This is a genomic window from Streptomyces sp. NBC_01352 (genome assembly GCF_036237295.1).
GTDB classification, from domain to species: Bacteria; Actinomycetota; Actinomycetes; order Streptomycetales; family Streptomycetaceae; genus Streptomyces; species Streptomyces plumbiresistens.
This window is the reverse complement of the sequence record NZ_CP108354.1, coordinates 1,879,374-1,937,044: the sequence shown is the minus strand read 5'-3', so window position 1 is coordinate 1,937,044 and position 57,671 is coordinate 1,879,374. Positions and strand designations below refer to the sequence as shown.

Genomic DNA, 57,671 nt, shown 5'->3' with positions numbered 1-57,671 from the left:
GTGGTGCCTGCCGCGCTCTGGACCGTGAGAATGCGTATCGGCTCGCCGTCGCCGACAGCGCGCCAGCGGTGGGGGGTTCCGCCCGGGTAGCAGATGGAGTCTCCCGGCCCCAGTACGTGGAGGCGAGGGCCGTCGAGGGTCTGCAGGTCGATTTCGATCCCGCCGGTGACGACGTAGAGGAACTCGTCTCCGGGGTGGTCGTAGTACTCCTCGAACTCCGGGGGCGCCCCCGCGTATTCGACCGGGTGGATCGAGTAGGAGGCGGCCCCCAGCATGCGCGCCGCGCCACCGGAGTTGACCACCGGCAGGCCCTCGCCGAAGCGCACCAGGTGCGCGGATGCGGCCGGGGTGCCGGGGTGCGGTACCGCCGCGGTGGCCATGAGGGCCTGCTGGGTGGTGCCGAGGGCTCGGGCGATCCGGTGCAAAGAGGGCATGCTCGGCCGGGTCAGACCGCGCTCCAGCTGGCTGAGGAACGGGTGCGAGAGTCCGGCGAGCTCGGCGACCTGCACCAGGGTCAGGCCCCGCTCCTTGCGCAGCCTCCGGATGGAGGCGCCGAGTTCGGCGCGCAGGTGCGCGTCCGTCTCCTGGGCTGCTGACTGGCCTTCGGGCTCGGCCGCGGACTGGGCTGCGGACGGGCGGTCGGCGGGTGACGCGCTGTTGGCGGAGGGGGCCGGCATGGCGGGAATCCTAAGCGGTCGGGGTCGGCGGGCCGAGCGGGTTCTGGGGGTCACGGGAGGCCGCGGGAGGCGATGGGGGGAGTTTTACGCCATCGAAACACCAGGCCCCTACGCTCAATGTTGATGGCGTGAACATTTTACTCGATCCGCGTCCCCGCTCGCCGCCAAGCCCCCAGGGAGCCCCTATGACCGCGGCCACCTCCGCATCCGCCCGTCCCGCCGACGCCTCGCCGGAAGACCCCGGGTTCCTGGACGCCATGGCGGCACTCGCCGGCGGGGTCTGTGTCGTCACCGCCCTGACAGCCGAAGGGCACCCGGCCGGTTTCACCAGTACCGCGGTGATGAGCCTGAGCCGGGATCCGCAGCTGCTGGCCATCGGCGTCGGCCGTACCGGCCGTACCCTGCCCGCTCTGCTCGGTGGTGGCCGGAGGTTCGCGCTCAACATCCTGCACGCGGGTGGCGAGCACATGGCCCGGCGCTTCGCCGACCGCCCCGCCGATCGCTTCGTGGGGCTCGAGTGGTCGGCGGAGGAGGCGACCGGCGTGCCCCTGCTGGTAGCCCACTGCTCCTACACGGTCCTCTGCCGCGTGGTGCAGGACATTCCGGCCGGCGACCACCACCTGCTGGTATCCGCCGTGGAACGGATCGTGACCGGCTCGGGCGGCCCGACCGCCCTGGTCCATCACGACCGCCGGTACCACATGCTCGGTGCCGCGTGACCGACCCCGACCGGTTCCCGGTGCGTCTTGCGCGCGTCGCGGCTTCGACGGCTTCCCGGTATCCACCGCCTCGCACGAAACGGACCTGAGACCATGCCACCTCTCCTCCTGCGAGGCGCACGGCTGCCCGACGGCACCGTCCGCGACGTACTGCTGGACAGCGACAGCGGCCTCGTCGGACGGGTCGCCGCCCCCGGTCTGCTGCCCGTCGGCCCGGCCGAACTCGACCTGACCGGACACCTGTTGCTGCCGGCCCCCGCGGAACCGCATGCCCACCTGGACAAGGCCCTGACCTGGGACCTGGCGGGAGCACTGCCGGGCGACCTGCCGTCCGCCATCGTCGCCTGGCGCGCCCATGCCGAGGGCATCACCGAGGAGGACGTCCTGGAGCGTGCCCGGCGGGCGGTCGACGAGATGTGCGCCAACGGCGTCACCGCGGTCCGGACGCACGTGGACATCCTTACCGGCGAGGATCCGCTGCGAGGCCTGCGCGCCCTGCTGCGGCTGCGGAAGGAGATGCGCGGGCGGGTGCGGCTCCAGATCGCCGTCCTCCATGTCGACGCCCCCGAGGAGCTGTTGCACCGCGCGCTCAGCCTCGGCGCGGATCTGCTGGGCGACTGCCCCCATCTGTCCGCCGACCCGGCCGCCGCCATCGAGCGCACTCTGCGGATCGCCGCCGAGCACCACGTCGGAGTGGACCTGCACGCGGACGAGACCCTCGACCCGGGCGCCCAGGACCTGCGCCTGCTCGCCGCAGCCGTCCGCGAACGGGGCTTCGCCCTCGGCGTCACCGCCAGCCACTGCGTCAGCCTCGGCAGCGTGGACCCGCAGGAGGCGGCGCGTACCGCCAAGGAGGTCGCCGCCGCGGGGATCGGGGTCGTCACCCTCCCGCTGACGAATCTCTACCTCCAGGGCCGCGACCACCCTTCGGCCACCCCGCGCGGCCTCACCGCCGTACGCCCGCTGCTGGACGCGGGCGTCAGGCTCGCGGCAGGCGGCGACAACATCCGCGATCCCTTCAACCCGGTGGGCCGGGGCGATCCGCTGGAGACCGCCTCCTTGATGGTCACCGCCGGTCATCTCACCCCGGACGAGGCGCTGCACGCCGTGACCGCGGGGGCTCGCGCCGTCCTCGGGCTGCCCGAGGCCGGGCCGTACGAGGGTGCTGTCGCCGATCTCCTGGCGGTGCGTGCCGACTCGGTGTCGGAGGTGCTGGGGGCGTCCTGCCCGCCGCGGCTGGTATTCGCCGGCGGACGGCTGGTCAGCCGTACGTCAGTGGTCCGCGAAGTCTTCTGAGAGCGCAAAGGTCCTGACGAACTGATACCGCCGGGATATTGGCCGGAAACAATCAATGTTCATGCTATCAACATTCTCGGCGATGCTCTGAAGGGAGCCGATGTGCCGACCGTGCCGACCTCCGTGGAAGCGGCGCTGCGATTCGACGGCGTCGACAAGTACTTCGACAACGGGACCACCGCCCTCACCGGACTCGATCTGTCCATCGCCCCGGGCGAGTTCGTCGCCGTCGTCGGCCCTTCGGGCTGTGGCAAGTCCACCCTGCTCCGCCTCGCCTCCGGCCTGGACTCCGCGACGGGCGGTACCGTCCACGCCCCCGCCGACTCCGTCGGATACGTCTTCCAGGATCCGACCCTGCTGCCCTGGCGTACGGTCCTCGCCAACGTCGAACTCCCCGCCGAACTCGCCGGAACACCGAAGGCCGAACGCCGCGCACGGGCGCTGGACGCCCTGCGGCTGGTGGGTCTGGACGGCTTTGAGAAACAGCTTCCGGGGCAGCTGTCCGGAGGGATGCGGATGCGTGTCTCACTGGCCCGCGCCCTGATGACCCAGCCGTCGCTCTTCCTCTTCGACGAGCCGTTCGGCGCCCTCGACGAGATGACTCGCCTGCGCATGCAGGAGGAGCTCCAACGGATCTTCGCCGACGCCGGATTCGCCGCCCTGTTCATCACCCACTCGGTCACCGAAGCCGTCTTCCTGGCCGGCCGGGTCGTCGTGATGTCGGCCCGCCCCGGCAGAATCACGGCCTCCTTCGACGTGCCCTTCCCTCATCCCCGTCCGGCCGAGCTGCGCTACGACCCCGAGTTCGGCCGCATCGCCGGCGAGGTCTCGGCGACACTGCGAGGAGGTTCCCAGTGACCGTCGACACCACCGCCGGCGCGAAGGTCGACGGACCCGCCCGTGCGACGGGCTCCGCGCCCGCCGCACGCCCGGCCGACAAACGCCCCCGGCGGGCACGGCTGGTCACGGTGCTCGCGCCGGTGGGCTCGCTCGCCGCCGCGGTCGGCGTCTGGTACGCCGTCAGCTATCTGCTGCTCGACGCCGACCGGCGCTTCCTCGTACCGCCCCCGCATCAGGTCCTCAGCGTGTCGTTCCTCGACTGGACCCATCTGGAGCCCATGCTGCGGGCGCTGCGGCTCACCGCACAGGTCGCCCTGGTCGGCCTGCTCATCGCCTCCGCGCTCGGCGTGACGGCGGCGGTGCTGATGAGCAGGGCCCGCTGGCTGGAGCGCTCCCTCTACCCCTACGCAGTGATCCTGCAGACCGTGCCGATCCTGGCGATCGTGCCGCTGATCGGACTGTGGTTCGGCTTCGGCTTCACCAGCCGCGTGGTGGTCTGCGTCCTCATCGCCCTGTTCCCGATGATCGCCAACACCCTGTTCGGCATCCAGTCGGTGGACCGCGCCCACCACGACCTGTTCACCCTCCAGCGGGCGAGCCGCTGGGCCCGCCTGTCCAAACTCGAACTGCCCGCCGCGCTCCCCGCGATCTTCACCGGTCTGCGCACCTCCTCCGGTCTCTCCGTCATCGGCGCGATCGTGGGTGACATGTTCTTCAAGCAGGGCGACCCCGGTATCGGGACCCTGCTCGACGTCTACCGTTCCCGGCTCCAGTCCGAGGACCTGTTCGCCGCGATCATCCTCGCCTCGCTGTTCGGCGTAGTGGTCTTCGCCCTCTTCACCCTGGTCGCCCGGCTCGCCATCGGCTCCTGGCACGCCTCGGGCGAGCGGCCCTAGCCCACTCCGTATCCCGCCCCTCGACTCCGGGCCATCCGCCCTTCAGGGAGACAGTCATGCCCGCTTCCGCCAGACGCATCGCCCTCGTCGGCGTTTCCTCCGCATTCGCCCTGGTGACCGTCACCGCCTGCGGCGGCGACTCGACCAGCACGGCCGGTGCCGCCGGCACGGCCGACAAGCTGGGAACCGCACCCGCCGCGCAGAACCTCGCCGGTGTCTGTCCCAAGACGGTCGTCGTCCAGGTCGACTGGGAGCCCGAGGCCGAGCACGGTCCCCTGTACAACCTGGTCGGCCCCGGGTACACGGTCGACACCGCGAAGAAGCGGGTCACCGGTCCGCTGGTCATCGGCGGCAAGGACACCGGCGTCAAGATCGAGGTGCGCGCCGGGGGTTCGGCGATCGGCTACCAGAGCGTCTCCTCGCAGATGTACGTCGACAAGAGCATCACCCTCGGCACGGTCACCACCGACGCGGCCATCACGGGGTCCGTCAAGCAGCCGGTCACGGCTGTCGCGGCGCTGATGAAGAAGAGCCCGCAGGTGCTGATGTGGGACCCCGAGACCCACCCGGACTGGAAGACGATCGCCGACATCGGCAAGTCCAAGGCGAAGATCGTCTACGTGGACGGCAGCACCTACGCCTCCCTGCTCGTCGACAAGGGCCTGATCAAGAAGAGCCAGCTGGACGGGAGTTACGACGGCGCGCCCGCCCGCTTCGTCTCCGATCCCTCCATCGCCCAGCAGGGCTTCGCCACCGCCGAGCCGTACATCTACGAAAACGAGGTGGCCGCCTGGAAGAAGCCGATCAAGTACCAGCTGCTGGCCGACGTCGGCTACAACGTCTACCCGGAGTCCCTGTCCGTGCGCACCGGCGAGGTCGGCAAGCTCAGCCCCTGCCTGAAGAAACTCGTCCCCGTCCTCCAGCAGTCGGCCGTCGACTACGCCGCCGAGCCTGCCGCGACGGTCAAGCTCATCAGCGACCTGGTGCAGCAGTACAACACTGGTTGGGTCTACTCGGAGGGCACCGGCACCTTCGCCGCCGAGCAGATGGTCAAGCTCGGCATCCTCGGCGACGAGGCGGACGGCAGCATCGGCAGCTTCGACATGAAGCGCGTCGCCGCGTCCCTGAAGACCTTCGCACCGCTGATCGAGCAGAGCGGCGCGAAGGTCCAAGAGGGCCTGGCCGCCGAGGACTTGGCGACCAACCAGTTCATCGACAGCTCCATCGGGATGAAGTGATGACCAGCAACCCGACCGCTCCCACGGAACTCGTCGACGACGCACGGAATCCTTCGGCGGCGGCCGAGCGCCGGCCCACCCCCGGCATCGAGGAGTTCTGCGCCGCGGCCGCCGACCTCCTCGGCCCCGGCTCGGTGATCCGCGACGCCGCCGCACGGGAAAAGGCATCCTGCGACTGGGCGCACATGTCGCCCATCCTGTCCGCCAAACTGCCCGCCGGGCACGCCGAGGTCGTCCTGCGCCCCACCTCGCACGAACAGCTCCCGGGGATCATGGCCCTGGCCCACCGCCACCGCATCCCCCTGACCCCCCGGGGCAAGGGCACCGGCAACTACGGACAGGCGATCCCGCTGTACGACGGTGCGGTCCTCGACCTCACCGGATGCGGCCGCGTCCTCGACGCCGGCGACGGCTGGATCCGCGCCGAGGCCGGGGCGAAGATGTCCGACCTCGAAGCGCACGCCCGCACCCTCGGCCAGGAGTTGTGGATGTTCCCGTCCACGTTCGGCACCACGGTCGGCGGGTTCCTGTCCGGCGGCAGCGGCGGCACCGGCTCGCTCGTCCACAGGACCAACGGCGACGGCTTCGTACGAGAGCTGACGGTGGTGCCGTGTACGGTGGACGCCGAGCCCTTCACCGTACGAGACACCGACGCGCTGCCGTACATCCATGCCTACGGCACCACCGGCATCACCGCCACCGCGACCGTCCGGCTCCAGCGGGCCCGCACCTGGACCGGTCTGTTCGCGGCCTTCGACGACTGGGCGTCCGCGACCGCCGGGTTGTCCGCGCTGGTACGACTGGAGCCGGCACCGCGCCTGGTGTCGCTGGACGAGGCGGATCTGGTCCGGGTCTACCAGGTCGACCCGGCCCTGGACCCCACCGCCCTGAACGTGCGTGCCATCGTGGAGGACGACGCCGTCGACGCGGCACGGGCGATCGTCCGCGCGCACGGCGGAAGGGTTCTGGAGGTCCGGCCGGCGCCGGACGGGCCCGCGCTGATCAGCTCCCTGTCCTTCAACCACCCCACCTACCACCTGATGAAGGCCGAGGACGGCTGGTTCCACCTGGAGATCGGCGGTGATGTCCTCCTGGGCAACAGAGACGGCGACGGCGACATCGCCGAGATCAGGAAGGTCTTCCCCGGGACACTGCTGCACCTGGAGGGCATGCGTTCGGGCACCGTCGGCATGCTGATGGCCCGGTACGAGGACGAACAGACCGTCCACGAAGGCATCGCCGCCCTCGAGGCCCTCGGCGTCGGCGTGCACAGCCCGCACAACTGGTACGTCGACCGCCGTCTCGACCTCGTGCGGGAAGCGGCCCGCACCGCCGACCCGCTGGGGCTGCTCAACCCCGGCAAGATCCCCGGCAAGGTCCCCGACACCGGCCCGAGGCAGGAGACCCCGTGACCTTCACCCGTTTCATCGACCTCAGCGGCCCCGGCATCGAGCGGCTCGACGAGGACACCGTCGCCGTACTGCCCGTCGGAGCGATCGAGCAGCACGGGCCCCACCTGCCCGTCGCCACCGACTACTACATGGCCGAGGCCGTCGCCGAGGGAGCCGCGCGCGCCGCCGGGGAAGCCTGCGACATCACGCTGCTGCCGGGCCTCGCGTACACCAAGTCCGACGAACACGCCTGGTCCGCGGGCACGTTGTGGCTCAGTGCCCGCACCCTGCTGGCCGTACTCGACGATATCGGGCGTGCGCTGGCCGTCGGTCCCGTGCGCAGACTCGCCTTCCTCAACGCCCACGGCGGCAACAGCGCCCTGCTCGGCGTCGCCCTGCGCGAACTGCGTACCCGGCACGGCCTGCGCACCTTCCTGCTCCATGCCTCGCTCCCCGCCGACCAGGGCGGAACCTCCCCGGCTTCGGAGCTCGGGCTGGGCGTGCACGGCGGACTCAACGAGACAGCCGCCATGCTGCACCTCCACCCGGACCTGGTGGAGATGGCGCAGGCCCGCCGCAGCGTCCCCGAGCACCTCACGGAGTACGAACACATCGGCTTCGGCAAACCGGTCTCCTTCGGCTGGACCAGCGACGACTTCGGTACCGGCAACGGCGTCATCGGTGACCCCACGGGCGCGACACCGGAACTCGGCCGAAAGCTCGTCGACGCGGCGATCGCCACCAACGCCGCCGCCCTGCGCGAATGCGCCCGCTTCCGGCCCGACCGCCCCACCACCTCATGAGGAAGCGAGGTCTCGGCCCGCTGACGTACGGGAGCGTGGCGCAACCGTGGGGCCGCGGAGCGGCGGCAGGAGGGTTCGTCTTCCTCAGCGGCATCGACGGCGTGACCGACGAGCAGGGCAGGCCGGTCCACGGAGTCGCCGCGCAGACGAAGGTCACCCTCGACCGAGTGCGAGCACTGCTCGCCGACGCCGGCGCCGGCATGGACGACATCGTCCAGCTCGACCAGTACGTGGCCGATCCCGCGGAACGCATGGCGTACATGCGCGCCCGCGACGCCTGGCTCTCCCAGCACGCACCCCGGCTGCTCGACGAGCGCTCCTACGCGTCACTCCTGATCTTTCCGGGACTCGCCACTCCGGCGATGCGCGTAGAGATCCGGGCAGTCGCGTACGTCGGATAGAGCGTCAGACGGCGGTCCGGCCGGCTCCACGAAGCCTCTCGCGCCGCACAAAGCCCCACGTTAATTCCATGAAACCCCCATTGCCGTCCGCCCGGTCGAAGCCCTACCGTCAGCGCAATGCCATCAGTGCTATTGCACTGTGCAATAGCACATACTACTGGGGTTTCCATGACATCAGAGCAGGTCATCCCGCTGTCCACCGTGCGCATCACCGGCGGCCTGCTCCGCCACTGGCAGGACCGGAACCGGCGCTCGACCGTCCCGCACGCCATCGGGCAACTGCGCGCCGCGGGCAACGTGGACAACCTGAGCCGGCTGCTCGTGAACGACCCTCCGGCCTATCGCGGGCGTTACCCGTTCCTCGACACCGACCTGTACAAGACGCTCGAAGGTCTGGCCTACGAGCTCGGCGCGGGCGAAGCGGACGACGGTGTACGGGAGTTCTTCGACGAAGTGGTCGGCCTCCTTGAGCGGGTGCAGGCCGAGGACGGCTACCTGAACTCGTTCTTCCAGGACCCGGAAGCGGCCAAGAAGCCCTGGGAGGACCTGGCCTGGGGACACGAGTTGTACAACCTCGGCCATCTGATCCAGGCCGCCGTCGCGGCCGGCCGGCGGATGGGTGACCGCCGCCTGCTCGAAGTGGCCGTGAAATTCGCCGACCTGACCGTACGGCGCTTCGGCGAGGGCCGCGAAGAGGCCACCTGCGGCCACCCCGAGGTGGAGATGGCCCTGGTCGAGCTGTACCGGGAGACCGGCAACCGCGACTACCTCACCCAGGCGGGCCTGTTCCTGGACCGGCGCGGCCACGGGCATCTGAAGCACAGCGTCTTTCCCCCGGAGTATTTCCAGGACCACCTGCCCTTCCGCCAGTTGCCCTCGGTCACCGGACACGCGGTCCGCATGGCCTACCTGGCCGCCGGAGCTGCCGACCTCTACCGGGAGACCGGCGACCGGACCCTGTTCGACACGCTCGACCGGCTCTGGGACGACATGGTCGCCACCAAGCTCTACTTCACCGGCGGGCTCGGCAGCCGGCACTCGGACGAGGCCATAGGTGACCGCTACGAACTGCCGTCCGAGCGCGCGTACAGCGAGACCTGCGCCGCCATCGCCACCATGCAGTGGGCCTGGCGCATGTTCGTGGCCACCGGCGGCGCGAAGTACCTCGACGTCTTCGAACGCGTCCTCTTCAACGCCTACGCCGTGGGCCTGTCCGCCGACGGGACGGCCTTCTTCTACGACAACCCGCTCCAGCGCCGCCCCGATCACGAGCAGCGCAGCGGGGCCGAGGCCGGGGGCGAGCCGCTGCGGCGGCCGTGGTTCACCTGCCCGTGCTGTCCGCCGAACATCGTCCGCTGGATGGCGCAGCTCGGCGACCACGTGGCCGCCGAACGCCAAGACGCCCTGTACGTCGCCCTGTACGCCGAGAGCCGGATCGAGACGGACGCTCTCACGGTGAACGTCGAGACCGCCTACCCGTGGGACGGGGACGTGCGGCTGACGATCGAACGCGCGCCCCGCCGGCCGTACGCGATCAGACTCCGCATCCCCGCCTGGGCGCGCGACAGCACGCTCGACGGCGTGCCCGTCACGGCCGAGGACGGCTGGCTGACCGTCGAACGGAACTGGACCGAGGGCGACAGCCTCCGTCTCCACCTGCCGATGCCGGTCCGTGGCCACGTCTCCCACCCGCACCTGGACGCGACCCGCGGCGCGGTCGGCGTCGCCCGCGGTCCGCTGGTCTACTGCGTCGAGCAGCAGGACTCACCGGCCCCCGTGGACGACCTGGTCCTGTCGCCCGACCGCATCGCGGCCGCGGAGGTCTCCTCGCCGATCGAGGAACTGCCCGGTGCCGTCGTCCTCCGGCTGATGGCTGACATCCGGCCCGCTCGGTCGCCGGAGCTCTACCCGGAGTTCACCACCGAACGCCGCACCCCTGAGGCGACCTCGACGGTACCCGTGGCACTCGTGCCCTATTTCCTGTGGGGCAACCGCAGGCCCGGCGCCATGCGCGTGTGGGTCAGGGCGCAGTGACCGCGTCCATCGAACTCATCGACCGACCTCCCCCTCAAGTCGACCCGCCTCCACCCGAGTCGACCCGCATCGCCCCAAGGAGAGCCTCATGAGGAGATCAACCGCCGTCATCGGCGTCACGCTGCTCAGCACGCTGACACTCACGTCCTGTACCGGCGCGTCGGGAACCTCGTCCAACGGCACCGGTGCCGGATCCTCGTCGGCCCCGGCCACCGGCGGCACCGTCCACGTCCTGGCCGCCGCGGACTTCTCCCATCTGGACCCCGGGCTCGGCTGGGACGGCGGCGTCAACAACTTCTACCGGCTCATCTACCGCGGCCTGACCACGGTCGGCGCCGGCCCCGGCGCCGAGAGCACGAAGATCGTCCCGGATCTGGCGACCGACCTCGGCACGCCGACCGACGACGCGAAGACCTGGACGTACCGCCTCAAGGACGGCCTGGCCTTCGAGGACGGGTCGCCCATCGACAGCGTGGCCGTGAAGTTCGGCATCGAGCGCGCCTGGGACCCCGAGATGGGCGGCTCGCCGTATCCGAAGGAGCTGATCGAGGCGCCGGCCGACTACAAGGGGCCGTACCAGTCCGGTGACCTCGACTCGATCGAGACGCCCGACGCCAAGACCGTCGTCTTCCGCCTGAAGAAGTCCTTCCCCGACTTCCCCAGCGCGCTGACCATGCCCAACTTCACCCCGTTCCCGAAGGGAACAGGCGCGGCGCACGCCTTCGACACCAAGCCGGTGGCCTCCGGCCCCTACAAGGTGGCGAGTTACGTCCACGGCACCTCGCTCAAGCTGGTCCGCAACCCGGAGTGGAAGGCGTCGACCGACAAGGTCCGCGCGGCCAAACCGGACGCCTTCGAGTGGACCTTCGGGCTCGACGGCGCCACCATCGACGAGCGCATGCTCGCCGGCCAGGGCGCGGACGTCGACGCCATCGCCGGCAGCATTCAGCCGGCGACCCTCTCGCGGATCCAGACGCCGCAGCTGAAGGCGCGCACGCTGTCCGGGTACGGGGGCTGCACCACCTATATGGGGATGAACACGTCCCGCAGGTACCTCTCCGACCTGAGGGTGCGCCAGGCCATCGAGTTCGCGGTCGACAAGGACACGGTCGTCGCCGCGCTCGGCGGCTCCCGGCTCGCCACGAAGGCGACCGCGATCCAGCCGCCGACCATGCTCGGCCGCACCGACTACGACCTCTACCCGCACAGCGTGGCCAAGGCCAGGCAACTGCTCGCCGAGGCGGGGCTGTCGGGCGGGTTCACCCTCACCCTGGACAACCGCCCGGACGCCAAGAACACGGCGCTCGCGGTGGCGATCCAGGAAGCTCTCAAGCCGCTGAACATCAAGGTGAAGATCAACACCATCGACACCTCGTCGTACTACGAGGTCATCGGCACCACCGCCAAGCAGAACGATCTCGCCATCACCGGCTGGTGCCCCGACTGGGCCTCCGGTTCGACCTTCCTGCCGCCCCTGTTCGACGGCCGCAGGATCACCCCGACCGCGAACACCAACATCGCCCAGATTGACAACGATGCCATCAACAAGCGGATCGACGAGATCGCGGCCATGAAGGACGTGGCCGCCGCCAACAAGGCGTACGGCGAACTGGACAAGCAGATCATGGCGCAGGCCCCGGTCGTGCCGCTGGCCTACGAGAAGACCCTCACCGTTCCCGGCGCCAACATCGCCGGCACCTATCTGTCCGCCTCGTTCAGCGGTGGCATCGACCTGGTCTCCGTGGGCCTCAAGGACTCGGGAAAGTAGGCGGCTCATGACGACTGCCTTCGTGCACGACGTGCAGCCCGCGCCGCCGGTGGGCGCACCCGGTGCCCCCACCACGGCGGGCCGTCGGATCATGGGCGTGCTGCTGCACGACCGTGGCGCCCTGTTCAGCGCCGGGTTCATCGCCCTGATGCTGCTGATGGCGATCTGCGCACCGCTCATCACCGCCCTCACGGGCCACGGACCCACCGCGTTCGACACGGCGGCCATCGACGTCGACGCTGGCGGCCTGCCCAAGGGGGACTTCGGCGGGATCAGCACCGATCACCTGCTGGGCGTCGAACCGCTGAACGGCCGCGACGTCCTGGCGCGCATCGCGTACGGCGCCCGCGTGTCGTTCCTCATCGCCGCGTCGGCGACCGTCCTGACCACCCTGCTCGGCGTGGTCCTCGGCATGGTCGCCGGCTTCTACGGGGGCTGGGTCGACCAGGTCGTCTCCCGGGTCATGGACTTCCTGATGGCCTTTCCGGCACTCATCTTCATGATCGCCATCCTGTCGTCGCTGCCCGCCGGCAACCGGTCGTTCCTGCTGGTCGCCGTGATCAGCGTGTTCGGCTGGCCCTATCTCGCGCGCGTGGTGCGCGGCCAGACGCTGACCCTGCTGAACCGCGATTTCGTCGAGGCGGCCCGCGCCTCCGGTGCCTCCCGGCGTGACCTGGTGTTCAAGGAGATCCTGCCCAACCTGCGCAGCTCGCTCATCGTGATGACGACCCTCGCGGTGCCCGGCTACATCGGTACCGAGGCCGGCCTGTCGTTCCTCGGCGTGGGCGTCAGTCCGCCGACGCCCTCCTGGGGCCAGATGATCGCGAGCTCGGTCAGCTGGTACGCGGTGGACCCGCTGTACTTCGCCGTCCCCGGGCTCTTCCTCTTCCTGACTGTGCTGTCCCTCACCGTGCTCGGCGACCGGATCCGGGCCGCCACCGACGCGGGGGAGGCCGCCTGATGGCCCGCTACCTCGCCGGCCGGATCGCCGGGCTCGTGCTGATCCTCTTCCTGGTCTGCCTGTTCACCTACCTCATCTTCTTCGAGCTGTCGCCGGACCCCGCGGTGATGATCTGCGGCAAGACCTGCACACCGGAACGGGTCACGCAGATCCGCACGATCCTCGGCATCGACCAGCCGTTCCTCACCCAGTTCTGGAACTTCCTCAGCGGGCTGTTCGCCGGGCGGGACTACGGCTCCGGCGCGAACCTCGTGCACTGCCCGGCACCCTGCCTCGGCTACTCGTTCCAGACCAACCAATCGGTGTGGCAGATGGTCCTGAGCCGCCTCCCGGTCACCGCCACCCTCGCGATCGGCGCGGCCGCGCTCTGGCTGCTCGCCGGCATCAGCACTGGACTGCTCAGCGCCGTCAAGGAGGGCACCTGGTGGGACAAGGCCGCCATGAACCTGGCCCTGGGCGGCGCCAGTGTCCCCAACTACGTCCTCGCGCTCGCCCTCCAGTACGTCCTGGTGGTCAAGCTGCAGGTCCTGCCGTTCCCGTCGAGTGTGGCCTTCACGGACGACCCCGGTCTGTGGTTCCAGTCGTACCTCATGCCGTGGATCGTCCTCGCCACCGGCGCCGCCTGTCTGTACGCCCGGCTGACGAGGGCGAACGTCATCGACACGCTGGCCGAGAACTTCTTCCGGACCGCCCGCTCCAAGGGCCTGGCCCCCGTACTCACCATGCGGCGGCACGCGTTGCGGCCCGCGCTCACGCCGATCGTCACGATCTTCGGCATGGACTTCGCCGCGCTGCTGGGCGGCGCGCTGATCACCGAGACGGTCTTCGGACTCAACGGCATCGGCAAGATGGCCGCCGACTCGATCGCCAAGAACGACCAGCCGGTGATCATGGCGGTCACGCTCCTCGCGGCCTTCTTCGTGGTGGTGGGCAACGTCGTCGTCGACCTCGTCTACACCACCCTCGACCCGCGAGTGAGGATCCGATGAGCGAGTCAGTGGTCGAGGATCCGGGGAGCGAGGTGCCGGTCGAGGATCCGACGGGCGAGCTGCTGGTCGTGGAGAACCTCACCGTGACCCTGCCGACCACGCGCGGCCCCGTGGACGTCGTCAAAGACGTGTCGTTCACGGTCGGCAGGAACGAGACCGTCGGCATCGTCGGCGAATCCGGCTCGGGCAAGTCGATGACCAGCCTGGCCGTCATGGGCCTGCTGCCGCGCGGGGCCGTGACGCGGGGCAGCGTCCGGCTGGGCGGCCTCGAACTGCTCGGCCGTACGGACCGCGAGATGCGCCGGATCCGGGGCGCACAGGCGTCCATGGTCTTCCAGGACCCGCTGTCCTCGCTGAACCCGTACTACACGGTCGGCCTGCAGATCGAGGAGATGTACCGGGCCCACCGGGGCGCTTCGCGGAAGGAGGCCAGGAAGATCGCCGTCGAGGCGCTCGCGCGGGTCGGCATCCCGGAACCGGAGCGGCGGGCCGGCCACTACCCCCACCAGTTCTCCGGCGGACAGCGGCAACGCGTCATGATCGCGATGGCGCTGGTCTGTTCGCCCGCGCTGCTCATCGCCGACGAGCCGACCACGGCCCTGGACGTCACCGTCCAGGCCCAGATCCTGCGCCTGCTCGCCGAGTTGCAGCGCAGGACCCGCACCGGGACGGTCTTCATCACCCACGACCTCGCCGTGATCAGCTCCGTCGCGACCCGGGTGCTCGTGATGTGCCGGGGCGAGCAGGTCGAGTACGGCACCGCGGAGCAGATCTTCTCGGCGCCTCAACACGCCTACACCCGCAAGCTGTTGGACAGCATTCCGCGTGTCACCGACGACCTTCCCGCCGACGACCTTCCCACGGACGAGGTGATCGCGTGAGCGACGTACTGCTCAGCGCCCGCGACCTGACCAAGCGGTTCACCGTCCGCGGAGTGTACGGCCGCAAGAGCGAGTTCACCGCCGTGGACGGCGTCAGTTTCGACGTACGGCGGGGCGAGACCTTCGCGGTGGTCGGGGAGTCCGGCAGCGGCAAGTCCACCAGCGCGCGGATCGTCGCCAAGCTGATGGAACCGAGCGCGGGCACCCTGGAGTTCGAGGGCGAGGACATCACCCACGCCACGGGCGCCCGGCTCGCCCGCTACCGCGCCGACGTACAGGTCGTCTTCCAGGACCCGTTCTCCTCGCTCAACCCCCGGCACACCGTCGAGCGCATCCTGATGGCACCGCTCGACTACCAGGGCATCGCACCCCCGGGAGGCCGGCGGACGTACACCAGGGAGCTGATGGAGCGGGTCGGCCTCGACCCCGGCCACTCCCAGCGCTATCCCGCGCAGTTCTCCGGCGGCCAGGCGCAGCGGATCGGCATCGCCCGGGCGCTGGCCGTCAATCCGAAACTGGTGATCTGCGACGAGGCGGTCTCCGCGCTGGACGTGTCCGTCCAGGCGCAGGTCGTCGAACTGCTGCTGCGCCTCCAGCGGGAGAGTGGATTCAGCTACGTCTTCATCGCCCACGACCTGGCGGTGGTCCGGCGGATCGCGCACCGGGTGGCGGTCATGAACCAGGGGAAGATCGTCGAACAGGGGCCGTGCGCCCAGGTCTTCGACGAGCCTGGTGATCCGTACACCCGGACGCTGCTGGCCGCGATCCCCCGCATCAACCCCGAGTGGGACCGCCGAAGAAGGGCCGCCACCGCATGACCCGTACCGTCGCCCACACGATTCCCGGCACGCACGTGCGCGAGCACCTCGTGGACGTCCTGCTCGACCGGTCCGACCCGGCACGCGGCACGATCCAGCTCTTCGCCCGCGACCTCACCGCTCCCGCGCGCAGGGACGAGGACCTGCCCTGCCTGGTCCACCTCCAGGGCGGTCCGGGCGGAAGGGGCCCTCGCCCGCTCGACCGGAGCGGGTGGCTCGGGCAGGCGCTGACGACGTACCGGGTGATCCTGGTCGACCAGCGCGGCACGAGCCGCAGCACGCGCATCGACGGGCCCCGGATGAGCGCGTTCGCGACCGCGAGGGAGGGCGCGGACTTCCTTGAGCAGGGGTGAGTCCGCTCAGCCGCACGCCCCGAACGGTCTTGGGCGCACTGGTCCCCGGCGTACTCAACCCCGGGGCAGCGACACGCATCCTGTGCGTGGTCCGATCCCGGGAGGCCGGCTCCCTGCGCGATCTGGCCGGATGGGCACGGCCAGAGGCGACGGGGAGGACCTGAACCAGCACTCCGCCGCAAGCCAGGGCGCCGATCATCACACGCCCGGCATCCGCGGTTCGCCCAGGACGCGAGACCCCTGCTGTTCTCCGGCGAGATGATCTACGACGACATGTACATGGACGCCGGCCTGCGACTGGACACGGCCTCCCGCGTCGGCAACGTCCGGATCTGGGTCACCAACGAGTACGAACACGACGGCATCGGCGACGAGCGGGTCTTCGACCGGCTGACCGAACTGGTGCAGTACGCAGGAGGAGGAATCACCGGTGCGTGACGGCACGTTCTCTCACGGCAAGCTCCCTCACGGCAAGCTCCCTCACGGCAAGCTCCCGAAACTGACCGACATCCCGGCATTCAACGCCTACATGGGCACGGGCTGGGCAACCCCCGACCGCACGCCCCGTGTCGTCCCCGGCGCCGCCGAGGCCGCCGCCGACCATCGCGCCCGGCTCGCCGCCGCGCTGCCCGACCGGACGGTGGTGCTGAGCGCCGGCCAGGCCCCTGTCCGCAGCAACGACACGACGTACGACTTCCGCCCGGACAGCGACTTCTACTGGGTGACGGGCTGCGCGGTCGAGAACGCCGTGGTCGTGCTGCGGGCCGGCGACGCCACGCTCTACCTGCCACCCCCGGCCCACCCCGGCGAGCAGGCCTTCTGGCGCGATGCCCAGTACGGCGAGCTGTGGGTCGGGGCCGCACCGGGCCTCGACGACTGGGCACAGGCCCTGGGCATCGACGTACGCCCCCTCTCGGACCTGCGCGAGCACGTGAGAGCCGACGAAGAGGCCGGCCGGGCCCTGGCCGAACTGCGCATGTACAAGGACGAGTGGGAGGTCGCCCAACTGCGCCGGGCCGTGGACCGCACGGTCGAGGGCTTCGCCGCCGTCGTCCGCGAGATCCCGGCCGCGATCGAGGGCCCGGGGGAGCGCTGGCTGCAGGGCACCTTCGACCGGTACGCCCGCGCGTACGGCAACGGCCCGGGCTACGCGTCGATCGTCGGCAGCGGCAAGCACGCCCCGACGCTGCACTGGGTACGGTGCGACGGCCCGGTCCTCCCGGACGAACTGCTCCTGCTCGACCTGGGCGTGGAGGTCGACAGCCACTACACCGCCGACGTCACCCGCACGTTCCCGGCCTCGGGCCGGTTCTCCGCCGCCCAGCGGCAGGTCCACGACCTGGTGGAGAAGGCCCATCGGGCCGGCCTCGCGGCGGTGGGCCCGGGCCGCCGGTTCACCGACTTCCACCACGCCGCCATGGAGGTGATCGCGCACGGCCTCGCCGACTGGGGGCTGCTGCCGGTCTCCGTGGACGAGGCGCTCTCCGACACCGGCCAGCACCATCGCCGCTACCTGGTGTGCGGCATCGGCCACCACCTGGGCCTCGACGTGCACGACTGCGCGCGGGCCGCCGACGAGGCGTACCAGGGCGCCGCGATGGCTCCCGGCATGGTGCTGACGGTCGAACCCGGCCTGTACTTCCATGCCCACGACCTGACCGTGCCCCCGGAGCTGCGGGGGATCGGCGTGCGCATCGAGGACGACATCCTGATCACTTCCGAAGGGCCGGAAGTCCTGTCCGGCGCGCTGCCGTTGGACGCGGCCGGGCTGGAGAAATGGATGACGACCCGACAGGCAGTGTGACACTGCACCGAATTCACGGCCGACCCTAGAGGCGGACAGTCATCCGCACCGTCACGTCGTCACCTGACGAGAGACCCTGCGGCTTGCGCACCGCGTTCTTGAGCGGCAGCAGGTAACGGCCGTCCTTGGGGAAGAGCGACGTCTCGAAGACGACCTCGCCGATCCTCGCCTCGACCGGGATCACGCCCCAGCCGTAGGTGGCCATCGCGGCCACCTCACGGATGTCGGCGGACTCCTCGTCCGGCACCGGCAGGAAGTAGTACGGCGCCGGCCCGCGCCATTCGATCACCCGGCCGGTGAAGGCGAGTTGCATGAGGTCAGGGCCCGTTCGTCGAGGACGGTCAGCTCGCGCTCAGCGTACCTGCGGTGCGCGCGGCGGGAACGGCCGACGTCGGTGCCCCCGCCACGGCCTACTCCGGGTCGTCGAAGGTGACGACGACCTTCTCCGAGGCTCCCGGCGTGACGGCGAGGGCGAAGGCCCGCTCGACCTCGGCGAAGGGCACACGGTGGCTGATCAGCCTGGCGAAGCGCTCGTGGTGCTCGACGATCTCCGGCGTGACCTCGAAGATCTCGGTGGGGTAGCCCTGGGAGGCGATGAGGGTGAGTTCGCTGCGGAGCATGCCGCCGAGGTCGATGTCGGCCTTCTTCTGGACGCCGACCATAACCAGCTTGGCGCCCCACTTGGCGGCATTGACGGTGGCGTGGAAGACGGCCGCGACACCGGCGGCGTCGATGTAGATGTCGGTGCCGGCCCGGGGCCGGCCGAGAGAGTCGGCGGCCTGGCCGTGCAGTTCGGTCAGACGTGCGGTCACGTCCTCCTCCGCGGAGTTGACGACGGCGTCGGCGCCGACGGCCAGTGCGGTCTCCAGGCGGGAGGGGATGACGTCGGCGACGACCACGTGCTCGACGCCGCGCAGCTTGAGCCAGATGGTGGCGCCGAGTCCGATGGGTCCGGCGCCGAAGACGACGACCTTGTCGGCGGGCTTGGCCTCGGAGCGGTTGACGCAGTGCCGGGCGACCGCCATCGGCTCGTTGAGGGCGGCGACGTCGAAGGGCACGCTGTCGGGGAAGACGGCCACGGTCCTGCCGATCTCGGCATCCTCGAGGAGCAGGTACTCGCTCATGGCGCCGTGCTCACCGCCGCAGCCGATGATCCCGGAGGGGACGCCCTGCGGGTTGACGACCACGCGGTCGCCGGCCTTCAGGTCCGTGACCCCGGCGCCCGCCTCGACGATCTCACCGGCCGGCTCGTGGCCGAGCGGCAGGGGGACCACCGAACCGGCGGGGCCGTCCGGGCTGTAGGGGGTGCCGCCCAGGTGGACGAAGTAGGTGTCGGTGCCGCAGATGCCGCAGGCGCGCATCCTGACGAGGACGTCCTTGGGACCCGGCACCGGACGCTCGACGTCCACCACGTCGACCTTGCCGGCGGCGCCGGTCCGGACGGACTTCATCGTGGTCATGCGGGTGACTCCTTCTGCCGGTTCATGCAGGGCGGTTCACGCAGGGGGATGGTGGGGAGGCGGACGGCTCCCGCCGGGGATGCGTGCGGGAGCCGTCGGCGGATCCGGGGGTGCGGGCGGGAGCCGTCGGCGGATCGGGGGATGGCAGCCGGCCGAGCCGGTGCCGTGTGACGAGCGCCGAGGCCGCCGGGTCAGGCCGCCTGGCCGACCTCCGCCTCGTCGAGGCGCTTGCTCCGGGGGATCAGGAACACGAGCATCGTGCCCACGGCACAGCAACCGACGACCAGCCAGAGCCCGTTCGTGAAGCCGGCGTCGAGGTAGAACTGGGTGCCCTCCAGGATCCTCCCGTGCTGAGCCATCACGACGAAGGCCACCTGGGAGACGACGATCTGCGCGACGCCCTGGCCGAGCGTCTGGACGCCGTTGGCCAGCGCCTGTTCCTCGGGCGTGACCACCTCGATGATCATGATGGGTACGACGGCCATGACCATGCCGGTTCCGGTACCGGCGATCACGCCCATCCCCACGATCTGTTCGGCGCTGTGGTGCAGTTGGGTGCCGATGCCGTAACCGAGGACCGTGAGCGCGGAGCCGATGCCCAGGAGGATGCGCGCGTCCATCCGGCGGGCGAGGTAGCCGGTGCCGACGGCCGCGATGATGATCATGGCGCTGATCGGGCTGGTGACGATGGCGTTGTGGGTCCCGGACCAGCCCAGGCCCTCGGAGACGTCGGGGATCTTCGGCATCAGGATCAGCATCTGTATCACCACGCCGACCGCGCTGAGGGACCCGGCCGCCACGGACGTGGCCAGCAGAACGGTCCACACCGGGCGACGCCGCGTCATGGCCGGCGGGAACAGGGGCTCGGCGACCCGGCGCTCGACGAGTGCGAAGGCGAGCAGCGTGACCAGTGACCCGGCGACGAAGGCGGCGAACTTGCCGCTGCCCCAGCCCCAGTGCGAGCCCTGCCCGACGGCGTAGACGATGGCCGTCACCCCTCCGCCGAGGAGGATTCCGCCGATCCAGTCCATGCGTCCGCCCGCCGCCCGGATCGGGCTCTCCGGCACGAAGGCGGCCACCAGCACGAAGCTCACGGCGGTGCTGATGGCCATGAACCACAGCACGCCCCGGAAGCCGTAGTCGTCCAGGAGCCAGCCGGACAGGAACGGCCCGCCGAAGGCGACGAGGCCGACACCGCCGGCGAGGATCCCGCTGGCGAGACCCACCCACTGGCGGGGGAACACGTCCCGGGTGATCGCGTAGGCGAGCGGGGCGGTGGCCGCGTAGATGCCCGCGATGCCGCGCCCGATCAGCAGGGTGCGGTAGTCGGTGGCCATGGCGGCGATCAGGTCGCCGACGAAGCCCAGTCCGATGGCGACGAGCAGGACGCGCTTCTTGCCGAAGAGAGCCGCGGCCTTGACCGCGAAGGGCAGGAAGAAGGTCCCGGTCAGCAGGGTCATGAGGGTGAACCACGCGATCTCGGTGGTCCGGAAGTGGATCGCCACGTCGGCCTGTGAGATGCCGGACAACGCGGCCATGAGCGCGACCAGTTGGACGGTCCACACGAGGGCGATGACGACGAGCACGTTGCGCGAGGTGGAGCGGGACGCCTCGTCGCGCTTCGGGGGTGGGATCTGTGGGGTCTGTGTCTGGGACATCGGCGGCCTTCCATGGGTGAGCGGAGGTGCGGAGCGTGGCTCTGGTCCAGGCGGCGTGGGGGGACGTACGGCGCAGACGGGCTCGTGCCGGTCGCGCCGGCACGGGCGGCTACTGGTCCGGAAGGAGCGGGGTCCGAAGACAGTGCGGGGCGGTCACGAGCGCCGGCATACGTGCCTCCCGTCTGCGGCTCCGGTGCGGCTGACGCGTAAGGTAGACCTAACGGTCGGTACAATCAATGAAGTGCGCAGAAAATGAGGCCCGCGCGGTGGGGAAGTCCCGCGAGGGGGCTCTTTCCAGCCCTGTGAGCTGCGCTTTCGTCCCACCGCCGACGGGCTGGCCCGCAGGGAGCGGCGCGATTCTGTCCCGGTGAGTGGAAACGGAGCCACGTCCACCGCGGCTGCGGAGCGGTGGGTGACGCCCGCCCTGTGGACTGCCCCTTGACGCCGACCGGAGCTCGGCCGACACTCCAGACAGGAATCCTAGTGAACAGGTAGGGAAACATGGGACGCCTTGGACCGGTCACCGCCGACGCGAGCCGTACGTCCGGGCCGTCATCCCTTCTGACCTCCCGCCGTCACATCGATCTGCTGCGAGTGTGCAGCGCGATCGGCCCCCTGGGCTGAGCCCGGCCCACCTTCACGCCCCGACGGCTGCCGTCGCCGTCGCCCGCGGGGAGGGCCGCCCGCTCACCGCCCGACGTCGCTTCCGCCGCGCGTACGTCCACGCACTCACCCCGGGGAGAACCATGTCCGTCACGCCGCTGGCCACCGTCCGCTCCGCCCAGCCCGCGCCCGCGTTCCGGGGCCGGATCGGCCGGGACGCGCGCAGCGGGCACTACGCCGTGCCGCGCCGCTACCGACTCCATCTCGCACCCGCCTGTCCGAACGGGCTGCGCATCGCCGTCGTGCACAGCCTGCTCGGCCTCGACGACGCCTGTCCCGTCACGTTCCTGGACGCGGTCCCCGACGGCCCCGACGGGGGACACTCCGTGCTGCGCCCGCTGTACGAGGCGAGCGCGCACCGGTATGCCGGGGCGGCTGTGGGACCGGTGCTCAGCGACGACTGGTCCGGGCGGATCGTCAGCACCCACGCGCCCGACATCACCCGCGACCTGGCCCGGCACTTCGGAGGCGGCCGTACGGCGCCGTACCCGTGCGGGGCGGAGTCGGAGATCGAGGCCGTGGAGCGGATGTGCGGACAGGGCATCGAGCAGGCCGCACAGGCGGCCGGGACGGCGGGTCCGGAACTGGCGCCCGGCGAGGGGCTCGACAGGCTGCTGGAGACGCTGGGTGCGCTGGAGCGGTGGCTCGTCGGCCGCGAGTACCTGATCCGCGACCAGATCACCGCCGCCGACGTCGAGTTGTGGGTCGCCCTGGTCCAACTCGACACCGTGCACCGCCACCACCTGGACGCCGCCGTGGTGCACCGCATCGCCGACCACCCCGTCCTGTGGGCGTACGCCCGCCGCCTGGCCGCCCACCCTGCCTTCGGCGTCCACCTCGACCTCGACGGCATCGCCCGCCGCCACCACGCCCACTGCCAGGGCCTGGAGGCCGCCGGATCGGCCGTGCAGATCCTGGACTGGGCGGGCCACGCCGGTCGGAGCGCCTGACCGCGCCCTGAGAGCCGAAGCACCTGACCGTTCCTCGAGAAGAGCCGCCGGACCCGGAACAGACCGCATGGCCGGGCCGTTGTGACTGACGACGACACGTGCACGACTACACGCGCACGACGACACGTGTACGACGACCCCGGCGCGCCGGACGGAGGTGGAGGACATGCCCCGCATGCCCCACCCCCGTGTGCTGAACCCGCGCCGCCGTGTCCTCCTCCATTCCCGGCCGCACATCGATCTGCAGCGCGTTGCCGGCGCGCTCTGTTGTTCCTGACCCGTCGCCCGCCACCGGTGCCCTTGCCGACGAGGGCCGGTGATCCCGTACGGACCTTCAGGAAGGCACCCACCCGTGTCCCCATCTCCCGCTTCCCCCCTGCACCTCGCCGTCGCCCTGGACGGCACCGGCTGGCACCCGGCCTCCTGGCGCGAGCCGGTGGCCCGTCCCCGCGAGCTGTTCAGCGCCGGCTACTGGGCCGACCTGGTCGCGGAAGCCGAACGCGGTCTGCTCGACTTCGTGACCATCGAGGACGGCCTCGGCCCGCAGTCCTCCCGCCCCTTCGAACCGGACGAGCGCACCGACCAGGTCCGCGGCCGTCTGGACGCCGTGCTGATCGCGGCGCGCATCGCCCCGCTGTCCCGGCACATAGGTCTGGTCCCGACCGCGGTGGTCACGCACACGGAGCCGTTCCACATCTCCAGGGCGATCGCCACCCTCGACTACGTGAGCACCGGCCGGGCGGGCCTCAGGGTGCAGATCACCGCTCGCCCGAACGAGGCCGCGCACTTCGGCCGCCGCACCATCCCCCGTATCGACGCCTACGACAGCCCGGGCGCCCGGGGCCTGGTGACCGACCTCTTCGACGAGGCCGCCGACTACGTGGAGGTCGTGCGCCGGCTCTGGGACAGCTGGGAGGACGACGCGGAGATCAGGGACGTCGCCACCGGCCGCTTCGTCGACCGCGACAAACTCCACTACATCGACTTCGAGGGCAGGCACTTCCGCGTCAAGGGTCCCTCCATCACGCCCCGCCCGCCGCAGGGTCAGCCGCTGGTCAGCGCCCTCGCGCACGACACCGTCCCGTACCGCCTGGTGGCCCGGGCGGCCGACCTCGGCTATGTCACCCCGCACGACACCGACCAGGCCCGCGCGATCGTCGCCGAGATCCGCGCCGAGCAGGCGGCGGCCGGCCGCGCCGAAGAACTCCTGCACGTCTTCGGTGACCTGGTGGTCTTCCTCGACGACGATCCGGCCGAGGCCGCCGCCCGCCGGGACCGTCTCGACGCCCTCGCGGGGGAGCCGTACACCAGCGACGCCCGCATCTTCACCGGGTCCCCGGCCCAACTCGCCGACCTGCTTCAGGAGTTGGCGGCAGTCGGCCTCACCGGCTTCCGGCTCCGCCCCGCCGTCCTCGGCCACGACCTCCCGGCGATCACCCGCGGCCTGGTCCCCGAACTCCAGCGCCGCGACGCCTTCCGCCGCGCCTACGAGGCCGACACCCTGCGCGGACTGCTGGGCCTGGCCCACCCCGCCAACCGCTACGCCGCAGCCTGAGCCGGAAGGACCGCAGACCCATGAGCAAGCCCCTGAAGCAGATCCATCTGGCCGCCCACTTCCCAGGCGTCAACAACACCACCGTCTGGAGCGACCCCGAGGCCGGCAGCCACATCGAGTTCAGCTCCTTCGCCCACTTCGCGCGGACCGCCGAACGCGCCAGGTTCGACTTCCTGTTCCTCGCCGAAGGACTCAGGCTGCGCGAACAGGGCGGGAAAATCTACGACTTGGACGTCGTCGGCCGCCCCGACACCTTCACCGTCCTCGCCGCGCTCGCCGCCGTCACCGAGCACCTCGGCCTGACCGGCACCATCAACTCCACCTTCAACGAGCCCTACGAGGTCGCCCGTCAGTTCGCCAGCCTCGACCACCTCTCCGGCGGCCGCTCCGCCTGGAACGTCGTCACCTCCTGGGACGCCTTCACCGGCGAGAACTTCCGCCGCGGCGGCTTCCTCCCGCAGGAAGAGCGCTACTCCCGCGCCAAGGAGTTCCTCGCCACCGCGAACGAGCTCTTCGACTCCTGGCAGGACGACCAGATCCTCGCCGACCAGGCCACCGGCACCTTCCTGCGGGACGCCAAAGCCGGCTCCTTCGTCCACACCGGGCAACACTTCGACATCCACGGGCAGTTCAACGTCCCGCGCTCCCCGCAGGGCCGGCCGGTCGTCTTCCAGGCCGGCGACTCCGAGGAGGGCCGCGAGTTCGCCGCCTCCAGTGCCGACGCGATCTTCAGCCGGTACGCCACCCTCAAGGAGGGGCAGGCCTTCTACACGGACGTCAAGAACCGCCTCGCCAAGTACGGCCGCAGCCACGACCAGCTCAAGATCCTGCCCGCCGCGAGCTTCGTCCTCGGCGACACCGACGAAGAGGCCGAGGAGATCGCCAGGCACGTCCGCCGCCAGCAGGTCAGCGGCGCCACCGCCCTCAAGCACCTGGAGTTCGTCTGGAACCGGGACCTGTCCTCGTACGACCCGGACGGCCCGCTCCCCGACATCGATCCGGACCTCGGCGAGCACCACATCGCCCGCGGCCGCGCCCAGGTGCGCATGTACCGCGACCCGCTGGCCACCGCCCGCGAGTGGCGCGAGCTCGCCGCCGCCCACAACTGGTCGATCCGCGACCTGGTCATCGAGACCGGCAACCGCCAGAACTTCGTGGGCTCCGCGGCCACCGTGGCGAAGACCATCAACGACTTCGTCCAGTCCGACGCCAGTGACGGCTTCATCCTCGTCCCGCACATCACCCCGACCGGCCTCGACGTCTTCGCCGACCAGGTCGTCCCCCTGCTCCAGGAACAGGGCGTGTTCCGCACCGAGTACGAGGGCCCGACCCTGCGCCACCACCTGGGCCTCGCGCACCCGGACGGTCACTCCTTCCAGTCGAGCTGATGCTCGGGAGTCCCCACCGACCGTCCGTACGCGATCGCTTCGGCGCGGCCGGCCTCGTCGCCGAGGCGGTAGCGGAACACTGTCCCGGCGAAGGCGACCACCCGCTCGTCCCCGGCGGTGAAGTCGGCGTACCAGCCGTTCGCCGGCTCCAGCACGTCGGCGAGCGCGTCCGCGAGCCCGGCGACGTCATCAGCGTCGCTCTCCCACTCGACGAACGTCCACAGCCGCGGCTGCCCGTCGGTCGCGCTCGCCCCGACATCGACCCGGCTCACCTTGCGCAGCCGCAGTCCGTGCGGCTCGAACACGGCGCCGGGGCGGAGGCTCTCGCCGATGACGTATCCGGTGATCATGTGCCGTCTCCCTGGAGGTCGGTGTCCTGTGTGCGGATGACGCTACGACCCCATGGCTGACATCCTGTGTCAGTCATTCGGGCATACGGGCCTACGGGAGGAAGTGAGCGCCCGATGCGAGCGGACCGGCTGCTGTCGCTGCTGCTCTGCCTGCAGTCCCGCGGACAGATGACGGCCCGGCAACTGGCGGAGGAGCTGGAGGTGTCGGTCCGTACCGTCTACCGGGACCTGGAGGCGCTCGGCTCGGCCGGAGTGCCGGTGGTGGCGAGCGGCGGGCCCGGCGGCGGGTGCCGCCTCATGGACGGCTGGCGCAGTCCGCTGCTCGGGATCAGCGCCGAGGAGGCGACGGCCCTGCTGGCGGTCTCCACGGGCGGCCCCCTGGAGCGGATCGCGCTGGGCGACGCGCTGGCGCAGGCGAGGCTGAAACTGCTGGCGTCGCTGCCGGCGGGCGGGAGCACGCGCACACCGCGGCGAGCCGCTTCCACATCGACACCCAGGCATGGTTCAGACCGCCCGAACCGGTCCCGCACCTCGCCGTTCTCGTCGATGCCGTACGGCGGGACAGACGCCTGCGCCTGACCCACGCGCACCGTGACGGCCGGACCACGGCGAGGATCGTCGACCCACTGGGGCTCGTCGCGAAGGCGGGCGTCTGGTACGTGGTCGTGCGGTCGGACCGCGGAATCCGCGCCCACCGGGCGTCACGGATCGCGGCGGCGGAGCTGCTCCCCGATCCCTTCCCCCGCCCCGCCGACTTCGACCTCGCGGACCACTGGGCCCGCTGGACCGCCGACTTCGAGGCGAGCCTGGACCAACTCCCGGTCACCGTACGCCTCACGACCGAGGCCCTCGCCGCCCTGCCCGAGGTGCTCGGCGACACCACGTCCGCCGCCCGCGCGACCCCGGACCCGGAGCCCGGCTGGCACCGCCTGGTCCTCCACTTCGACTGCGCACGCGCCGCCTGCCGCCGCCTGCTGGGCTTCGGCCCCGACGCCGAGGTTCTCGAACCGTCGCAGGTCCGGGAGGAGTTGGCCGAGACCGCCCGCCGCACCGCCGCCCGCTACCAGCAGCCGGGCGGCTCCCTGCCATGATCGACGCCATGGCTCTTCGTATCGTCCCCGCAGAGGTCACGGATCTCCATCAGGTCCTGGAGGACCACGCCCGCTACTGGGGTGACCGTGACCTTCGTGCGCTCCATCTGACGGCGCTGGTGCGGGAGTTCGGGTCCACCTGTCTGGTCGCCCGCTCCGACGACGGCATCCGCGGCTACCTCATCGGCTTCGTCACACCCGACCGCACCGGGTACGTGCATCTCGTGGCCACCCGGGACGACGCACGCGGCACCGGCCTCGGCCGCCGTCTGTACGGGGAGTTCGTCGAGGCCGCGCGGCGACAGGGCGCGGTCCGCCTCAAGGCGATCACCTCGGTCACCAACAAGGGCTCCGTCGCCTTCCACGGCAGCCTCGGCTTCGACGCCCGCGTCGTGGAGGACTACGACGGCCCCGGCCGGCCTCGTGTCGTCTTCACCCGGGACCTGCCATCCGTACGGGATCCCGCGCTGCCTGCGGAGCTCGGCGGCTGACGGAAGTGGCGTGGGTCGGGGGGCAATGTCACCCTCCCCCGAAGGTGACATTGCCCCCCGACCGCTCCCCCGGCGCCGGACAGTGGTCCAGCCTCGCCCGTGTGCGGCCCGCATGTGCTGTCACCAGCACATGACCGCTGTTTCCCCCGAACCCCAGCTGGAGTACAGGCGCACACGGACGAAGTATCGGCGGCCCTTGACGAGACGGGCCTTGATCGTGGCGTTGCGCGGGGTGCCCCCGTCGTCCTCGCCGGTGAGATAACGGGGCTCCTGGTCCCGCTCCTCGAAGAGCACCACCAGGGCGTCGCTCTCCCCGAAGGTCCCCACGGTGTACTCGCGGGTCTCCGGCGGCTCGACGACGAAGTCGGCCTGCTCGCCCGGGGCGAGCCCGAGCGGCACCGAACGGAAGGGCACCAGCGCCGGCGCCGGCCGGGCCTCGGCCGACGGGTACCAGCGCAGGACGTACTCCTTGTCGGCGGCGGAGAGCGTGCCGGGCGGGTTGAGGCCCGCGCGGTACTGCTCAGGCTCCAGGATCAGCCCCGCCTCGAAGGGATACTCCATGATCGACTGCGGGTCCCAGACCGAGCCGTTCACCTCCCGCGAGTCCAGCTTCCGCAGGATGTTGAAGAACGTCCGGTCCCGGCTCCAGAAGTTCGGCGGGCCCGCCAGATCGGCGTAGACGGCCTCGTCGTCCCAGTGGATGCCGGCGAACGGGCTCTGGTGCTCGTGCAGCATGCCGAGCCCGTGCCCGATCTCGTGCAGGGCCGTACCGCGCTCCCCGGGCGCGGTCAGGTCCCAGCCGAAGTTCATGGTGCGCTCGTGCAGACCGACCTGGAGGGCGTCCTTGCCGACGGTCGACCAGGAGCCGTCGCCGAGCTGGAACCCGATCCGCAGCTCGGCCTCCGAGCGGTCGCCGACCTCGGTGAACGACACCCCGATGCCGAGGTCCTGCCACTCGCGGAAGCACTCGCGCACGACGTCCCGCTGATCCTTGGCGCCGACCCACGACACCCGCTTGGTCGCGCCGGATCCCGGCACGGGAATGACGGACCCGTCGGTGTCGTCGTCGAAGAAGTAGTAGTGCAGCACGGTCTGGTTGGCCCACATCCGGCCGCCCGCGATGAGCGCACTGTGCCGCTCGGCGGCCAGTCCCGGAGTGAAAGCCGGGGCGGGCTGCTGCGCGAGTGAGCAGTAGCGTGCGGTCATGGCGAACAGACTGCCCCGGGCCGCTCCGGGGCGCCTGAGTCGGGGGCTACTCAAGTCCCCCTGTATCAGGCGTGAGTATGGCGGCTCTTGCTGTCGTGACGATTTTCGAACGGGACGCGAAGACGCTGGAGCTGCCCTGGCCGTTCACCGGCCGGGAGGATGAACTCGACCTGGTCCGCGGGGCCCTGACCGCCGCCCGCCCCGGCATCGTGGTGACCGGTCCGGCGGGCAGCGGCAAGACCCGCCTCGCCACCGAGGCGGTCCGCGGCACCGACTGCGCCAAGGTCGCCGGGACGCCCGAGACCCGGCAGATCTCCTTCGCCGCGTTCGCGCACCTGCTCCCCGAGTCCGTCTCCCTGCACCGCGCCGTCCAACTCCTGTCCGGCACCCGGCTGCTGCTGGTCGACGACGCCCATCTGCTCGACGACGCCTCGGCCGCCCTGGTCCACCAGCTGGCCGTGCACGGCCGCACCCGCCTCCTCGTCGTCGCCACCGAGGGCGCCCCGGTGCCCGGCGCGATCTCCCGGCTGTGGACCGGGGAGCTGCTGCCGCGCCTCGCCCTGGAGCCGCTGCCGCGCGAGGAGACGACCCAGCTGCTCGCCGCGGGCGCCGGTGAGGGCCTGGAGCCGCTCACCGTCAATCGCCTGTACCGCCTGTGCCAGGGCGACCTGCGGCTGCTGCGCGACCTGCTGGGTGCCGTGCGCGGGCTGCTCGCTCCCGTACCGGGCTCCTCGGGCGAGTGGGCCTGGCGCGGCCCGGTGCCCATCACGGCGACCGTCCGCGAACGCACCGCGCACCTCCTGGACCGCACCGACCCCGACGAGCGCGAGACCCTCGAACGACTGGCCTTCGCCGAGCCCCTCCCGCTCCACCTCGACGACCTCGACCTGCGTCCCCTCGAACACCTGGAGGCCGATGGCCCGGTCCACGTCGACGACCACGGTGCCGTCCGCCTCGCCCACCCCCTGTACGGCCCGGTCCTGCGCGCGGCGGCCGGACGGCTGCGGGCCCGGCGGCTGTCCCGCACGCCGGACAGCTGCGGGGCCGCCCTGGCCGCCGAGTCCGCCGCGCTGACCAGGGGCATCGAGCGGGCGGACGTACGGGCGATCCCGGCACCGGTGGGGGAGTGGCTGCTGGACGAGGGCGCCTGGGTGCCGGCCGGATACGCGGCCGTCCGCGCGCGGTTCTCGCGGCTGCGGGGAGAACTGCGCGAGGCGGCGGCCTGGGCGAGGGAGGGCTTGCGGGGGCCCGGCGACCGGGTGTCCTGCCGCGACGAACTCGCCCTCGCCGTCGCCCAGTCGGGCGACGCGACGACCGCGCACGAGATCCTGGGTGGCCGCTCCCACGGGGGTGGGGCGGCCACCTGGCTGGCGGCGGCGGGCGGCGACCTCGACGGGGCCGTGGCGGCGATCACCGACGACGGGTACGACGCCGTCCGGCTCGGTGTCCCGGAGGCGGCCGGCGGCCCGCTGTCCGGCGTCTTCCGCGGGCACGCCGACGCGCTCGCCCGCGGCGACGGTCCCGCGCTGGACCGGGCGGCCCAGGAGCTGGAGGAGCGCGGCTTCCTGCTGTTCGCGGCCGAGGCGCACGCCCAGGCCGTACGCGCCCACCGCGAGCCGCGCGCCGCCCGCACCTCACGTACCCGTGCCGTCGCCCTCGCCCGCCGCTGCCAGGGCGCCCGCACCCCGGCGCTGTCCGGCCTGGTCCTCGGCGAACTGACCGCCAGGCAGCGGCAGATCGTCACGCTCGCCGCCGCCGGCCTGAGCAACCGGCAGATCGCCGAGAAGCTCACCCTGTCGATCCGTACCGTCGGCAATCACCTCTACAGCGCGTACGTCCGCCTCGGCGCGAGCGACCGCGGCGCGCTGCCGTGGCTCGTCGAACTGCCGCAGGCGCAGCCGGCCTGAGCCGCACCCACCGGACCGGCGGTCTGACCCCCGTCATCGGGGGAGGGGTCAGACCGCCACACGCACAGGACCAGACGGCCACATGCACAGGACCAGACGGCTACACGCACCGGATCAGGCGGCCACGCGCACAGGTTCAGGCCGCCCCGAACGCCGAGAAGGCCCACCCCGTCGCCTGGTGGGTCGCGTCACCCGGCACCGCGGCACGCGCGTCGCGCAGGGCCTCCGCCAGGGACAGCCCCGCGCTGAGCCCCTTGTGCAGGGCGAGCATCAGCGGCACCACCGCGGCGTCGTTGACGGGCGCACTGCACGCCACCACGCCCGCCGTGCCCAGCGGCAGCAGCGCGGTGACCAGGCCGAGCAGCTCGTCGGCGCCGACGGACGCGAACCGGGCGGTGTCGCAGCAGGACAGGATGATCCGGTACGGGCTGCGGTCCAGGCGTTCGAAGTCGTGGACGATGAGCGGACCGTCGGCCATCCGCAGCGACGAGAACAGGGGGCTGTCCGCGCGGAAGGTGCCGTGCGCGGCGATATGGGCCAGTGCCGAGCCGTCCAGCTCCTCCAACACCTTGGGAACACGGGCCTCCTCGTGCTCCAGCACGGTCGATCCGCCGTACCGGTCGGCCAGTTCGGGCACCTCGGCCCCGCCGGTCGCCAAGCCGGGCCCGCGGACCAGCACTTGGCGGCCGCCCGGCGGCGGTGCCGTGTTCCGGGCGCGCAGCCAGCTGCTCGCCGACGGCGACACGCTGAACACCCGCTCCTGCAGCGACGGCAGCAACGCCCACGGCACCCGGTGCAGCCGTCCCGGCGGCACCACCACGACCGGGCCCGTGCCCAGATGCGCGGCCGCCGGACCGAACAGCAGCTCCTCCAGGCGGCGCCCCGCGGCCTCCACCACCGGAAGCCGCGCCTCCGCCCCTGGGTGGGCCAGCCGCCGCAACCCGGCCTGCACATGCTCGGCCTCGGTCTCCGCCTCGGCCAGCAGCCCGGCCTCGAACCGCCGCACCCGCCCCCGCCCGCACAGCAGCACCTGCACCCGCCCGTCGAGCACGGCCAACTCCACGAGCCGTACGTCGTCCCCCAGGCGTTCCAGCAGCCGGGCGGGGTCGAACCGGGCGCCGTCGCCCGGTGCGTCGCCCCGGATGTGCAGGGTCCTGGAGCGGATCTCCCGCTCCAGCCGCCGCTGTTCACGCTCCAGTGCGGGAACCGGACGGCCCTCCATCCGGGCGGCCTCGGCGCGGGCGGCGATCTCCCGGAAGGCGGTCATGCCGCTGAGCAGGGCGGGATCGGCCGGGGGCCGGGTCGGCGGCGCGGACAGGACGGTGGCCCGCCAGCGTTCGCTCCACACCAGCAGCCGCCGCGGGCCGCCCGAGTCGAGACTGGCCTGCTGGGCCAGCGCGGCGAGTTCCGCGCCCTGCGCGGTGGCCCGGGCCCGCAGCTCCGAGGCGCCGAGCGTCGTCCGGTGGTCGTCCAGCACGTCGAGACCGTGCCGGCAGGCCTCCAGGACACCCCGGCTCGAACCGGCGGCCCGGGCCCACAGCGCCTGTGCCGCCCAGCCCGTCATCCGCGCCAGCGGCGGACCGCTGTGCCTGCTGCGGGCGGCGACCGTCAAGTGCCGTTCGGCGTCGGCCGTCCAGCCGAGGCCGAGAGCGATCCGCCCGGCGAGCAGCGAGGCCTCCGGAGCGGCCGGCGCGCCGAAGGAGGCCAGCCGGTCGGCCACCGCGGCGGCGTCCGCGACCAGCCGCCCCGAGCCGCGCCCGGCGGCGACCCGCGCCTCGATCAGCACCAGCCGGGCGTGCGTCTCCCACCAGGTACGCCGCTGCCCGGCGAACAGCCGTACGGCCATGTCCGCGCGCGCGATCGCCGTATGCGGATCACCGGCCGACCGGGCCGCCCGCGCGGCGGCCAGCAGCAGCTCGGCCTTGCGGGTGGACTGCCCGCCGATGCCGTCCAGGACCGCGATCGCCGCGTCCGCCTCGGCCAGCGCCTCCGGGGCGAGCCCGGCCGCCATCAGGACCTCGCAGCGCCGGATGTTGAGCATGAAGGTCGGCGTGCCGAGTTTGGCGTACCGCTCCTCGGCCTCGTCGAGCAGCCGCAGCGCCGCCGGGATGTCGCCCGACCGGAACGCGGCAAGTCCCCGGCTCTCCACCGCGTCCGCCTTGTCGTGCTCCTGGCCGGTGGTGTCCCACAGCGCCTCGGCGGCGGTGAAGTCGGCCTCCGCGCGGTCCACCGCGCCGAGCGCGAGATGCACCGTCGCGCGCAGGGTCAGCGCGCGCGCCGTCCAGATGACGTCGTCCGCCTGCCGCAGTACGGGGACCGACCGGCGTACGTCCTCCAGCGCCTCCCTGTGATGCCCCAGCACCCACGAGGCGTAGGCCCGCCGGAACAGGACCCGCGCGCGGGTGTGCCCGCTGCTCACCGCGACACCCCGCTCCAGCGCCTTCAGGCCCTCCCGGGTACGGCCCGCGTGCACCAGGGCCACACCGAGGGCGGCCAGGACGTCCGCCTCCCGGTCGGGAGACTCCGCGCGCACCGCCAGATCGCGGGCCAGGCGCAGATGGTGCAGCGCGATTCTGAGATCGCCCCAGTCCCGCTGCCAGATCCCGATCACCTGGTGGGCGACAGAGGCACACCACGGAGACGGGTCTGAGTCGAGCACGGCCCGCGCCCGTGCGAGAGCCTCGTTCGGTGCGGCGAACACCATCGGCAGCAGTTCGAGAACCGAGTCGCTTCCCGCTGTCACTCCATGGATGGTAGTGGTCCCGGTTGCATGCCACACGAGTTTGGTGCTGTATCAAGCAGCGCGGTGGCGGCTCTGACTGACGAACCGCCGCCTCAACGGGAGGACATGCCATGGCACCACAGCGTTTCCGCGAGCAGTTCGACCAGATCCAACGCTCCATGCCCGACGTTCCGCTGGCCCTGGGCCCGGACGACTCGGCCGAGTTCGTCTACGAGAAGGGCGTGATCCTCGCCCGCGACGGCGAGGAGGCACGGCTCGTCGAGGACAGCGTGCGCGCCCACTTCACGGAGGCGCCCGACCTGACCCCCGACCACGTGCGGCGGGCCAGCCCCGAGACCAACCGCTCGGGCATCACCCGTATCCGGGTCGGCGACCCCGGCCAGGGCGACCGGCGCGGCGACCCGGCCGTCGCCAACGCCCTGCGCGCCCTGCGCGCGCCCGAGGGACGCGCCGGACGCCGGCTGGTCAGCCGCAACCACGTGGTGTCGATCGCGGTCAACTCCTGCCCCGGCGACGAACCCGTGCCCGCCCCGCGCGCGCAGGGCACCAACCCGGCCCCGGCCGAGGCGGTTCACGACCCGGACACCGCCGTCGGCGTCCTCGTCATCGACAACGGCCTCACGCACGACTACCCGGCGGCGGGTTCCCTGCTCGCCCACGTCCAGGGCGACCTGCACGGCACCGAGACCGACAGCCAGGGCAACCTCCTGCAGTACATCGGCCACGGCACCTTCATCGCGGGCCTGGTCGCGGCCGTCGCCCCCAACACCGACATCACCGTGCTGAGCAGCCTCACCGACGCCGGCGCCATCCTGGAGTCGGAGTTCGGCGAGCGGCTCTTCGACGCCGTCGAACAGCACGGCTGGCCCGACATCATCAGCCTCTCCGCCGGCACCTCCAACGGCCGCACCGACGGCCTGCTCGGCATCGACGCCTTCATGACGGAACTCCGTCAGCAGCGCACCCTGCTGGTCGCGGCGGCCGGCAACAACGCCAGCGCCACGCCCTTCTGGCCCGCCGCCTACGCCTCGCTGCCCGACTACCACGACGCCGTCCTGTCGGTCGGCGCGCTGCGCGGCGACGGCGAGCACGGCGCCTGCTTCAGCAACCACGGCGCCTGGGTGAACGCCTACGCCCCCGGCGAGCGCCTCACCAGCCCCCTCACCGGCTTCGACGCACCCGTCCCGTACGTGTACCAGCACTCCACGTACGACGACTGCCGCTACGGCTTCACCTACGCCTGCACCTGTCAGTCCCCGCAGCACGCCGGTGTGTTGAGCGAGGAGGGCGACACGGTCACGCCGGACCAGGTGACGTTCGAGGGGCTCGCGCAGTGGAGCGGCACCTCCTTCGCCACCCCGGTCGTCGCGGGCCTGATCGCCGCCCACATGACCGCCCACAAGGAGACCGACCCCCGCGTCGCCCGGCAGCAACTGCTCGCCTCCAACACCGAGTTCGCGGAGGTGCGCGGGGCGCACGTGCCGGCGCTGCGGCCGGCCACCTGGCGGCCGGTCCCGGGCGGGCAGCCCCCGGCGGGCGCATGACGGCCGGAACGGCCCACTCCACGGCGTACGATGACTTGCCGTACACGAGGGGTGGGACCGTGGACCGTGCAGAGGTCGGCGCGCTCGTCCAGTCCGCCGTCGACGGCGACGCGGCGGCCTGGAAGGCGCTGGTGGAAGGGCTGAGCCCGCTGGTGTGGTCCGTGGTGCGCGCACATCGGTTGTCCGACGCCGACGCGCACGAGGTGTACCAGACCGTGTGGTTCCGCTTCGCCCAGCATCTGGGCCGGATCCGCGAACCGGAGAAGGCGGGTTCCTGGCTGGCCAGCACCGCGCGGCACGAGTGCCTGAAGGTGCTCAAGAGCTTAAGGCGGCTGATGCCGACGGACGACCCGCAGGTCCTGGACCGGATCAGTGAGGACCGTACGCCGGAGCAGTCGTTCCTCGATTCGGAGGAAGCCGCCGCCGAGACCGAGCGGATCCGGCGGGTGTGGCAGGAGTTCGAGGAACTCGGCGACCGGTGCCGGCAGTTGCTGCGGGTGCTGATGGCCTCGCCGCCGCCGAGCTACCAGGAGGTGTCCGGCGCGCTGGGGATCGCGGTGGGCAGTATCGGGCCGTTGCGCCAGCGCTGTCTGCGCCGCCTGCGGGCCCGACTCGACGCACGGGGAGCGTTGTGAACGACATGAACGACATGAACGACATGAGTGATCTGAACGACCTCGGCGACGAGGAGTTCGGCGACGGATCGGACGCCGGGGACGCCGGGTTCGACGACAGCCTCCTGGACGATCTGCGCCTGGCCGCCGGCATCCTGGACCCGGTGCCGGCCGAGCTGCGCCAACTCGCCGTCGAGGCCTACGCGTTACACGACCTCGACGCCCGGCTCGCCGAGCTGACCTTCGACTCGCTGGTCGACGCGATCCCGGTCAGAGGAGCGACGGATCCGCCGCGGATGCTGACCTTCCACACCGGTGACGTGACGGTCGACGTCGAGGTGACGGCACAGGGCCTCATGGGGCAGGTACTGCCCCCGCAGCCGGCCAACATCGAGGTGCTCAGCGGACCCCGCACCGGCGCCTCGCTCACGGCCGACGACATGGGGCGCTTCACCTCCGACGTGGCCCCCGCCGGGCCCTTCGCACTGCGGCTGCGGGCCGGCGGGGAGGTGGTGGTCACGGAGTGGCTGCGGGCCTGAGCCGACGGCCCCTTCGCACCACGGGACGAGCAAGGCCCGCGGATCATCGCCTTCCGGCGCCGGACGACCTGGCCGGCGGTGACCGCGAGCCCGCACCCCGGGCATCCGGTCGAGCAGTGTGCCGACCAGCAGCCCGGCCTGCAGCCGGGCGACGACGGCGCCGGTGCGGGAGCGGAGCAGAGGGCCCTTACCCAAGAGGTTCCACGAGGACGCATCGAACTCCGTCCCCTCCAGACCGAGTCGACCGGCCCTGTACCGGCGGCGGCACCTGCCCGGTCGGCGCCGAGCTCTCCTGGGTCGTGCCCCACCCTCACCACTGCCCGTCCGCCTTTTGTGCCGGGGTGGTTCAGGTGGTGAGCCGGTCAGGGCGTCGAGGAGGCGGGCCGGGGCGGGTGCGTGACGGGTCAGTCGGGGGGCAGCGGGGTTGCCCGGCTCGCTGATGGAGGTGTCTCGTCGGATCTCTACCATCAGCCGCCTGTCTGTCCGTCTGCCTTTTGTGCCGGGGTGGTTCAGGTGGTGAGCCGGTCAGGGCGTCGAGGAGGCGGGCCGGGGCGGGTGCGTGACGGGTCAGTCGGGGGGGCAGCGGGGTTGCCCGGCTCGCTGATGGAGGTGTCTCGGCGGATCTCTACCATCAGCCGCCTGTCTGTCCGTCTGCCTTTTGTGCCGGGGTAGTTCAGGGGGGTCAGCCGGTCAGGGCGTCGACGAGGTTGGCCAGGGCGGACGTAAGGCGCGTCAGTCCAGGGTCGGCCGGGCCGCCCGGCTCGCTCATGTAGGTGTCCCGGCGGATCTCCACCATCAGCGCGCTCACCCTCCGCTCCGTCCCGTAGAACTCCAGCGGCACGTACGCCCCGCCGAACGGGCTGTCGAGCCCGATCTCCCCGCACTCCGCGAACGCCTCCCGTGCGGTGGCGAGCAGTTCGGGTGGCGTGTGGAAGGAGTCGGTGCCCAGACAGACCGGCGGCCGCGGCCCTTCGCCGTGCAGCTCGTAGGGCAGCGCGCGGGTGGGATAGGAGTGCACATCGATGATCACGGCCCGTCCGGCGGCCGCGAGCCGCTCGGCCACGGCCGCCGTCATCGCCCGTGCGTACGGCCGGAAGTACCGCGCGATCAACGGCTCCGGGTCGGTGTCCGCGGGCCGCAGCGGTGCCCGATGGGTCGTCCGCGTGTATACGGCGCCCATCCCCACGGCGAGCATCTCCTCCCGCTCGTCCGGGAACCGTTCCGGGTCCACGACCAGCCGCGAGAGCCGGTTGACGAACCGCCAGGGAACCATCGCGGACAACTGGGAGGCCTCGGCGGCGATCTCCGCGGTGTGCGCGTCGGTGATGTGGTCGAGCTCCCGCTCCAGCCCCGCGTCGTCCAGCACGATCCCCGCCCGCACCGCAGGCGGTATCTCCCGCGCCGAGTGCGGCACATGAAGGATCACCGGGGAGTCCGCCGCGCCGGGCAGCAGCTCGAAGGACGGTGCGGCGGAGGTCATGAGGCGGCTCCCGGAGGGCGTTGTCAGTGGCGTGGTGCACGATCAAGGTGCCACATCGGAACGTCGAGGAAGGGCGGGGCGCAGCATGCCCGTCAGCAACCAGCAGGTGACCGCACACCCGTTTCTCAAGGGGCTCTACCGGGACGACTACTACCCCGACCACGTGGTGGACCGGGGCAGGGAGATCCTGCTGCGGCTGTGCGAGCGCGTCGAGACCGAGCGGCCCGCCGACCTGGAGGCGCTGTACGCCCTGACCCAGGCGGCCACCGAGGAGTTCAACGACCTGCAGGCCGCCTTCGAGGAGGCCGACAGCGACATCGAGACCGTGGCCCGCGAGGAGATAGCCGAGGACTTCTGGTTCGTGGCACAGGCCTACGGCTTCGCGGACGCGGACGTGGAGGAGCTGATCGCCACCCGGGACTGGTGAGACACGGCTCCGCCCCGGCCGGGCGGCTGCCGGCCGGGGCGGAGTCACGTACGGGCCTGTCCTGGGCCGTCGCGTCAGCTCAGGGACGCGAGCGCCTCGTTCCACGTGGTGGACGGGCGCATGACCGCGGCGGCCTTGGCCGGGTCGGGCTGGTAGTAGCCGCCGATGTCGGCCGGCTTGCCCTGGACGGCGTTCAGCTCGTCGATGATCTTCTGCTCGTTCGCCGCGAGGGTCTCGGCGAGCGCGGCGAAGGCCTTCGCCAGGTCGGCGTCGTCGGTCTGCTTGGCCAGCTCCTGCGCCCAGTACAGGGACAGGAAGAAGTGGCTGCCGCGGTTGTCGATGCCGCCGACGCGACGGGTCGGCGACTTGTCCTCGTTGAGGAAGGTCGCCGTGGCGCGGTCGAGGGTGTCGGCGAGGACCTTGGCGCGGGAGTTGCCCGTGAAGTCGGCGTACTGCTCCAGGGACGGGACCAGCGCGAAGAACTCACCCAGGGAGTCCCAGCGCAGGTAGTTCTCCTTGACCAGCTGCTGGACGTGCTTCGGCGCGGAGCCGCCGGCGCCCGTCTCGAACAGGCCGCCGCCCGCCATCAGCGGGACGACCGACAGCATCTTGGCGCTGGTGCCCAGCTCCAGGATCGGGAACAGGTCGGTGAGGTAGTCGCGCAGCACGTTGCCGGTGACCGAGATGGTGTCCTCGCCGCGGCGGATCCGCTCCACCGACAGCTTGGTCGCCTCGACCGGGTTCAGGATCCGGATGTCCAGACCCTCGGTGTCGTGCTCCGTGAGGTACGCGTTGACCTTGGCGATCAGGTTGGCGTCGTGGGCGCGCGTCTCGTCCAGCCAGAACACCGCCGGGTTGCCGGTGGCGCGGGCGCGGGTGACGGCCAGCTTCACCCAGTCCCTGATCGGGGCGTCCTTGGTCTGGCAGGCGCGGAAGATGTCACCGGCGGAGACCGTCTGCTCGATCACGACGTTGCCGGCCTGGTCGACGAGGCGGACCGTGCCGGTGGTGGGGATCTCGAAGGTCTTGTCGTGGCTGCCGTACTCCTCGGCCTTCTGCGCCATGAGGCCGACGTTCGGGACCGAGCCCATCGTCGACGGGTCGTAGGCGCCGTTGGCGCGGCAGTCGTCGATCACGGCCTGGTACACGCCGGAGTAGCTGGAGTCCGGCAGGACCGCGAGGGTGTCGGCCTCCTGGCCGTCCGGGCCCCACATGTGGCCGGAGGTGCGGATCATGGCCGGCATCGAGGCGTCGACGATCACGTCGGACGGCACGTGCAGGTTGGAGATGCCCTTGTCGGAGTCGACCATGGCCAGTGCCGGGCCCTCGGCGAGCTCGGCGTCGAAGGAGGCCTTGATCTCGGCGCCCTCGGGCAGGCCCTCCAGGCCCTTGTAGATGCCGCCCAGACCGTCGTTCGGGGTCAGGCCGGCCGCGGCGAGGGCCTCGCCGTACTTCGCGAACGTCTTCGGGAAGAAGGCACGCACCACGTGACCGAAGACGATCGGGTCGGAGACCTTCATCATCGTGGCCTTGAGGTGCACGGAGAACAGCACGCCCTCCGCCTTGGCCCGGGCGATCTGCGCGGTGAGGAACTCGCGCAGCGGCGCGACGTGCATGACGGACGCGTCGACGACCTCGTCCTTGAGGACCGGTACCGACTCGCGCAGGACCGTGGTGGAGCCGTCGTCGCCGACCAGCTCGATCTTCAGGGAGCCCGCCTCGGAGATCACGGCGGACTTCTCGGTGGAGCGGAAGTCGTCGACGCCCATGGTCGCCACGTTCGTCTTGGACTCGGCGGACCAGGCGCCCATGCGGTGCGGGTGGTTCTTGGCGTAGTTCTTGACCGACGCGGGGGCGCGGCGGTCGGAGTTGCCCTCACGCAGGACCGGGTTGACCGCGGAGCCCTTGACCTTGTCGTAGCGGGCCTGGATGTCCCGCTCCTCGTCGGTCTTCGGGTCGTCCGGGTAGGCCGGCAGCGCGTAGCCCTGGCTCTGCAGCTCGGCGATCGCGGCCTTGAGCTGCGGGATCGACGCCGAGATGTTCGGCAGCTTGATGATGTTGGCCTCGGGCTTCTTGGCCAGCTCGCCGAGCTCCGCGAGGGCGTCCGCGATGCGCTGACCCTCCTCCAGGTACTCCGGGAACAGCGCGATGATGCGCCCGGCCAGGGAGATGTCGCGGGTTTCGACGGCGACACCCGCCTGCGAGGCGTACGCCTGGACCACCGGCAGGAAGGAATACGTCGCCAGGGCCGGGGCCTCGTCAGTGTGCGTATAGATGATGGTCGAGTCAGTCACCGGGTGCTCCGCTCCACGTCTGCAACATTGCTCGACATCAAGATATCTCCTGATCGACCTCGGCTCGACAGGGGTCCGCACAGTCGTGCGGTCCCGTGAGAAATATCCGCTCCCAGGCAACCGATGCTTCCGATCATGCGGTCATGGAGGGTGATCACCCACGATCACCCATCGGATGCGGCGGCCGGACCTGACCACCCGGCTGCCCGAGCGAAAGCTGACCATGAGATATCGCACCAGAGTGACGGCCCCGGCCACCGCCCTGATCGGCACGGCCGCGGCCCTGACCACGGCACCCTTGGCCCACGCGGCCCCGAAGGAGACCGGCACCCCGGGCCCCGAGACCCTCGGCGACCCCGTCTTCCCGAGCCTCGGCAACGACGGCTACCGCGCCTTGGCCTACCACCTCGACCTGGCCTACGACGCGACGACGCAGCTCGTCGACGCGACGGCGACCCTGCGGATCCACACCACCCAGGCCCTGACCCGCCTCTCCCTCGACGCCCTCGGCCTGGACATACGCACGGTCCGTGTCGCCGGCCGCCCGGCCACGTACGAGCAGGTGGAGGAGAAGCTGCGGATCACGCCGGCGCGCCCGCTGCCGGCGAACGCGCCCGTCACCGTCTGCGTGGAGTACACGGCCGACCCGCGCCGGGAGCTGGCGCACACCGCCTGGGTCGCCACCCCGGACGGCTTCGCGGTGTGCCCCCAGCCGAACTCCGCGCACACCGTCTTCCCCTGCAACGACCACCCGGCGGACAAGGCCGGCTTCACCTTCCGCCTCACCGTGCCCAGCGGCCTGCGTGGCGTCGCCACGGGCGCGCTCGTGCGCACCGAGAGCCTCGACGGCGGCCGGACCGCGTACACCTACCGGTCCCGCTCGCCGATCGCCACCGAGCTGGTGCAGATCACCGTCGGCGACTACGTGATCAAGGACCGGCAGGGCCCGCACGGGCTGCCGCTCCGGGACGTCGTCCCGGTCGCCCGCGCCGCCGCCCTGGAGCCCGCGCTCGCGCTCACTCCCCGGCTCGTCGAGTGGGTCGAGCAGCGGCTCGGGGCATACCCCTTCGAGACGTACGGGCTTCTGCCCTGCAACACCGACGACCCGGCCGCCTTCGACTTCACGGGCCTGGAGACCCAGACGCTCACCCTGTACAAGCCGAACTACCTGCTCCAGGAGGAGTCGCGGATCGGCTCGCACATGATGCACGAGCTGGTCCACTCCTACTTCGGCAACAGCGTCAGCCCCGCGACCTGGGCCGACCTGTGGATGAACGAGGGTCACGCCGACTTCTACGGACTGCTGTACCGCTACGAGCGCGGCTGGGCCGACTCACTGGGCCTGACCACCATGGAAGCCCGGATGAAGGACACGTACGCGCGCGGCGACCAGTGGCGCAGGACCTCCGGCCCGGTCGCGTCGCCCAACGCGGCGAACCTCTTCGACAGTCAGCGCTACCTGGGCGGCGTCCTGGTCCTCTACGCGCTCCGGCAGGCCGTCGGTGAGGACGTCTTCCACGCCGTCGAGCGGACCTTCCTGGAGCGGTACCGCAACTCGTCCGCGTCCACGGAGGACTACATCGCCGTCGCCTCGGAGGTCTCCGGGCAGGACCAGTCCGGCTTCCTGCGGGACTGGCTGTACGGCACGAAGACCCCGCGCATGCCCGGCCACCCGGACTGGACGGTCACGCCGGTGAGCTCGTCGCTGCGGCAGCCGGAGAGCCGGACGGGCGGGCACTACCACGACAACTCGGCCACCCTGTAAGGGATCGGCCGAGGTAAGGGATCAGCCGAACCAGGCGATCAGTCGAGCCAGGCGATCAGTCGAGCCGGGCGGAGGGGACTTCGCCCGGCTCGGTTCCGATCTCCGCGCCGCGCTGCTGCGGGATCACCACCGCGCCCTGCTGCAACGCCACCGTCCGCGTCGGCGCCGGGATGCGGATGCCCTCGGCGCGGTAGCGCTTGTGCAGGCGCTTGATGAACTCGTGCTTGATCCGGTACTGGTCGCTGAACTCGCCGACGCCCAGGATCACCGTGAAGCCGATCCGGGAGTCGCCGAAGGTGTGGAAACGGACCAGCGGCTCGTGGTCGGGGAGCGCGCCGGTGATCTCTGTCATCACCTCGGCGACGACCTCGATGGTCACCCGCTCGACCTGCTCCAGGTCGCTGTCGTAGGCGACGCCCGCCTGCACCAGGATGGTCAACTGCTGCTCGGGACGCATGAAGTTGGTCATGTTCGTCTTCGCGAGCTCCCCGTTGGGGATGACGACCAGGTTGTTGGAGAGCGAGCGGACGGTCGTCTGCCGCCAGTTGATGTCCTCGACGTAGCCCTCCTCGCCGCTGCTCAGCCGGATGTAGTCGCCGGGCTGGACGGTCTTGGAGGCGAGGATGTGGATGCCCGCGAAGAGGTTGGCGAGGGTGTCCTGGAGGGCCAGGGCGACCGCCAGACCGCCGACGCCCAGGGCGGTGAGCATCGGCGCTATGGAGATGCCCAGCGTCTGGAGCACCACCAGGAAGCCGATCGCCAGGATCAGTACCCGGGTGATGTTGACGAAGATCGTGGCCGATCCGGCGACGCCGGGGCGGGACTGGGTGACCGACCGCATCAGGCCGGCGACGACCCGGGCCACGGCCACCGTCACGACGAAGATCAGCAGGACGGTCAGGACCTGGTTGACGTTGTGCTGGACCGTCGCGGTCAGCGGCAGTGCCGCCGCCGCGGAGGCCGCGCCGCCCGCGACCGCGGCCCACGGGACCGCGGTCCGCAGCGCGTCCACGATGACGTCGTCGCCGCTCCAGCGGGTGCGGTCGGCGTGCTTGCCCAGCCAGCGCAGCAGCATCCGCAGCAGGAACGCCGCCAGCAGGCCCGCGATCACCGCGATGCCGGCGATCACCAGGTCGTCCATGGTGAGGTCCCGCTTCACCGGTCACCTCCGCAGAGCAGTCCTGCGGCGAAGGCCTTCGCCGACGGCCGGATGTGAAGTTGCGTCACGTTGCCACCTGTTCGATTCCGGGATGAGAGGCCGCGTCGGCCAGGAAGCCCCCCAGGGCCGACGCGACCGCTCATCCTGCCGCATCGGGTACAGGAGTTCGTACCTGGAGCGGTGCCGGATCGCGGTGTTTCAGACGATTCCCTCGGCCAGTTCGGCCTGTTCCCGGTCGGAGTACGCGGCCGTGGTGGGCGTTCCGTACGAGCGGCGGGCGACGAACCACCACACCGTGGCCAGGAGCAGGACGACGGCGAGGGCCACGGACGCGTAGTTCATCGTGTCCACCGTGACCGGTGAGGACTGCGGCAGGCAGAACAGGACCGTCACACAGGCCACCCACACCACAGCAACCCATCCGATCGGCTTGCTCCACCGGCCCAGGCTCCACGGACCCGGCTGAAAACGATCCCCCGCGCGCAGCCGCAGCAGCACGGGAATGGCGTACGCCGGGGTGATGCCGATGACGTTGATGGCCGTCACCGCGCCGTACGCGGTCGCCGAGTACAGGGAGGGCAGGGCGAGCAGACCGGCGACCACCACCGACAGCCACACCGCCGCGACCGGGGTCTGGGTGCGGTCGCTGACCTTGCGCCACAGGGCGGAACCCGGCAGGGCCTTGTCCCGGCTGAACGCGAACACCATGCGGCTGGCCGCGGCGACCTCGGCGTTGCCGCAGAACAGCTGGGCCACGATCACCACGAGCAGCAGCGCGCTCGCGCCGTCCGTGCCCAGGCCGTCGAGGAGGATCTGCGCGGGCGGCACCCCGGTCTCGGTGGCCCGCGTGGCGTCGTAGTCCTGGATGGCGAAGGTGAGACCGGCCAGGAGCACGAAGCCCGCGAGCCACGACACCCAGATGGAACGGACGATGCCCTTCGCGGCCGACACCGACGCGTTGGAGGTCTCCTCGGACAGGTGCGCCGAGGCGTCGTAGCCGGAGAACGTGTACTGGGCGAGCAGCAGGCCGATCGCGGCCACGTAGACCGGGTTGGACCAGCCGGTGTCGTTGACGAACTCGGTGAAGACGAAGGACGGCGACTGGTGGTGGTCGGGGACGATCGCCAGGGCGCCCACGATGAGCGCGACGCCCGCCAGATGCCACCAGACGGATATCGAGTTGAGCACGCTGACCAGCCGCACGCCGAACAGGTTCAGCACGGCGTGCAGCAGCAGGATCGCCATGAAGATCAGCATGGTCTTCTCGGGCGTCGGCTCGAAGCCCCACTGGAGGTTGGCGAACGCCCCCGCGAACAGGGCGGCGCCGTAGTCGATGCCGGCGATCGCGCCGAGCAGACCGAGCAGGTTCAGCCAGCCCGTGTACCAGCCCCAGCGGCGCCCGCCGAGCCGGTCGGCCATGTAGTACAGGGCTCCGGACGTCGGATACGCGCTGGTGACCTCCGCCAGCGCGAGTCCCACGCACAGCACGAACAGGCCGACGCCCGCCCAGCCCCACAGCATCACGGCGGGGCCGCCCGCCCCCATGCCGAAGCCGTACAGGGTCATGCAGCCGGACAGGATCGAGATCACCGAGAAACTGATCGCGAAGTTGCCGAAGCCGCCCATGCGGCGGGCGAGCACCGGCCGGTAGCCGAGCTCGCGCAGCCGCTTCTCCTCGTCGTGCGGCTCGACTCCTGGGGACGTCGACGGACCGGGAGTGGGGGACATGCGGGGACCTCCGGGGAAGGGACGGACGTACCGGGACATCAACGGGCAGGCGTCAGGCCTCGCGGGGCGCCGACCGGCTGCGCGCGCGGGCCTGGAGGAAGATCTGTACGGCCTGGGCCTGGTCGCCCGGATCCGCGGTGCGGTGGGTCCAGGGCACCGGCGTGTAGTACGGGCCGATCGCGTCGAACACCCGGGCCGCTTCCTCGAACCGCAGCGCCCCCCACAGGGCGTGGGCGAGGTGGTTGAGGTCGAGCGGGGACTGTTCGACCGGCAGGGACTGCTCGAACCAGGAGTGGTACGCCCGGCGGGCCTCGCGGGTGGCCTCCTCGGCCACCCAGTGCAGGTCCAGGGCGGCGGAGCGCCCGCCGCCGCGCCGGTAGCGCTCGACCCGCACATGGAGCGGCAGGACGTGCAGCGCGGAGCCCGCCGGGGCCGTGTCGGCCACCCAGTGCGCGTAGCCGACCGCCTCCGCCAGTTGCTCCGACGCCGCCTGTGCGTACAGGAACTGCAGCATGCGGTGGTGGGCCTCGCGGTTGTACGGGTCGCGCCGCTCGGCCTCGGCCAGCAGGCCCCACGGCCCGGGCGGCAGCATCGGTTCGGGCGGCGCCGCCCGGTGCTCCTCCCACAGCTGTCTGCGGTCCAGCTGGGCGAGGGCCAGCAGACACACCCAGGGCACCGGGTCCTTCGGTGCGGTCCGGGTGGCCGCGTCGCTCAGGTCCCACGCCTCGATCCACAGTTCGTGGGTGCGGAGGTGCTCCTCGCGCCGGGCCCGTAACGCGCGTTCCACGGCGACCCGGGCCCGCATCACCGCCGCCGGGACGCTGTCCGGTTCCTCGGCGAGCCAGGTCCGCACCACGTCGGTGCCGGCGGCGGCCGCGGCCAGGACCTGGGTGCGCTGCGTCCACTGCCACCAGGTCACGGTCCGCTCCAGCAGGGTGCGCATCGACATCCAGCGTCCGGTGCGCACCTCCTGGAGGGCGGCGCGCAGGTCGGTGTCGTGGCCTGCGGGGTCGTAGGCGGGACGCGCTCCGTCTCTGGCCATCAGCCGCTCGCCCCCGGGAACGGGAACGGGTCGGGCAGGACGGCAGGGTGGAGTAACAACAGCCCTCCTCGGGGCGGCGGTTGAGGAGATCGCGTTGGTCGGCGGTCACTATAGGGGCGCCGCATGTGCGCCACCCGCGGTTCCCGGACTTCTTTGATGTAAAGGTCATTTGACTGGCCATCAGCCAGCACACGGCGGCGCGTAGTGCCTGGTCGGCGCACCCTTGACGCGGCACCGCGGACGGCGGCAGGCTGTCGGGCTGTGATCACCGAGGAAGGGGCGTGATGACGGGTCCGGTACTCGCCGTCGACCAGGGCACGTCCGGCACCAAGGCCCTGGTGGTCTGTCCCGAACGCGGCGTCATCGGCACCGGCTTCGCCGCCGTGCGGCCCCGCCACCTGCCCGGCGGACTGGTGGAGGCCGACCCGGCCGAGCTGTACGACTCGGTGGTCGAGGCCGGTACCCGTGCCCTCGCCCAGGCGGGCGAGCCCGTCGTCGCGCTGGGCCTGGCCAACCAGGGCGAGACCGTGCTCGCCTGGGACCCGGCGACGGGCCGGGCGCTCACCGACGCCCTCGTCTGGCAGGACCGCCGGGCCGAGAGCGTGTGCGCCGAACTCGCCGAGCACGCGGAGGAGTTGCGGCAGCTGACCGGTCTGCCCCTCGACCCCTATTTCTCCGCCCCCAAGATGGCCTGGATACGACGGCACCGCACCGCCGAGGGAGTCGTCACCACCAGCGACGCCTGGCTGGTCCACCGCCTCACCGGCGCCTACGTCACGGACGCCGCCACCGCCGGCCGTACACAGCTCCTGGACCTCGACCGCGCCCAGTGGTCGCCGCGCGCACTGGAGATCTACGGCCTGTCCGACGAGCGACTGCCGGACGTCGTGGACAACGCGGGCTTCGTCGGTACGACCACCGCCTTCGGCACCGGGATGCCGCCGATTCCGCTCACCGGGCTGGTCGTCGACCAGCAGGCCGCCCTGCTCGCTCAGCGCATCACCACACCCGGCGGCGCCAAGTGCACTTACGGCACGGGCGCGTTCCTCCTCGCCCACACCGGCGACACGCCCCGGCGCGGTACCTCCGGACTGGTCAGCTGTGTCGCCTGGCGGCTCGGCGGACACACCAGCTACTGCCTCGACGGCCAGGTGTACACGGCCGCCTCCGCCGTCCGCTGGCTCACCGACCTCGGCGTCATCCGGGGCGCCGCCGACCTCGACACCGTGGGCGGGGCCGTGCCCGACAGCGGCGGCGTCACCTTCGTACCGGCCCTCGCCGGGCTCGCCGCCCCCTGGTGGCGCGGCGACCTGCGCGGGTCCCTCACCGGACTGGGCCTGGACACCGGGCCCGGGCACCTGGTGCGCGCGCTCTGCGAGGGGCTGGCCGCCCAGGTGGTGTCGCTGGCGGACGCCGCCGCGGCGGACCTCGGCGACGCGCTCGAAGTCCTCCGCGTCGACGGCGGCCTGACCCGCTCGGCCCTGCTCATGCAGACCCAGGCCGACCTGCTGCAACGCCCCGTCGAGGTGTCCGCGCTGCCTGATGCGACCGCACTCGGGGTGGGCGCGCTGGCCCGGCTCGGCGCGGAACCCGGCCTGAGCCTCGCTGACGCGCTGCCGGACTGGAAGCCGGCCGCGGTGTACGAGCCGCGCGTGTCGCCCGAGGAGGCCGCCGAACGCCTCGGCCGTTTCCGCGCGGCCGTGACCGCGCTGCTGGACGGGACGCCCGCATGACGGTCACCGACCGAGGACCGCTGCCATCTGTCACGTACGACGTGGCCGTCGTCGGCGCCGGAGTCGTCGGCTGTGCGATCGCCCGCGCCCTCGCCCGCCACCCCGGTCTGCGCATCGCCCTCGTCGAGGCGCAGGACGACATCGGACAGGGCACCTCCAAGGCCAACACCGCGATCCTGCACACCGGCTTCGACGCGGTGCCCGGCTCCCTGGAGGCACGCCTGGTCCGCGAGGGCGCCCGCCTGCTGGCCGCCTACGCTGCCGAGTCCGGCATCCCCGTCGAACCCGTCGGCGCGCTCCTCGTCGCCTGGGACGAGGAGCAGCTCGCCGCGCTGCCCCGCCTCGCCGAGAAGGCCGAACGCAACGACTACTGGCACACCAGCCTGATCGGGCCCGCCGCGCTGTACGAGCGCGAACCGCACCTCGGCCCCGGCGCGCTCGCCGCGCTGCACGTACCCGGCGAGAGCACCATCTGCCCCTGGACGACCACCCTGGCCTACGCCACCCAGGCAGTGCGGCACGGAGTCGACCTGCACCTCGACTGCCGGGTGGAACAGGCGAGCCGGCCGGACGAGACGCACGTGCTGCGCACGACCCGAGGCCCGCTGCGCGCCCGCTGGCTCGTCAACGCGGCCGGCCTGCACGCCGACACCCTCGACCGGCAGCTCGGCCACGACGACTTCACCGTCACCCCGCGCCGCGGCCAGCTCCTCGTCTTCGACAAGCTCGCCCGCGACCTCGTACGCCACATCCTGCTGCCCGTTCCCACGGCGCTCGGCAAGGGCGTCCTGGTCGCCCCCACGGTCTACGGCAACGTCCTGCTCGGCCCCACCGCCGAGGACCTCGACGACAAGCAGGCCACCGGTTCGACGGCCGACGGGCTGACCCTGCTGCGGGACAAGGGCCGCCGCATCCTGCCCGACCTGCTCGACGAGGAGGTCACCGCCGTCTACGCGGGCCTGCGCGCCGCCACCGAGCACGACGACTACCGCGTCGCCGCCCACCCCGACCAGAGATACGTCACCGTCGGCGGCATCCGCTCCACCGGCCTCACCGCGTCCCTCGCCATCGCCGACCACGTGACGGGACTGCTCGCCGAAGCCGGACTGGAACAGACCGGCCCGGTCCGCGCGTTGGCGCCGGTCCGCATGCCCAACCTCGGCGAGGCCTTCCCGCGCCCCTACCAGCGGCCCGAGCTCATCGCGGCCGACCCGGAGTACGGCACCCTCGTCTGCCACTGCGAACGCGTCTCCCGCGGCGAGATCCGCGACGCCCTCGCCAGTACGATCCCCCCGGCCGGCCTCGACGGCCTGCGCCGCCGCACCCGGGCCCGGGCGGGCCGCTGCCAGGGCTTCTACTGCGGTGCCGCGGTACGGGAGCTGTTCGAGGAGGCCGGGGCGTGAGGGCCATCGACGTCCTCGTCGTGGGAGCCGGCCCCGCCGGACTCACCGCCGCCGCCCGCCTGGCCGCCTCCGGCGTCGGCCGCGTCGAGGTCCTGGACCGCGAGCAGCACGCCGGGGGAGTCCCGCGGCACTGCGCCCACGGCGGCTACGGGACCTGGCTGCGCCCGTTGACCGGGCCGTCGTACGCCCGCCTGCTCGTCACCGCCGCCGAGCGCGCCGGAGCCGTCGTACGCACCGGGGTCACGGCCCTCGACTGGGCCGGGCCGCTGGCCCTGCGCACGGTCGGCCCGCACGGGCCGGAGACCCTGGGCGCGCGGGCCGTCGTCCTGGCCACCGGCGCACGCGAACGACCCCGCGCCGCACGGCTGGTGCCCGGCACCCGCCCCGCCGGGGTGTACACCACGGGGGAGCTCCAGCAGGCCGTGCGCCTGTACGGGCAGCACATCGGCACGCGCGCGGTCGTCGTCGGCGCGGAGGACGTCTCGTACCGGGCCGCCGACACCGTACGGGCCGCCGGAGCCGCGGTCGTCGCGATGGTCACCGACCTGCCCCGCCCGCAGACCGAGCCCGCCCGCGCCCTCGACGCCCGCCTCCGCCAGGGCATTCCGCTCCTCACCGCCACTACGGTCACCGAACTCGTCGGCCACGGACGCCTGTCCGGCGTGCGGGTACGCCACCGCGACGGCAGGACGGCCACGCTGCCCTGCGACACCGTCGTGTTCACCGGCGACTTCGTGCCCGATCACGAACTGGCCCGGCGCGGCGGACTGCTCCTCGACCCCGGCACCCGCGGCCCGGCCGTCGACGGCTCCCTGCGCACCTCGCGGCCCGGCGTCTTCGCCGTCGGCAGCGTGCTGCACCCCGTGGAGAGCGCGGCCACCGCGGCCCGCGAGGGCGCGCACGCGGCCGGTGCCGTCCTGGAGGCGCTCGCCGAAGCCGGGGCCGAACCCGGAGCCGAATCGCCGGACGGCGTCCCGCTGATCGCGGACCCGCCCCTGCGCTGGATCGCCCCGAACCGGGTCACGCCGGCCGACCGGCTGCCGTACGTCCTGCGCACGGCGGCCGAACTGTCCCGCCCGGTCCTGCGGGTCACCCAGGACGGCCGTCTGCTGCACCGCGAACGGCTCCGCGGCGCCGTACCGAACCGCACGGTGACCCTGACGGCACGCTGGACCCGGGGCGTGGACGCCAAGGGCGGTCCGGTGCGCGTGGAGCTGTCGGAACGCTGAGTCAGATCACCTTCAGCCGCACCAGCGCGCCCAGCGTCAAGGCTCCCGGCAGCAGCGGCAGCCACACGGTGATGATCCGGTAGGCGAGGACCACCGCCGTGGCCACGGCCACCGGGCCGCCCGCCGCCACCAGGGCCACGATCAGCGCCGCCTCGACCGAGCCGATCCCGCCCGGCGTGGGCACCAGGGCGACCGCGACCGTCGCCGCGAGATAGGCGAGGGCCATGTGCGCGGGCGGCACCGGCAGCCCGAGCGCCTGTCCCACCGCGACCAGCCCGGCCGCCTGCAACGCGGGGAAGGCCAGCGAGCCGCCCCACAGGGCGAGCGCCCGGGCCGGACGCGTGTGCACCGACCGGGCCTCGCCCAGCGCGGTCCGCAAGAAGGACAGCACGGCCGTGCGCAGCCGCCGTACCCACGCGAGCACGCCCGCCGCCACGACCAGTGCCGCCGCGACGGCCAGCAGCAGCGGGCCCACGGCCCCCTCGGGCAGGAGCGTCCCGAGCCGCAGCGCGTCCGGGAAGGCGATCAGCAGCGCGGCCAGCAGACCGAGCCGGCCGATCGACTCCGCCAGCAGATACAGGGCGAGCGCGGCGGAGGATCGGGCGAGCGGCAGCCCGCACACCGTCATGAAGCGCAGGTTGACCGCGCTTGCGCCCAGGCCCGTCGGCAGCAGGTGGTTGGCCGCGCCCGCCGCGAACTGCGTGGCCACCAGCCGCCGTTTGGGCAGCGACTCGACCACGGCACCCTGCCGGGTGAGCGCGGCGGCGACCCACGTCAGACAGGTGGCGCCGGCCGCGACCAGCAGCCAGGGCCACGCGGCGTTGCGCAGATGACCGAAGCCCTCGGCGAGCACGGACCGGTGCTCCACCGCGACGACGGTGACGAGCAGGAGCGGAAGCAGGCACAGGATCTGGCGGATCCTGCGGACCGGGAGGCGACGGGGGAGTTTGGGGAGCTCGGGGATTTGTACCGCTGTCACATCCGGAGAGGCTTCCCACCCCGTACCAACTGCGGGTTGCGGAAGCGGGGACAAGGCATTGCGTACGGTCATCGGATCCTTCGCGCGGGGGACGAGGGGTGGGGGGACGAGGGGTGGGGGGACGAGGGGTGGGGGACGTCGGGGGTGGACGACGGGCGGGAGGACGACGGAAGCACATTGACCTCAATCATGCTTGAGGTCCTACGGTCCTTCCCATGAGCATGGAGACCACAGCCTGGACCCAGCTGCAGAGCGTCATGAACGCCGAGCAGAAACGCCGCCCCCTCGCCCGCGCCACCCTGCGCCGCATCGGCGACTTCGCCCGCCCGCACCGCCACCGTATCGCCCGGTTCGTCGCACTCGGCGTGGTGACCGCGCTGCTCGCCGTCGCGACCCCGGTCCTCGCCGGACAGGTCGTGGACGCGATCGTGTCGGGCCGCGGCGAGGGCACCGTCGTACGCCTGGCGCTGCTCATCGCGCTCATCGCGGTCGCGGAGGCGGCCCTCGGCGTGCTCGGCCGACGGCTGTCGGCGACGCTCGGGGAGGGCCTCATCCTCGATCTGCGGACAGCGGTGTTCGATCATGTGCAGCGGATGCCGGTCGCGTTCTTCACACGTACTCGTACGGGAGCACTCGTCTCCCGTCTCAACAACGACGTCATCGGCGCCCAGCGCGCCTTCAGCAACACCCTGTCCGGAGTGGTCAGCAACCTGGTCACCCTGGTCCTCACCCTCGCCGTGATGCTCACCCTGTCTTGGCAGGTCACCCTGCTCGCGCTGGTGCTGCTGCCGGTGTTCGTGATCCCGGCGCGGCGCATGGGCAGCCGCATGGCCGGGATGCAGCGGGAGGCGGCGGCCCTGAACGCGGCGATGGGCACCCGGATGACCGAGCGCTTCTCGGCGCCCGGCGCCACCCTGATCAAGCTGTTCGGCCGCCCGGAGCAGGAGTCCGAGGAGTTCGCGCTCCGCGCGCGCCGGGTACGGGACATCGGCGTCCGCACGGCCATGGCGCAGTCCCTGTTCATCACCGCCCTGACCCTGGTCTCCGCCCTGGCCCTGGCCCTGGTCTACGGCCTCGGCGGCTGGTTCGCCCTGCGCGGCACCCTCGACCCGGGCGCCGTCGTGGCCCTCGCCCTGCTCCTGACCCGCCTGTACGCCCCGCTCACCGCACTGGCCGGCGCCCGCGTCGAGGTGATGAGCGCCCTGGTCAGCTTCGAGCGCGTCTTCGAGGTACTGGACCTGGAGCCGCTGATCAAGGAGCAGCCGCACGCACGATCGGTCCCCGACGGCCCGGTCCCCGTCGAGTTCGAGAACGTCCGCTTCGGCTACCCGTCCGCCGACAAGGTCTCCCTCGCCTCCCTGGAGGAGGTCGCGTCCCTCGACACCCGGGGCGGCGCCGAGGTCCTGCACGGCATCTCCTTCCGCGCCGAACCCGGGCAGACCGTCGCCCTCGTCGGCTCGTCCGGCGCCGGCAAGTCGACGGTCGCCCAGCTGCTGCCGCGCCTGTACGACGTCGACGAGGGCGCCGTCCGGGTCGGCGGCGTCGACGTCCGCGACCTGAGCGCCGAGTCACTGCGCGGCACCGTCGGCATGGTCACCCAGGACGGCCACCTCTTCCACGACACCGTCCGCGCCAACCTCCTCCTCGCCCGGCCCACGGCCACGGAGGAGGAGGTGTGGGACGCCCTGCGCCGCTCCCGCCTGGACGCTCTCGTACGGTCCCTGCCCGACGGCCTCGACACGGTGGTCGGCGAGCGCGGCTACCGGCTCTCCGGCGGCGAACGCCAGCGCATGACCATCGCCCGGCTGCTGCTGGCCCGCCAGCGCGTCGTCATCCTCGACGAGGCCACCGCCCACCTGGACAACACCTCGGAGGCGGCCGTCCAGGAGGCGCTCACCGAGGCCCTGGAGGGCAGGACGGCGGTCGTGATCGCCCACCGGCTGTCCACCGTGCGCACGGCGGACCTGATCCTCGTGGTCGAGGCGGGGCGGATCGTGGAACGCGGCACGCACGAGGAGCTGCTGGCGGCCGGCGGACGGTACGCCCAGCTGTACCGGACGCAGTTCACCCAGCGGTCGGACGGCGAGATCACGGAGATCACGGAGATCGGGTCGGCGGCGTAGACGTGGCCGACGGCTCAGGTGCGGGGGTCGGCCCCGGACATCTCGTGGGTGCGCGGATCGCGCCACTCGCTCGGGGAAACGCCGTACGCCGTGCGGAAGGCCCGGCTGAAGTGGGTGGGGCTGACGAAGCCCCAACGCCGGGCCACGGCCGACACGGTGGCGTTCCTCCCGCCGCGGCGGGCCAGTTCGCGGGCGCACTCCTCCAGGCGGCGCTGCTGCACGAGCCGTCCGATGGTGACGCCCTCGCCCTCGAAGAGCCGGTGCAGGTACCGGACGGAGATCCGGTGCGCCCCCGCGATGGCCTCGGGCGACAGGGCCGGATCGCCGAGGTTCCGGTCGATGTGCTCGCGGACGCGCAGCACCAGGTGGGCGCGTGTGTCGTCCTGATGCGTGCCGGACTGACGGGTCCGCTCGGCCAGCAGGGTGGCGACCAGGTCGACGACGCTGCCGGCCAGCCTGCCCGCGACGGCCGGTGCGAAGGAGTGGGCCGAGGTCGCCAGCGAGGCCAGGAAGGGCAGCAGCACGGTGCCGAAGCCGTCCGAGGTGCCGATGGCGGTGCCGGTGATCCGGCTCAGGTCGGGGTCCGGCAGGCCCGGTGCCCGACGGGGGAGGAGGAAGACATGGGTGGTGAACCGCGCCGGGTGGTCGAGGGAGTACGGCCGTGTCGTGTCGTAGACCAGGAGGTCGCCCTCGCGCACCTGGGCCCTGCGGCCGTCCTGGGTGAGGGTCGCCGTGCCCGACACCTGGATGCCGACGGCCAGGAACGCCTCCGGGGAGCGCGCGACGAGTGACGGCGTACGGCTGATCCGATGGGCGTCCGCCTCGATGGTGGACACCCGCAGATGGCCGAGGAGGCTGGTCGTGATCCGGCCGTGGAACGGCCCGGTGCCGTGCGGGGCGACGGTCGTGGGGACGAGCGCTCGTCCCAGCGCGTCGCGCCAGTAGGTGACCTTGTCCCCGTCGGGAACCGACGCGGTCGTCAGTACCGGGCTCAACCGGCTCTCCCCCTTCTTGCCTGTGCTGTGGATCAACAGCAGCCAATCAGGGGCAGGGTGCGGGCTCCAGGCAGAACACAGGCAGAAAGTCCGGTGGGTTCAGCCGCCGCGGAGCGCGAGCTGTTCGCGGGCCTGGGCGACGGCACTGGGATCAGCACCCGCGCCGAGGGCCAGACAGCGGGTGAACGCCTCCCAGGCCTCCGTCTCACGTCCCGCGGCCAGCAGGACCTGGCCGAGGTCGACCAGGCAGCGGCTCTCCAGGCCGGTGTTGCCGCTGTCGTGACTGAGTCCGACGGAGGTTCGCAGATGGTCGACGGCCTCGTCCCAGCGCTTCAGCAGGGCGTAGGCGCGACCGTTGCCGGTGTGCCTGTTGATCCGGGTGAAGAGGGCTATGTGCGGTTCGAGGCGGCCTTCGGCGCTGTCGACGAAGGAGAGCACGTCCAGGTTGGCGGCGATGGCCTCCTCCGCCCGGCCGGCCTCCACCAGGACGCTGCCGTGGCCGCTCATGGCCTGGAGGGTGCCGTGGATGTCGTCGGCGGCCCGGAACAACTCGACGGCCCGCCGGTTGTGTTCCGCGGCCGGCGTGTAGTCGCCGAGCCAGCGCAGGGCCCAGCCCGTGTAGAAGTGCGCCCATGCCTGCTGGACCGCGTCGTCGGCGTGCTCGGCGGCTGTGAGGGCCTGGGCGGAGCGGGCCATGCTGTCGTGGTGGCGTGCTTCGCACACGAGCAGCGCCCAGGCGTGGTAGTTGAGCTGGGTGGCCTCCAGGAGCGGATCGCCGAGCGCCTGGGCGGAAAGAGCAGCGGTACCGAAGACCTCGGGCCAGTGACCCCAGAAGATCCACTGGTCGGAGAACCAGTGCAGGGACTCGGCCACCTCCACCACGGTGGCGTGCTCGCCCGCTGCGGCGGCCCGGCGCAGCGCGGCCAGCCAGTTGGTGCCCTCGGCCTGCAGCCACGCCCTGGCTTTTCCGGCGGTCGACAGGTCGACGGTGCCCTGCCAGGTCGGCGGCGGGGCACCGTGGCCGGGCTCGTACCAGCGGCCGGCCACGATCGCGGTCCTGAGCAGCCACCCGTCCATCTCCGCGCGGGCCCGCGCCGCGTCCTCGGCGCTCTCCTCCGCTGCCAGCCGGCCGCGGGCGAACAGGCACAGCAGGTCATGGAGGCGGTAGCGGTCCCCTTGCGTACCCAGCAGACCGGCCTCGACCAGTTCCTCCAGGGTGTCCTCGGCGTCGAACAGCTGCTGCCCGGTCAACCGGGAAGCACAGGCCGCACCGACGTCCGGGCCGTCCACCAGGGCCAGGCGCCGGAACAGCCGGGCCGCCGTGGGGGTGAGCTGGCGGTAGGACAGGTCGAAGGCGGCCGACACCCGCAGGTCCCCGGCGGTCAGCGCGTCCAGGCGGCGTTCCTCGACGGCGAGACGGTCGGCCAGCCGGCGCACGCTCCAACCGGTGCGGGTGGCCAGCCAGTTGCCGGCCACCCGCAGCGCCAGCGGCAGATGCGCGCACCGCTCGGCGACCTCGGCCAGAGCGGCCGGATCCGCCGCGGCCCGCTCCTCGCCCACCAGAGCGGTCAGGAACACGGCTGCCTCCTCCGCGCTCAGTTCCCCGAGCGGCAGCCGGTGCACGCTCTCCAGCCCGGTGAGCATCCGCCGGCTGGTCACCAGCACGATCCCCGCGCCGCCGCCGGGCAGCAGCGGGCGGACCTGCGCCTCGTCACGGGCGTTGTCCAGCACCAGCAGACACCGCCGGTCGGCCAGCACCTGCCGGTACAGCCCGGGATGCCCCTGCGGCCCGGCCTTCGCCAGGTCCCGGTCGGCCACACCGAGGGCCTTGAGCACGCCCAGCATCAACTCGAGCGGCTCGGGCGGAACGTCGTCCATCCCCCGCAGCTCCACCATCAACTGCCCGTCCGGGAAGCGGTCGGCCAGCTTCCGGGCGGTGTGCAGCGCGAGGGTGGTCTTGCCGGTTCCCGGCGGACCGGACACGGCGGCGACGACGGGCGGGCGGGGTGCGGGGACGGAGGGCTCGGTCGCGGTCCCGGCCGGGGACGCTTCGGCCATGCCCGCCTCCTCGGCCAGCTCCCTCAGCCGCACCAGCTCCCGTTCCCGGCCCACGAAGTCGTCGATGCCGCGCGGGAAGGCCTGTACGCCTACGGGGCTGTAGCCGGGACTGCGTCCGGCCCGGGCGGCGGCCAGGAGCCGTTCGCGGGCCGGTTCGGCCAGGCCCAGGCCGTCGGCGAGGGCGGCCACCGTACGGCGCTGCGGGGCCGCCCGGCGACCACGTTCCAGATCTCCGATGCCCCGCACACTGACCCCCGAGGCCTCGGCCAGGCCTTCCAACGTCAACGACGCGGCGAGCCGCAGCTCCCGCAGCAGCGCCCCGAACGCCGCGCTCTCCTCGGCCAACCCGCCCCCCTCGTGCCCACCATGCGCGAGCGGAACGCCCGGACATGATCACGAGGATTGTATGGGGGTGCTGTGTGCTGGACGTGAGCGAGCGGTACGCACGGCAGGCGGCGGCCGGCGGGAGCCCCCGCGTCAGCTCGTCGCCTGTACCGCCTCGCGGATCAGGTCCGCGACCTCCTTGGGACGGGACACGGCGACGGCGTGCGAGGCGCCTTCGAGTTCGACGATCGTGGCCCCGGCCCGCTTGGCGCCGAAGCGCTCCACCTCGGGGTTGATCGCCTGGTCCGAGCCGGCGACGAGCGCCCAGGACGGCTTCGTCTTCCACGCGGCCGCGGCGGCGCTCTCCTCGAACGCGGCCGCCGCCAGCGGACGCTGGGCTGCCGCGAGGACCTTGGTGACGGCGGCCGGGACGTCCGCGGCGAAGATCTCCGGGTAGGCCTCGGCCTTGATGCTGACCTCGACCGCGGACTTCGCCCCCTCGACCGGGTACGTCCACTCCTTGAGGTTGCTGACGAGCGGCGAGAGCGGGAAGCGGCCCTGCAACTCACCGAGGCTCTCGCCCTCTTCGAGGACGTAGGCCGCGACGTAGACCAGGCCGACGACGTTCTCCGCGGTGCCGGCCACGGTGATGAGCGCACCCCCGTAGGAGTGGCCGACGAGCACGACCGGGCCGTCGATCTGGGCGGCCACGGCCGCGACGTACGCGGCGTCGGACGCCAGGCCGCGCAGCGGGTTGGGCGGCGCGATCACGGGGATGCCGTGGTTCTGCAGTTCGGCGATGACGCCGGACCAGCTGCCGGCGTCCGCGAAGGCGCCATGCACGAGAAGGACGGTGGGGGTGCGGGACATGCTGGGTTCTCCCTCTGGATGTCTCAGTGGCCAG

At 71.9% G+C, this 57,671-nt stretch carries 51 protein-coding genes and 1 pseudogene (1 of these 52 only partly in view); 36 read left to right on the top strand and 16 right to left on the bottom strand.

From position 1 onward, the window contains the following. On the bottom strand, positions 1-677 hold the 5' portion of the coding sequence (locus OG252_RS09245; RefSeq protein ID WP_266450642.1) for a helix-turn-helix domain-containing protein. Its footprint begins 16 nt before the window's first position; only the first 677 of its 693 coding nucleotides appear in the window; it begins with the start codon at positions 675-677; its stop codon lies beyond the left edge, outside the window. Positions 678-862: 185 nt separating this feature from the next. Between OG252_RS09245 and OG252_RS09240 the strand changes: the two genes are divergently transcribed. The 17 genes from OG252_RS09240 (at position 863) to OG252_RS09160 (ending at position 17,869) form a co-directional block, all read left to right on the top strand. Continuing rightward, entirely contained in the window at positions 863-1,396 is a 534-nt protein-coding gene (locus OG252_RS09240) for a flavin reductase family protein (RefSeq protein WP_266450643.1), read from the top strand. Positions 1,397-1,489: 93 nt separating this feature from the next. Then, on the top strand, positions 1,490-2,692 hold the full coding sequence (locus tag OG252_RS09235) for an amidohydrolase family protein (protein ID WP_266450645.1): 1,203 nt from the start codon (positions 1,490-1,492) through the stop codon (positions 2,690-2,692). A 102-nt stretch (positions 2,693-2,794) separates the two neighbouring features. Continuing rightward, on the top strand, positions 2,795-3,550 hold the full coding sequence (locus OG252_RS09230; RefSeq protein WP_266450646.1) for an ABC transporter ATP-binding protein: 756 nt from the start codon (positions 2,795-2,797) through the stop codon (positions 3,548-3,550). Next, entirely contained in the window at positions 3,547-4,428 is an 882-nt protein-coding gene (locus OG252_RS09225) for an ABC transporter permease (RefSeq protein WP_266450647.1), read from the top strand. Before OG252_RS09230 ends, OG252_RS09225 begins: the two co-directional genes overlap by 4 nt. Positions 4,429-4,484: 56 nt before the next feature. Next, on the top strand, positions 4,485-5,666 hold the full coding sequence (locus OG252_RS09220) for a hypothetical protein (protein WP_266450649.1): 1,182 nt from the start codon (positions 4,485-4,487) through the stop codon (positions 5,664-5,666). Beyond that, positions 5,666-7,078, top strand: coding sequence for an FAD-binding oxidoreductase (locus OG252_RS09215; RefSeq protein ID WP_266450650.1), 1,413 nt, complete (start codon positions 5,666-5,668; stop codon positions 7,076-7,078). The genes OG252_RS09220 and OG252_RS09215 overlap by 1 nt, the downstream gene beginning before the upstream one ends. After that, positions 7,075-7,860 carry a creatininase family protein gene (locus OG252_RS09210; protein WP_266450651.1) on the top strand — a complete coding sequence of 262 codons (786 nt, stop codon included), beginning with the start codon at positions 7,075-7,077 and terminating at the stop codon, positions 7,858-7,860. Before OG252_RS09215 ends, OG252_RS09210 begins: the two co-directional genes overlap by 4 nt. Beyond that, positions 7,857-8,261, top strand: a complete 405-nt coding sequence (locus OG252_RS09205; RefSeq protein WP_266450653.1) for a RidA family protein — start codon at positions 7,857-7,859, stop codon at positions 8,259-8,261. The genes OG252_RS09210 and OG252_RS09205 overlap by 4 nt, the downstream gene beginning before the upstream one ends. A 168-nt stretch (positions 8,262-8,429) precedes the next feature. After that, positions 8,430-10,295 carry a glycoside hydrolase family 127 protein gene (locus OG252_RS09200; protein WP_329335136.1) on the top strand — a complete coding sequence of 622 codons (1,866 nt, stop codon included), beginning with the start codon at positions 8,430-8,432 and terminating at the stop codon, positions 10,293-10,295. A gap of 88 nt (positions 10,296-10,383) precedes the next feature. After that, entirely contained in the window at positions 10,384-12,063 is a 1,680-nt protein-coding gene (locus OG252_RS09195) for an ABC transporter substrate-binding protein (protein WP_329335134.1), read from the top strand. Between the two features lie 7 nt (positions 12,064-12,070). Then, on the top strand, positions 12,071-13,024 hold the full coding sequence (locus OG252_RS09190; RefSeq protein WP_329335132.1) for an ABC transporter permease: 954 nt from the start codon (positions 12,071-12,073) through the stop codon (positions 13,022-13,024). Continuing rightward, entirely contained in the window at positions 13,024-14,013 is a 990-nt protein-coding gene (locus OG252_RS09185; RefSeq protein ID WP_266450660.1) for an ABC transporter permease, read from the top strand. Before OG252_RS09190 ends, OG252_RS09185 begins: the two co-directional genes overlap by 1 nt. Next, on the top strand, positions 14,010-14,894 hold the full coding sequence (locus tag OG252_RS09180) for an ABC transporter ATP-binding protein (protein WP_329335130.1): 885 nt from the start codon (positions 14,010-14,012) through the stop codon (positions 14,892-14,894). Before OG252_RS09185 ends, OG252_RS09180 begins: the two co-directional genes overlap by 4 nt. Next, positions 14,891-15,712, top strand: coding sequence for an ABC transporter ATP-binding protein (locus OG252_RS09175; RefSeq protein ID WP_266450664.1), 822 nt, complete (start codon positions 14,891-14,893; stop codon positions 15,710-15,712). Before OG252_RS09180 ends, OG252_RS09175 begins: the two co-directional genes overlap by 4 nt. Continuing rightward, positions 15,709-16,065 carry a hypothetical protein gene (locus OG252_RS09170; RefSeq protein ID WP_329335126.1) on the top strand — a complete coding sequence of 119 codons (357 nt, stop codon included), beginning with the start codon at positions 15,709-15,711 and terminating at the stop codon, positions 16,063-16,065. Before OG252_RS09175 ends, OG252_RS09170 begins: the two co-directional genes overlap by 4 nt. Before the next feature lie 258 nt (positions 16,066-16,323). Further along, entirely contained in the window at positions 16,324-16,503 is a 180-nt protein-coding gene (locus tag OG252_RS09165; protein WP_329335124.1) for a hypothetical protein, read from the top strand. 91 nt (positions 16,504-16,594) lie between these two features. Then, the gene (locus tag OG252_RS09160; RefSeq protein WP_329345107.1) at positions 16,595-17,869 is read left to right on the top strand and encodes an aminopeptidase P family protein; all 1,275 of its coding nucleotides are present in this window, start codon (positions 16,595-16,597) and stop codon (positions 17,867-17,869) included. A gap of 25 nt (positions 17,870-17,894) precedes the next feature. Here OG252_RS09160 and OG252_RS09155 read toward each other — a convergent pair whose 3' ends face one another. The 3 genes from OG252_RS09155 to OG252_RS09145 all read right to left on the bottom strand — a co-directional run bounded on the left by OG252_RS09155 (position 17,895) and on the right by OG252_RS09145 (position 20,987). Continuing rightward, entirely contained in the window at positions 17,895-18,182 is a 288-nt protein-coding gene (locus OG252_RS09155; protein ID WP_266450668.1) for a DUF1905 domain-containing protein, read from the bottom strand. 97 nt (positions 18,183-18,279) lie between these two features. Further along, entirely contained in the window at positions 18,280-19,329 is a 1,050-nt protein-coding gene (locus OG252_RS09150; protein WP_329335121.1) for a zinc-dependent alcohol dehydrogenase, read from the bottom strand. Between the two features lie 191 nt (positions 19,330-19,520). After that, positions 19,521-20,987, bottom strand: coding sequence for an MFS transporter (locus OG252_RS09145; RefSeq protein WP_266450672.1), 1,467 nt, complete (start codon positions 20,985-20,987; stop codon positions 19,521-19,523). Between the two features lie 501 nt (positions 20,988-21,488). On the opposite strand from OG252_RS09145, the gene OG252_RS09140 reads away from it, so the two are divergent. From OG252_RS09140 to OG252_RS09125, 5 genes are all read left to right on the top strand, one after another. Then, positions 21,489-21,611, top strand: coding sequence for a putative leader peptide (locus OG252_RS09140; RefSeq protein WP_329335118.1), 123 nt, complete (start codon positions 21,489-21,491; stop codon positions 21,609-21,611). Between the two features lie 122 nt (positions 21,612-21,733). After that, on the top strand, positions 21,734-22,600 hold the full coding sequence (locus tag OG252_RS09135; protein WP_266450674.1) for a glutathione S-transferase C-terminal domain-containing protein: 867 nt from the start codon (positions 21,734-21,736) through the stop codon (positions 22,598-22,600). A 166-nt stretch (positions 22,601-22,766) separates the two neighbouring features. Further along, positions 22,767-22,877 (top strand): putative leader peptide, encoded by a 111-nt coding sequence (locus tag OG252_RS52300; RefSeq protein WP_425587741.1) that lies wholly within the window; start codon positions 22,767-22,769, stop codon positions 22,875-22,877. Positions 22,878-22,952: 75 nt separating this feature from the next. Further along, positions 22,953-24,155, top strand: coding sequence for an LLM class flavin-dependent oxidoreductase (locus tag OG252_RS09130; RefSeq protein WP_329335114.1), 1,203 nt, complete (start codon positions 22,953-22,955; stop codon positions 24,153-24,155). A 20-nt stretch (positions 24,156-24,175) separates the two neighbouring features. Then, positions 24,176-25,543, top strand: coding sequence for an NtaA/DmoA family FMN-dependent monooxygenase (locus OG252_RS09125; RefSeq protein WP_329335112.1), 1,368 nt, complete (start codon positions 24,176-24,178; stop codon positions 25,541-25,543). Here the strand turns inward: OG252_RS09125 and OG252_RS09120 are convergent. Beyond that, a complete protein-coding gene (locus OG252_RS09120) occupies positions 25,522-25,893 on the bottom strand; it encodes a hypothetical protein (RefSeq protein WP_329335110.1) in 372 nt (123 codons plus the stop codon). The genes OG252_RS09125 and OG252_RS09120 overlap by 22 nt on opposite strands. Before the next feature lie 114 nt (positions 25,894-26,007). On the opposite strand from OG252_RS09120, the gene OG252_RS09115 reads away from it, so the two are divergent. From OG252_RS09115 to OG252_RS09105, 4 genes and pseudogenes are all read left to right on the top strand, one after another. Further along, on the top strand, positions 26,008-26,472 hold the full coding sequence (locus OG252_RS09115; protein WP_329335108.1) for a helix-turn-helix transcriptional regulator: 465 nt from the start codon (positions 26,008-26,010) through the stop codon (positions 26,470-26,472). Further along, positions 26,463-26,555, top strand: a pseudogene (locus OG252_RS52295) (WYL domain-containing protein); the annotation flags it as partial. The gene OG252_RS09115 and the pseudogene OG252_RS52295, both read left to right, overlap by 10 nt. 3 nt (positions 26,556-26,558) lie before the next feature. Next, on the top strand, positions 26,559-26,984 hold the full coding sequence (locus OG252_RS09110) for a helix-turn-helix transcriptional regulator (RefSeq protein ID WP_443068486.1): 426 nt from the start codon (positions 26,559-26,561) through the stop codon (positions 26,982-26,984). Between the two features lie 8 nt (positions 26,985-26,992). After that, positions 26,993-27,475: a GNAT family N-acetyltransferase gene (locus OG252_RS09105; protein WP_266450684.1), complete on the top strand. Its 483-nt coding sequence runs from the start codon at positions 26,993-26,995 to the stop codon at positions 27,473-27,475. Between the two features lie 120 nt (positions 27,476-27,595). On the opposite strand, the gene absR1 is transcribed toward OG252_RS09105, so the two are convergent. Next, on the bottom strand, positions 27,596-28,681 hold the full coding sequence (gene absR1, locus OG252_RS09100) for a beta-glucuronidase AbsR1 (RefSeq protein WP_329335105.1): 1,086 nt from the start codon (positions 28,679-28,681) through the stop codon (positions 27,596-27,598). Positions 28,682-28,776: 95 nt separating this feature from the next. Between absR1 and OG252_RS09095 the strand changes: the two genes are divergently transcribed. Further along, positions 28,777-30,588 (top strand): LuxR family transcriptional regulator AbsR2, encoded by a 1,812-nt coding sequence (locus OG252_RS09095; RefSeq protein ID WP_329335104.1) that lies wholly within the window; start codon positions 28,777-28,779, stop codon positions 30,586-30,588. Positions 30,589-30,724: 136 nt separating this feature from the next. On the opposite strand, the gene OG252_RS09090 is transcribed toward OG252_RS09095, so the two are convergent. Beyond that, positions 30,725-33,292, bottom strand: a complete 2,568-nt coding sequence (locus tag OG252_RS09090) for a CHAT domain-containing protein (RefSeq protein WP_266453074.1) — start codon at positions 33,290-33,292, stop codon at positions 30,725-30,727. A 149-nt stretch (positions 33,293-33,441) separates the two neighbouring features. Between OG252_RS09090 and OG252_RS09085 the strand changes: the two genes are divergently transcribed. Genes OG252_RS09085 through OG252_RS09075 form a run of 3 tightly spaced genes read left to right on the top strand, consistent with a single transcriptional unit; the run spans position 33,442 to position 36,028 of the window. Further along, positions 33,442-34,875 carry a S8/S53 family peptidase gene (locus OG252_RS09085; protein WP_266450689.1) on the top strand — a complete coding sequence of 478 codons (1,434 nt, stop codon included), beginning with the start codon at positions 33,442-33,444 and terminating at the stop codon, positions 34,873-34,875. Continuing rightward, the gene (locus OG252_RS09080; RefSeq protein WP_266450691.1) at positions 34,872-35,510 is read left to right on the top strand and encodes an RNA polymerase sigma factor; all 639 of its coding nucleotides are present in this window, start codon (positions 34,872-34,874) and stop codon (positions 35,508-35,510) included. The genes OG252_RS09085 and OG252_RS09080 overlap by 4 nt, the downstream gene beginning before the upstream one ends. Positions 35,511-35,524: 14 nt before the next feature. Beyond that, the gene (locus OG252_RS09075; protein WP_406499187.1) at positions 35,525-36,028 is read left to right on the top strand and encodes a hypothetical protein; all 504 of its coding nucleotides are present in this window, start codon (positions 35,525-35,527) and stop codon (positions 36,026-36,028) included. Positions 36,029-36,710: 682 nt separating this feature from the next. On the opposite strand, the gene OG252_RS09070 is transcribed toward OG252_RS09075, so the two are convergent. After that, entirely contained in the window at positions 36,711-37,508 is a 798-nt protein-coding gene (locus OG252_RS09070; RefSeq protein WP_329335099.1) for an N-formylglutamate amidohydrolase, read from the bottom strand. 85 nt (positions 37,509-37,593) lie between these two features. Here OG252_RS09070 and OG252_RS09065 point away from each other — a divergent pair, with 85 nt between their 5' ends. Continuing rightward, a complete protein-coding gene (locus tag OG252_RS09065) occupies positions 37,594-37,935 on the top strand; it encodes a DUF5713 family protein (protein WP_329335097.1) in 342 nt (113 codons plus the stop codon). 74 nt (positions 37,936-38,009) lie between these two features. Here the strand turns inward: OG252_RS09065 and OG252_RS09060 are convergent, their stop codons facing one another. Further along, positions 38,010-40,229, bottom strand: coding sequence for an NADP-dependent isocitrate dehydrogenase (locus OG252_RS09060; protein ID WP_329335095.1), 2,220 nt, complete (start codon positions 40,227-40,229; stop codon positions 38,010-38,012). A gap of 223 nt (positions 40,230-40,452) precedes the next feature. Between OG252_RS09060 and OG252_RS09055 the strand changes: the two genes are divergently transcribed. After that, the gene (locus OG252_RS09055) at positions 40,453-41,994 is read left to right on the top strand and encodes a M1 family metallopeptidase (protein ID WP_266453078.1); all 1,542 of its coding nucleotides are present in this window, start codon (positions 40,453-40,455) and stop codon (positions 41,992-41,994) included. Between the two features lie 55 nt (positions 41,995-42,049). Here the strand turns inward: OG252_RS09055 and OG252_RS09050 are convergent, their stop codons facing one another. The 3 genes from OG252_RS09050 to OG252_RS09040 form a co-directional block, all read right to left on the bottom strand. After that, positions 42,050-43,153: a mechanosensitive ion channel family protein gene (locus OG252_RS09050; protein WP_329335093.1), complete on the bottom strand. Its 1,104-nt coding sequence runs from the start codon at positions 43,151-43,153 to the stop codon at positions 42,050-42,052. A gap of 198 nt (positions 43,154-43,351) precedes the next feature. Further along, entirely contained in the window at positions 43,352-44,881 is a 1,530-nt protein-coding gene (locus OG252_RS09045; RefSeq protein ID WP_329335091.1) for an amino acid permease, read from the bottom strand. Positions 44,882-44,933: 52 nt separating this feature from the next. Then, positions 44,934-45,923, bottom strand: coding sequence for a hypothetical protein (locus OG252_RS09040; protein WP_329335089.1), 990 nt, complete (start codon positions 45,921-45,923; stop codon positions 44,934-44,936). A gap of 284 nt (positions 45,924-46,207) precedes the next feature. On the opposite strand from OG252_RS09040, the gene OG252_RS09035 reads away from it, so the two are divergent. The 3 genes from OG252_RS09035 to OG252_RS09025 are packed head-to-tail and all read left to right on the top strand — an operon-like array spanning position 46,208 to position 50,288. Further along, on the top strand, positions 46,208-47,656 hold the full coding sequence (locus OG252_RS09035; RefSeq protein WP_329335087.1) for an FGGY family carbohydrate kinase: 1,449 nt from the start codon (positions 46,208-46,210) through the stop codon (positions 47,654-47,656). Then, a complete protein-coding gene (locus OG252_RS09030) occupies positions 47,653-49,059 on the top strand; it encodes an FAD-dependent oxidoreductase (protein WP_329335085.1) in 1,407 nt (468 codons plus the stop codon). The genes OG252_RS09035 and OG252_RS09030 overlap by 4 nt, the downstream gene beginning before the upstream one ends. After that, entirely contained in the window at positions 49,056-50,288 is a 1,233-nt protein-coding gene (locus tag OG252_RS09025; protein WP_329335083.1) for an NAD(P)/FAD-dependent oxidoreductase, read from the top strand. The genes OG252_RS09030 and OG252_RS09025 overlap by 4 nt, the downstream gene beginning before the upstream one ends. Position 50,289: 1 nt before the next feature. Here OG252_RS09025 and OG252_RS09020 read toward each other — a convergent pair whose 3' ends face one another. Then, positions 50,290-51,267 (bottom strand): lysylphosphatidylglycerol synthase transmembrane domain-containing protein, encoded by a 978-nt coding sequence (locus OG252_RS09020; protein WP_329335081.1) that lies wholly within the window; start codon positions 51,265-51,267, stop codon positions 50,290-50,292. Between the two features lie 221 nt (positions 51,268-51,488). Between OG252_RS09020 and OG252_RS09015 the strand changes: the two genes are divergently transcribed. After that, entirely contained in the window at positions 51,489-53,390 is a 1,902-nt protein-coding gene (locus OG252_RS09015) for an ABC transporter ATP-binding protein (RefSeq protein ID WP_266453080.1), read from the top strand. 14 nt (positions 53,391-53,404) lie between these two features. Here OG252_RS09015 and OG252_RS09010 read toward each other — a convergent pair whose 3' ends face one another. The 3 genes from OG252_RS09010 to OG252_RS09000 form a co-directional block, all read right to left on the bottom strand. Further along, entirely contained in the window at positions 53,405-54,385 is a 981-nt protein-coding gene (locus OG252_RS09010) for a helix-turn-helix domain-containing protein (RefSeq protein WP_329335079.1), read from the bottom strand. Between the two features lie 99 nt (positions 54,386-54,484). Beyond that, positions 54,485-56,788, bottom strand: a complete 2,304-nt coding sequence (locus OG252_RS09005) for an ATP-binding protein (protein ID WP_329335077.1) — start codon at positions 56,786-56,788, stop codon at positions 54,485-54,487. A 132-nt stretch (positions 56,789-56,920) separates the two neighbouring features. Further along, positions 56,921-57,637, bottom strand: a complete 717-nt coding sequence (locus OG252_RS09000; protein ID WP_266450717.1) for an alpha/beta fold hydrolase — start codon at positions 57,635-57,637, stop codon at positions 56,921-56,923. Between the last annotated feature and the right edge of the window lie 34 nt (positions 57,638-57,671).

Bases quoted from the DNA above. Each gene is read 5' to 3' on its own strand.
- OG252_RS09240 (WP_266450643.1), top strand. From the start codon at position 863: ATGACCGCGGCCACCTCCGCATCCGCCCGTCCCGCCGACGCCTCGCCG.
- OG252_RS09235 (WP_266450645.1), top strand. From the start codon at position 1,490: ATGCCACCTCTCCTCCTGCGAGGCGCACGGCTGCCCGACGGCACCGTC.
- OG252_RS09220 (WP_266450649.1), top strand. From the start codon at position 4,485: ATGCCCGCTTCCGCCAGACGCATCGCCCTCGTCGGCGTTTCCTCCGCA.
- OG252_RS09215 (WP_266450650.1), top strand. From the start codon at position 5,666: ATGACCAGCAACCCGACCGCTCCCACGGAACTCGTCGACGACGCACGG.
- OG252_RS09205 (WP_266450653.1), top strand. From the start codon at position 7,857: ATGAGGAAGCGAGGTCTCGGCCCGCTGACGTACGGGAGCGTGGCGCAA.
- OG252_RS09200 (WP_329335136.1), top strand. From the start codon at position 8,430: ATGACATCAGAGCAGGTCATCCCGCTGTCCACCGTGCGCATCACCGGC.
- OG252_RS09195 (WP_329335134.1), top strand. From the start codon at position 10,384: ATGAGGAGATCAACCGCCGTCATCGGCGTCACGCTGCTCAGCACGCTG.
- OG252_RS09190 (WP_329335132.1), top strand. From the start codon at position 12,071: ATGACGACTGCCTTCGTGCACGACGTGCAGCCCGCGCCGCCGGTGGGC.
- OG252_RS09185 (WP_266450660.1), top strand. From the start codon at position 13,024: ATGGCCCGCTACCTCGCCGGCCGGATCGCCGGGCTCGTGCTGATCCTC.
- OG252_RS09180 (WP_329335130.1), top strand. From the start codon at position 14,010: ATGAGCGAGTCAGTGGTCGAGGATCCGGGGAGCGAGGTGCCGGTCGAG.
- OG252_RS09170 (WP_329335126.1), top strand. From the start codon at position 15,709: ATGACCCGTACCGTCGCCCACACGATTCCCGGCACGCACGTGCGCGAG.
- OG252_RS09165 (WP_329335124.1), top strand. From the start codon at position 16,324: ATGATCTACGACGACATGTACATGGACGCCGGCCTGCGACTGGACACG.
- OG252_RS09160 (WP_329345107.1), top strand. From the start codon at position 16,595: ATGGGCACGGGCTGGGCAACCCCCGACCGCACGCCCCGTGTCGTCCCC.
- OG252_RS09155 (WP_266450668.1), bottom strand. From the start codon at position 18,182: ATGCAACTCGCCTTCACCGGCCGGGTGATCGAATGGCGCGGGCCGGCG.
- OG252_RS09150 (WP_329335121.1), bottom strand. From the start codon at position 19,329: ATGACCACGATGAAGTCCGTCCGGACCGGCGCCGCCGGCAAGGTCGAC.
- OG252_RS09145 (WP_266450672.1), bottom strand. From the start codon at position 20,987: ATGTCCCAGACACAGACCCCACAGATCCCACCCCCGAAGCGCGACGAG.
- OG252_RS09140 (WP_329335118.1), top strand. From the start codon at position 21,489: ATGGGACGCCTTGGACCGGTCACCGCCGACGCGAGCCGTACGTCCGGG.
- OG252_RS09135 (WP_266450674.1), top strand. From the start codon at position 21,734: ATGTCCGTCACGCCGCTGGCCACCGTCCGCTCCGCCCAGCCCGCGCCC.
- OG252_RS52300 (WP_425587741.1), top strand. From the start codon at position 22,767: ATGCCCCGCATGCCCCACCCCCGTGTGCTGAACCCGCGCCGCCGTGTC.
- OG252_RS09125 (WP_329335112.1), top strand. From the start codon at position 24,176: ATGAGCAAGCCCCTGAAGCAGATCCATCTGGCCGCCCACTTCCCAGGC.
- OG252_RS09120 (WP_329335110.1), bottom strand. From the start codon at position 25,893: ATGATCACCGGATACGTCATCGGCGAGAGCCTCCGCCCCGGCGCCGTG.
- OG252_RS09115 (WP_329335108.1), top strand. From the start codon at position 26,008: ATGCGAGCGGACCGGCTGCTGTCGCTGCTGCTCTGCCTGCAGTCCCGC.
- OG252_RS09105 (WP_266450684.1), top strand. From the start codon at position 26,993: ATGGCTCTTCGTATCGTCCCCGCAGAGGTCACGGATCTCCATCAGGTC.
- absR1 (WP_329335105.1), bottom strand. From the start codon at position 28,681: ATGACCGCACGCTACTGCTCACTCGCGCAGCAGCCCGCCCCGGCTTTC.
- OG252_RS09090 (WP_266453074.1), bottom strand. From the start codon at position 33,292: ATGGTGTTCGCCGCACCGAACGAGGCTCTCGCACGGGCGCGGGCCGTG.
- OG252_RS09085 (WP_266450689.1), top strand. From the start codon at position 33,442: ATGGCACCACAGCGTTTCCGCGAGCAGTTCGACCAGATCCAACGCTCC.
- OG252_RS09080 (WP_266450691.1), top strand. From the start codon at position 34,872: ATGACGGCCGGAACGGCCCACTCCACGGCGTACGATGACTTGCCGTAC.
- OG252_RS09075 (WP_406499187.1), top strand. From the start codon at position 35,525: ATGAACGACATGAGTGATCTGAACGACCTCGGCGACGAGGAGTTCGGC.
- OG252_RS09070 (WP_329335099.1), bottom strand. From the start codon at position 37,508: ATGACCTCCGCCGCACCGTCCTTCGAGCTGCTGCCCGGCGCGGCGGAC.
- OG252_RS09065 (WP_329335097.1), top strand. From the start codon at position 37,594: ATGCCCGTCAGCAACCAGCAGGTGACCGCACACCCGTTTCTCAAGGGG.
- OG252_RS09055 (WP_266453078.1), top strand. From the start codon at position 40,453: ATGAGATATCGCACCAGAGTGACGGCCCCGGCCACCGCCCTGATCGGC.
- OG252_RS09045 (WP_329335091.1), bottom strand. From the start codon at position 44,881: ATGTCCCCCACTCCCGGTCCGTCGACGTCCCCAGGAGTCGAGCCGCAC.
- OG252_RS09040 (WP_329335089.1), bottom strand. From the start codon at position 45,923: ATGGCCAGAGACGGAGCGCGTCCCGCCTACGACCCCGCAGGCCACGAC.
- OG252_RS09035 (WP_329335087.1), top strand. From the start codon at position 46,208: ATGACGGGTCCGGTACTCGCCGTCGACCAGGGCACGTCCGGCACCAAG.
- OG252_RS09030 (WP_329335085.1), top strand. From the start codon at position 47,653: ATGACGGTCACCGACCGAGGACCGCTGCCATCTGTCACGTACGACGTG.
- OG252_RS09015 (WP_266453080.1), top strand. From the start codon at position 51,489: ATGGAGACCACAGCCTGGACCCAGCTGCAGAGCGTCATGAACGCCGAG.
- OG252_RS09000 (WP_266450717.1), bottom strand. From the start codon at position 57,637: ATGTCCCGCACCCCCACCGTCCTTCTCGTGCATGGCGCCTTCGCGGAC.